Raw genomic sequence first — 54,364 nt, 5'->3', positions numbered from 1 at the left:
GCACGACGACGGCGGCGCGCTGTTCGACTCCGCCGCGGTCGCCGGCGGGGAGATCGTGCTGCGTCCCTGGCGGCCCGGGGACGACCTGGCCCTGCTCGAGGTGTGGGGTGACCCGGCCAACGCGCAGCAGCACCAGGACCGGGCGATGCTCGCCGAGGACGCGGAACGGCCCTGGCGCCGCGCGCTCGTGGCCGAGGCCGCCGGCGTGCCGGTGGCGGCCGGCGTCGTCTACGCCTCGTCCGTGCACCCGCGGCGGCTGTGGCTGTACGTCGAGACCGCGGCCGCCGAGCGGCGCCGGGGCATCGGCCGGGCGCTCGTGGCGGCCCTGCGGGGGCTCGCCGCGGAGGCGCACGCCGCCGGCGCCATCCCGACGACGGCCCTGAAGGCCCGGTTCGCCAAGGACGCCCTGGTGCCTGGCGTGGCCGGCGCCGACCCGCAGACCGAGGCCGACGGTGCGACGGGCCGCCCGCCCGTGGACACGGACGCCGTGCAGTCCCAGACCGCCGCGCTGGCCGCCGGCACCGAGGCGTTCCTCGTGGCCGAGGGCTTCACCCCCGTGCAGCGCTCCCGCCGCGTCGCGATCGCCCCGGGGGCCATCGGCCTGCCGGACGTGCGCGGGGAGGAGCACCCGGACGGCGTGGTCCTCGAGGAGGCCTCGACCGGCTCCGTCGAGCTGACGCAGGCGGTCACCGCGTTCTACGACGCCGTGCACGCCTGGGATCCGTCGACCCTCAGCGTCGGGGCCGCCCAGCAGCTGCTGCTGGGTCCGGCCACCGGGGCCGCGGGCGCCGTCGTGCTCCGCGACGCGCCGAAGGCCGAGGGCGGGCGCATCCGCGCGTTCGCGGTGTCCTACACGCCGGAGCGCCAGGACGCGCCGGCCGACGTGCTCGTGGGCTGGGATCCGGAGCTGGGGGAGGAGGACGCGCTGCAGGCCGTGGCCGACCTGCTCGCCCTGCTCGTGGCCCAGTACCCCGTGCAGATCGAGGTGGACGAGGCGATGGCCCCGCTGGAGCGGATCGTGGACGGGCTCATCGGCGGCAACGCGGCGCGGACGCTGGTGGACACGTACGTGTTCGTCGACGACGCGCCGGGCGCGTGAACCGGGCGGCCACAGCGGACCGCCGGCGGGCCCGCACCCTGCGGGGCACGGTCCTGGCGGTGGCCCTGCTCAACGGCGCCTACCTGGTGGTCGAGATCATCCTGGCCCTGGGGATCGGCTCGGTGGCCCTCGTAGCGGACTCCGTCGACTTCTTCGAGGACTTCGCCGTCAACCTGCTGATCTTCGTGGCGCTCGGGTGGACGGCGGCCCGGCAGGCGGTCATCGGCAAGGTCATGGCCGGGATCATCGTGCTGCCGGCCGTGGCGGCGCTCGTCATGGCGGCCACGAAGGTCGGGGACCCTGACCCGCCGGCCGCGGGCGTGCTGTTGGGGGTGGCCGTCGGCTCGATCCTCGTGAACCTCGTGTGCGTGGCCCTGCTGGCCCGCGTCCGCACCGACGGCGGCTCCCTCACCCGGGCGGCGTGGCTCGCGGCGCGCAACGACCTCGTGGCCGGCGCCGTGCTGATCGCCCTGTCCGGGATCACGGTCCTGACGGCGTCGGGCTGGGCGGACATCATCGTGGGCGTGCTGCTCGTGCTGCTCAACGGCTCCGCCGCCAAGGAGATCTGGGAGGCCGCGACCGAGGAGCACCTGGCGGCCCAGGCCCTCGCCGGCGAGGTCGACGACAACTGAGCGGTTCCTACGGGGCGACGGGCAGCCGGGCGGCGAGCACCGTCCCGACGGCGGCCAGGCCCAGGAACACCGTCAGCGCCGGTGCCAGACCGACGGCGCCGGCCAGTGCCCCGACCGCCGGGCTGAGCCCGACCCCGGCCAGCCGCATGCACCAGCTCGTCACCGCCAGCCCGGTCTGCGGCTTGAGCCCGGGCGCCTCGTCGCCGAGCGCATAGGCCACGGGCACCACCACGGCGCAGCCCAGCCCCGCCAGCGCCAGCCCCGCGAACGCGGCAGGCACGGCCACCGGCCCCGGCAGCGGCCAGGGCCAGTCCCAGCCCCACGACGACGGCGCCCAGCCCCGCCGTCAGCGCCCCGCGGCGTCCCAGGGCGGCGAGGGTGCGGTCGCCTGCGAGGCGGCCGACGAACTGTGCGCCGAGCAGGGTCGACGCGCCGAGCACCGCCGCGGCGGGGTCCAGGCCGCGCTCGGTGATCAGGAACAGGGTGGCCCACGCGTTGCCGAACTCCTCCACGCCGAAGCCGGCCATCCCGATCACCACGGCGGGGACGAGCGCGGCCACGGCGGCGCGGCGGGGGAGGGCTCGGGTGGCCGGGGCGGGCGGTGCGGGCGTCTCCGACGGCGCGGGTGACTGATCCGCGGCGTCGCGGGCGGAGACCGAGTCCGCGGGAGCCTCCGCCAGGAACAGGCGCCGGACCCCCAGCAGCACCGCGACGCACACGGCGCCGTTGAGCCCCAGGTGCAGGGCCGCGGGGCCGCCCACGGTGATGACCGCTGCACCGAGCCCGGCACCGGCGGCCGCTCCGAGGCTCCAGCCGGCGTGCATGGTCGTGAGCACGGGCCGGGCCAGCCGGGCCTGCACCTGCAGGCCCTGCGCGTTCTGGGCGGTGTCCACGCTGCCGGCGAGCATGACGCGGCGGGCGCCGAACCGGCGCAGGATCGGGGCGGGCAGGGGCCCGGCGAGCGTGCCGCCCACGGCGAGCGCGATGACGAGCAGGCCGAACGCGGCCGGGTCCAGGCCGAACGCGGCCTTGGCCTCCGGGTAGTGCGGGATGAGCGCGCCGAGCAGGGCGCCGTTCGTCGCGAAGGCGGCGGTGACGGCCCAGCGCGCGCGACGGGCTCGGGCGACGCCGTCGTCGGCGGTCGGGAGGTGCGGCGGGGCCTCGCTCATGCATCCCAGCCGAGCAGGCGCCAGACCTCCGCCCAGCCGGCGAAGATCTTCGCGTTGTACTCGACCCCGAGCTGGTTGGGGTTGGCGAACAGGACCCAGTCGGCGGCGGCGACGGCGTCGTCGGCGGCGAGCTTCTCCGCGACCTCCTCGGCGGACCCGGCATAGGTCGGGCCGGAGCGGGCGGCGCCGCCCTCGAGCATGCCGGAGGAGTCGCGCGAGGCCCGCTCCCGGCCGAAGTACAGCTCGTCCTCCCGGTCCTGGATGACGAACGCGGAGCGCGTGACCGCCGTGCGGCCCGGACCGGCGTGGCCGGCCGCGGCGAAGGCCTCCCGGTAGCGGGCGATCTGGTCGGCCTGCTGCACGTGGAAGGGGCGGCCGTCGTCCTGGAGCAGGAGCGTGGAGGAGAGCATGTTGTAGCCGTCCGCGGCGGCGCCGGCCACCGAGCCCACGGAGCCCGACCCCCACCAGATGCGGTCTGCGAGCCCGGGGGAGTGCGGCTCGATCCGCAGCGGCTGCGAGCTGTGCGCCCAGCCGGAGGTGAGGTCCGGCGTCGCGATGCCCTCGCCGCGCACGGCCGAGAGGAACCGGCGTCCGCGCTCGCGGGTCACGTCGGCCCAGGTCTGCCCCTCGGCGAGGGCGTAGCCGAACTGCGCCTGGCCGTCGAGGGCGGCCTCGGGTGAGCCGCGGGAGACGCCGAGCTCGAGCCGGCCGCCGGAGATGAGGTCCGTGGTGGCGGCGGCCTCGGCCATGTACAGGGGGTTCTCGTAGCGCAGGTCGATCACGCCGGTGCCGAGGCTGATCCGCTCGGTGCGAGCGGCCATCGCGGCGAGGATCGGGAACGGCGAGGAGAACATCCGCTGGAAGTGGTGGACGCGGAGCCAGGCGCCGTCGAGTCCGGCGTCCTCGGCGGCCACGGCCATGGCGACGACGTCGTCGAGGGCCTGCCGCGCGTCCGGGGCGGTGCCGGGCCGGTGGATCCAGTGGCCGAAGTTGAGGAAGCCGAGGTGCTTGCGGGTCATGCCGGGTGCAACCGCGGGGCGGGCGGGGCTGTTCCCGGTGCTCGTCTGACCGCCGGCCGGCGACATCACCTGCGGGCAGACCCGCGGAGATGTCGCTGCGGAGCGGTCGATCGCCGCGGCGTCCGCCATACTGGCGGGCATGAGCGAGCAGTGGAGCGAGAAGGACATCGAGCTGGCGAACCGGCTCTTCGACATGGCGCGGGACGGGGACACGGCCCAGCTGAAGGCATACCTGGGCGCCGGGGTGAGCACGCGCCTGCGCAACCACGCGGGCGACTCCTTCCTCACCCTCGCCGCCTACCACGAGCACCCGGACACCGTGGCGATGCTGATCGAGGCCGGCGCCGAGATCGAGCACGCCAACGATCGCGGCCAGCGCGCCCTGACCTGCGCCACGTTCAAGCGGGATGTCGCCTCGATGCAGCATCTGCTCGCGGCCGGTGCGGACCCGGACGCGGGCACCCCCTCGGCGCGGCAGACGGCTCAGATGTTCGCCGGTGCTGACCTGCTGGCGGTGCTCGACGGTGAGGACGCGGCGCCGTCGTCGGAGGCCTGACCCGCCGCCAGGATCGTCTGCCCGTCCCGGCGGGGCGCCTCGGCGGTCGCCTCCCAGCGGGCCTCGTCGTGGGGCACGGCGACGCGGGTGCCGGGTGGAATGGAAGAATGGGATCCGACATGACTTCTTCCCACACCCTTCCCGCCGCGGCGGTGACCGACGCCGACCACGTCGCCGACCTCCACGCCGCGCACTACGCCAAGTCCGCCGGCGCGGGTCGACGCATCACCGACGACGATCAGCTCCACGAGGCCCGCCACCCCGCCCCGACGACGGACCGCCTGGCCCTGCCCCCGCTGCGGCTGGGGCCGCTGACCATCGACGTCCCCGTGGTGCTCGCCCCGATGGCCGGCATCACCAACACGGCGTTCCGCCGCCTGTGCCGCGAGTACGGTGGCGGCCTCTACGTCAACGAGATGGTCACGGCACGCGCCCTCGTGGAGCGCAAGCCCGAGTCGATGCGGATCATCCAGCACGATCCGGACGAGGTGCCCCGCTCCGTGCAGCTCTACTCGGTGGACCCGGTCACCACCGGCGCGGCGGTGCGCATGCTGGTCGAAGAGGACCGCGCCGACCACATCGACATGAACTTCGGCTGCCCCGTGCCCAAGGTGACCCGCCGCGGCGGCGGCTCGGCCCTGCCGTGGAAGTCGGAGCTGTTCGCCTCGATCGTCAAGGCGGCCGTCACCGAGGCCGCGAAGAAGGACATCCCGGTGACCGTGAAGATGCGCCGCGGCATCGACGAGGACCACCTGACCTTCCTCGACGCCGGCCGCACGGCCCGCGACCTCGGCGTCGCCGCCGTCGCCCTCCACGGCCGCACCACCCGCCAGTTCTACTCGGGGACCGCCGTGTGGGACGACATCGCCCGGCTGCGCGAGGCCCTGCCGGACATCCCCGTGCTCGGCAACGGCGACATCTGGTCCGCGGAGGACGCCATCGCGATGGTCGAGCAGACCGGCGTGGACGGCGTCGTGATCGGCCGCGGCTGCCAGGGAAGGCCCTGGCTGTTCGGGGATCTGCAGGCCGCGTTCGAGGGCCGCCAGGACCGGTTCCACCCGACCCTGGGCATGGTCGCGGACACGCTGTACCGCCACGCCGAGCTGCTCGTGGACACCTTCGGCGGCGACGAGCTCAAGGCGCTGCGGGACATCCGCAAGCACGTGGCCTGGTACTTCAAGGGCTACCCCGTGGGCTCGGAGATCCGCACCGCCCTGGCGACCGTCCCGGACCTGGCCACGCTGCGCGAGATCCTCGCCCGCGTGGACCGGGACCAGCCCTACCCGGGCGAGGCCGCCGAGGGCCCGCGCGGCCGGGCCGGCGCCCCCAAGCGCCCGCACCTGCCGGACGGCTGGCTCGACTCCCGCGAGCTCAACGCCGAGCAGCAGGCCATGATCCAGGCCGCCGAGCTGGACGTCTCCGGTGGCTGAGCCCACGACGCCGGAGCCCGCCGCCGGAGCGCCCGCCGCGCCGTCGTCGCCCTGGACCGGCGCCGCCCACCAGCCGGTGCTGTTCGGCCCCGAGGGCCGGCCCCCGTATGCCGGCCGCGCTGTGCAGACCCCCGGCTACACGCCGTGGGACCGGGAGCGGTGGCTGCCCGAGCCGCCCAAGTCCTCCTACCGTTCGGACTTCGAGCGGGACCGTGCCCGCGTGCTGCACTCCGCGGGCCTGCGCCGGCTGGGGGCCAAGACCCAGGTGGTCGCCCCGGACGCGGACGACTTCGCCCGCACCCGCCTGACGCACTCGCTCGAGGTGGCCCAGGTGGGGCGTGAGCTCGGCCGGTCGCTGGGCTGCGACCCCGACCTCGTGGACACCGTCTGCCTGTCCCACGACCTCGGCCACCCGCCCTTCGGGCACAACGGGGAGAAGGCGCTCGACGCGCTCAGCGAGGACGTCGGCGGCTTCGAGGGCAACGCCCAGACCCTGCGGCTGCTGGCCCGCCTCGAACAGAAGAAGCTCTTCGCGGACGGCTCCTCCGCGGGCCTGAACCTCACGCGCGCCGCCCTCGACGCCGCGTGCAAGTATCCGTGGACCTGTGAGGACGCCCCGCTGCGCCCGGACGGCACCCGTTCGCGCAAGTTCGGCGTCTACGAGGACAACCTGCCCGTGTTCCGCTGGTTCCGCGCCGGGGTGCCCGGCACGCGCACGTCCATGGAGGCCCAGGTCATGGACCTCGCGGACGACATCTCCTACTCCGTGCACGACGTCGAGGACGGCGTGGTCAACGCCGTGTTCCAGCTCAAGTGGCTGGCCATCCCGGAGCACCGGGAGCGCGTCGTGGAGACCACCCGCCAGTGGTACCTGCCGCACACGGACCCGGCCGAGGTCGACGCGGCCCTGGCCCGCCTCGAGGCCACCGACGTGTGGGTCTCCGAGATGGACGGCTCCCGGCGGGCGCTCGCGGCGATGAAGGACATGACGAGCCAGCTGATCGGCCGGTTCTGCACCGCCGCCTTCGACGCCACGCGCCAGGTGTTCGGCAACGATCCGCTCACCCGCCACGGCGCCGACGTCGTGGTGCCCGAGGAGACGGAGACCGAGATCGCCGTGATGAAGGGCATCGCGGCGGCCTACGTGATGACCGCGGAGCAGCGTCAGCCGCTCTACGCGCGGCAGCGCGAGGTGCTCGCGGAGCTCGTGGCGCTGCTGGAGGCCACGGGGGACCGGTACCTCGAGCCGATGTTCGCGTTCGACTGGGCGCAGGCCCCCGACGACGCCGCCCGGCGCCGCGTGGTGATCGACCAGATCGCCTCGCTCACCGATTCGACCGCCGTCGAGTGGCATCACACCCTGGTGCAGGGCGCGGAGTTCCGGCGCGTCTGGCTCTGAGCGCCTGGGCTGGAACGCGCAGCCGACGGGCTGCGGCCCGGTGACGATCAGTCCAGGTGGATCTCAAGGGCCGCCTCCAGCAGCGCGGCGCCGTCGTCGGGGGACAGCGGCCCGAAGTGGCCGAAGACCTCGGCGCTGACCGCACCGAGCAGAGCCGTCCAGGCACGGGTGGCCGCGGTGACCTGAGGCGCCGTGGCCTCCACCTGAAGCTCCTCGACGGCCTGCGCCACGAACGGCGGACTGAGCCGGGCGGCGTCGTCGTCCTCGGTGCCGGGGGTTCGGAAGGCGCCGTCGGCGGCGGCCTGCAGACCGTGCCGGGTCAACCGCAGCCCGGGGCCTGAGGTGCGTTCGGCCGGGGCGTGGTAGCCGGGAACCGGTGAGCCGTAGATCAGCGCCCACTGCGCCGGGTGGGCCAGCGCCCAGGTGCGCATGGCGTGGGCGAGCGTCCGCATCCGGGTCCGCGGCTCGGTGATGCCCGCGATGTCCTGTTCCACCGCATCGGCCAGGGAGGAGAAGGCGTCCTCCAGCAGCCGGGTGAGCAGCTCGTCGCGGCTGGCCACGTACCGGTAGACGCCGGAGGGCACCACCCCGAGTTCGCGGGCGACCTCGCGAAGGGACAGTCCGGCGGCGCCGTGCTCGGCCAGCTGCCGCCGCCCGACAGCGAGCACCAGCTCGTCCATCTCGGCACGGGTGCGGCGGGGGCGGGGCATGGATCCATCATGGCATCCGCTCGCAGAGGCTCCGGCGTGGGGTGCGGAGGCGATAGAGTGAGCACCGCTCACTCACTGGTGAGCGGCGCTCACTTCCGGCTCGTGGGGTGCGCGTCTTCGCCGTCGTCCCGGGAGTCCCCATGCATGCCGCCGTCTTCGGTGCCGGTCAGATCAGCTCCGCCCTCGTCCCCCTGTTGCTCTCCGCTGGCCACTCCGTCAGCATCGTCCGCCGCCGCGCCTGGACGGACGAGGACGCCGCACGGCTGTCTCCGGCCGGTAAGCGCGGCGCGCTCACCCTGCTCACCGGCGACGTCGGCGACCCGGCTCTGCTGCGGCAGGCATTGGACGGTGCCGACGTGGTCTTCCACCTGATCCATGCCGCCTACTCCACCGAGGTGTGGCGCCGCGAGCTTCCGCCGCGGGAGCGGGCCGTCATGGACGCGGCCGCCGAGCGTGAGATCCCCGTCGTGTTCCCGGAGTCCGTCTACGCCTGGGGGCATCAGGCCGAGGACCTCCATGAGGGCCGAGCGGTCAGCCCGTGCTCTCCGCTGGGTCAGGTGCGCGCCGAGCTGCTGGCCGCGCGTCGAGAGCACCCGGCCCGGACCCTGTCCGTGGTCGCTTCCGACTTCATCGGGCCCACCGCGGCCGCCACCAGCGTGCAGGCCCTTGTCCTGGATCGCGCCGCCGCCGGCCGGCGTGCGGTGGTGTTCGGCGACCCGGACCAGCCGCACGCGCTGACACGGCTGCCGGACCTGGCCGCCGCCCTGCTGCGCTGCGCGGAGCACGCCGAGGACCTGGCCCCGTCCGGGGACGCGGTGCTGCACGCCCCGACGCCGCCGGCGCGCAGCCTGCGCGCCGAGGCCCACCAGGCGGCGACGACGGCCGGTGTGCCGCTGCGGGGGATGCTCGCCGTGCCCGGCCCCCTGCTGCGGGGCGCGGGACGGTTCTCCGTGACGGCGCGGGAGCTGCACCGGCAGCGCTACCTGTGGACGCGGCCCTGTGTGCTGCGGCCCGGCGTGCTCGGGCAGGCCCCGATCAGCTGAGCAGCGCGGGCAGGATCACCCCTGCCGGGCCGGCCAGGCGGTGGGTCACCGCGAGGGACAGCTCCGTGAGGTCCGGGTTGATCTCCACGACGGGCGCCCCGGCCCCCAGCGCGACGAACGGCAGGGTGGCGGCCGGCTGGACGATGCCCGAGGTGCCGACGACGACGCACAGGTCGCAGTCCTCGAGCGCGGCGAAAGCCCGGTCCCAGGGCTCGGCCGGCAGCATCTCCCCGAACCACACGATCCCCGGGCGGATCAGCCCGTCCCCGCACACGGTGCAGGCCGGCGGTGCCTCGTGGAGCATCGCCTCGAGGTCGGCCTCGGAGCCGGCCGTCTCCTCGTCCGCGGGCGCGCCCGGGTCGACGTCGGCGGGGGCCCCGCAGTCGGCGCAGCGGTGCTCGAACAGGGACCCGTGCAGATGGGCGAGCACCCGGGCGCCGGCCCGCTCGTGCAGATCGTCCACGTTCTGGGTGACCACCTCCAGGCCGGGCGTGCGCCGCTGCCAGGCGGCGACGGCGTCGTGCCCGGGATTCGGCCGACGGGCCCGCACCATCCGGGCCCGCCACCGGTACCAGGACCACACGAGCGCGGGATCCGCGAGGAACGCCTCCTCCGTGGCGAGCTCCTCCGCGGAGAACCGCTCCCACAGGCCGGTCTGGGCGTCGCGGAACGTGGGGATGCCGGACTCGGCGCTCATCCCCGCCCCGGAGAGCACCACGGGACGCTCGGCGGCGGCCACGAGCGCGCGGACGGCGTCCACCGCGGCGGGGTCGAGGTCGGGGGCGGAGGCGGCGAGGACGGGGTGCGGATCGGCCATGTCCCCAGCCTAGGTGTTGTGGGTCATGAGGTTCTTGACATCCGTACCGGGCTGAGATGAGACGAGTGGGCCTCTCCCGCAGGATGGAAGTTCCTCAACAACCCACCTGCCAGAAGAGACCCACTCATGACTCACGCTAACGCACCCCTGACTCCCACCGGCCGTCTCAGGATGGTCCACCGCCACCTGCACGACGGGATCCCGCAGGCGCACGTGGCCGCCGAGTTCCGGGTGAGCCGGCCCACGGTGGCCACCTGGGTGGCCCGCTACCGCGCCGAGGGCGAGGCCGGGCTGCTCGACCGGCCCAGCCGTCCGCGCCGTTCACCTGCCCAGCTCGACCCCGAGGTGGTGGCCCAGATCCAGACCCTGCGTCGCAGGGAGAAGTGGTCAGCCCGCCGCATCCATCACCACCTCGTCTCTGAAGGCCACCAGCTGTGCCTGCGCACTGTGGGCAGGTGGCTGCACCGACTGGGCATCTCCCGGTTGCCAGACCTCGCGCCCACGGGTGAGGACCTGCGCCAACGACCCCAGAAGATCACCGCCCGCGGCCCGGGGCACATGGTGCACCTGGACGTGAAGAAGATCGGGAAGATCCCTGACGGGGGCGGCTGGCGTGCTCACGGACGTGAAAGTGAAGCAGGCCGTGCTTCCAAGCGTGGTGCCGGCCGGCGGGTCGGGTACACCTATCTGCACTCGGCGATCGACGGGTTCACCCGCCTGGCGTACACCGAGGCGTTGGAGGACGAGCGGGCGGCCACGACCGTGAGCTTCTACTGCCGGGCGAGGGCGTTCTTCGCCGCCCACGGCATCACCGTGGACCGGGTGATCACGGACAACGGAAACAACTACCGGGCTGCGGACTTCACCGCCAAGGTGGTCTCGCTCGGGGGCCGGCACCACCGGATCCGCCCCTACACCCCGCGCCATAACGGGAAGGTCGAACGCTACAACCGGCTGATGGTCGATGAGGTCCTCTACGCCCGCCCGTATACCTCAGAGACAGCTCGGCGTGAGGCGCTGGCCGTGTGGGTGAACCACTACAACTACCATCGGCCTCATACCTCCTGCGGGGACGCCCCTCCGGCCTCGTTGGCACCGGCCCGAGTCAACAACGTCATGCCCTCCTACACCTAGGCAGGCGGCACGGGTGGGCGCCCCCCTTCGTTTGGGGGCGGTTTGCGGCGTTATTCCGTCGGAATACCGCCGAATATCGCCCCCGAACCCGTGAGTGGGGTCAGGTGAGGTCGGGCGACGTCGTCGGCAGGCCCGTGCCGGCGGCGCGGGCGAGGGCCCGGCGCAGGCCGCGGGCCTTGAGGAGGACCTCGTCGTGCTCGGCGGCCGGGTCCGAGTCCGCGACGATCGCCCCGCCGGCCCCCACGGACCAGCGGCCCCCGGCGAGCACGGCCGTGCGGATCACGACGGACAGCGACGTCGTCCCGTCCGCGCTCAGCATCCCCAGCGCCCCGGAGTAGACCCCGCGCGGGGAGGCCTCCCACGCGGCCAGCAGCTCGACGCTGCGTCGCTTCGGCGCGCCCGTCATCGACCCGCCCGGGAACAGCGACCGCACCACGTCCACGGGTTCGACGCCGGCCCGTGCGGTGCCCGTGACGGTGGAGACGAGCTGGTGGACGCTCGCGTAGCTCTCCACCGCCATGAGGGAGGGCACCTGCACGGAGCCGGGCTCGCACACGCGGGAGAGGTTGTTGCGCAGCAGGTCCACGATCATGAGGTTCTCGGCGCGCGTCTTGGGGTCGGCGGCGAGCGCGCGGGCGGCCTCGGCGTCCCCGGCCGGGTCGGCCAGCCGGGCGGCCGTGCCCTTGATCGGCTTGGTGCTGTACCGGCCCTCGCGCCCGGAGAGGAAGCGCTCGGGGGAGGCGGAGACCACGGCCCACCGGCGGGAGCCCGTGCCGTGCTCCAGCAGCGCCGCATACGGGGCCGGCTGGTGCGCGGCGAGCTCGTGGAAGAGGACCAGCGGGTCCACGCGCAGCCCGGGATCGGCGTCGAAGCGGGTGGTCAGGCACAGCTCGTAGGAGTCGCCGGCGTGCAGCGCGGCGCGGCAGCGGGCGATCTGCTCGGCGTACGCCGCCCGGTCCTCGCGCCACGTGCCAGGCGCCTCCTCATCGGCCCGTGGTCCCGGGACGGCGTCCTGCGGCGGGGGTACGACGGCGTCGCCCGCCGCCGTCTCGAGAGCGCGGCGGGCCGCGGCGAGGGCGCGGCGCACGTCCGCCGCCCAGCGGTCGGCCCCGGCCTCCGCGGTGGTCGGATCGAGGGAGACGACGCAGCAGTGCAGCACCCCGGCCGCGTGGTCGGCCACGACGTAGCGGGACGGGCGCACCCAGAACTGCGCGGGCAGGGGCGCGGGGTCCTCGGCTCGACGTGAGGGCGGTGTCACCCCCAGATCCGCCAGGCCGAGCTCGTAGCCGAGCCAGCCGACCAGGCCGCCGCGCAGGGGGAGGCCCTCGCCGCCGACCACCGGCCGGGGCGCGGCCGCAGCCGCGAGGTCCGCCCACGCGCGGTCTGGATCGGCGGGGTTGTCGTGCCGGACCAGCCGCGGGCCGGGGAGGGCGCACGGCCCTGCTCCTCGCCGAGCACATCCAGCCCGTCGCCTGCCACGGACCAGCGTGCCTCGGCCGGGTCCGGCAGGGCGGAGTCCAGCCAGAACGACGCGGCCCCGCGCACGACGGCGTGCGCATAGACCGCGGCCACGGCGGTCGCCGCCGTGTGCCCGGCCGCGGCGAGCGCCGCGGCGTCGAGCGTGCGGACGGCGACGTGCAGGGGAGTGGAGGCGTCCTGGGGCGGGGCGGGCGCGGTGGGCATGGCCCCCAGCGTAGGGGTCAGCCCCCGTCCGGATCGCTCCGTACGCTGGCGGCATGCCGTCCTCCCCGCCCCGCCGCGCCCTGGTCGCCGCGCTCGAACGCCACCAGGTGGCGCTGTACCTCGCGGGGATCGCCGCGGGCGCCGTCGTCGGGTGGGCCGTGCCCGGGGCCGACGCGTGGGCGGTGCTCGTCGAGCCGGTCCTCGCGCTGCTCCTGCTGGCGACGTTCCTGGCGGTGCCGTTCGCCGCGCTGGGCGCGGGCCTGCGGGACGGCAGGTTCCTGGTGTCACTGCTGGTCCTGAACTTCGTGGTGGTGCCGGCGGTGGTGTTCGGGCTGAGCCGGTTCGTGGCCCACGACGACGCGCTGCTCGTGGGCGTGCTCCTCGTGCTGCTGGCCCCGTGCGTGGACTACGTCATCGCGTTCACCGCGCTCGCGGGCGGGGCGGCCGAGCGGCTGCTGGCGGCGGCCCCGCTGCTCATGCTCGTCCAGCTGGTCGTGCTGCCCGTGCTGCTGCGCGTCGTCGCCGGCGAGGCGGCGGTGGCCGCGGTCGACGTCGGGCCCTTCGTCCGTGCGCTGGTCATGCTGATCCTGGTGCCGCTGGCCGTGGCCGCCCTCGTGCAGCGCACGGCGCGGCGGGGTGCGCCCGGACCCCGGCGGGCGGCCCGTGCGGTCGAGGAGGGGATGGCGGCGGCGATGGTCCCGCTCATGGTTGTCACGCTGTTCACGGTGGTCGCCTCCCAGATCCGCGGGGTGGGGGAGCGGCTGCCCGCGCTGGCCGCCGTCGTGCCCCTGTTCGCGGCGTTCGCCGCCGTGATGGTGGCCCTCGGCGTGGTGGCTGCGCGGTGGGCGCGTCTCGACGTGCCCGCAGGTCGGGCGCTCGTGTTCTCGGGCGTGACGCGGAACTCCCTGGTCGTGCTGCCGCTGGCGCTGTCCCTGCCGCCGAGCCTGGACCCGGCCCCGCTCGTGGTGGTGACGCAGACGCTCGTGGAGCTCGGGGCGATGGTGAGCCTCGTCCGGCTGGGGCCTCGGCTGCTGCCGCTGCACGGGCAGTCCGCGGGGGCGGGCGCGCGGCGAACCGTGACCTGACCCCCCCAGAACGTTGCCTTTCCGTGACCGGAATCACGGTCCCGGGTGGCTATCGTGGGCGACATGAGCCCTTCATTCGTGTCCTCGGCCCGCCGCCGTCGCCACGGCGGCCTGGCCTCGGCCGCGCTGTTCCATCCGCTGGTCGAGGCGGCCACCGGCGCGCTGCCCGTCATCGACCCCGCCACCGGGCGCCCCGCGTCCGAGGGAGCGGGCGCGGCGCGGACCGAAGCGCCCCGCGCGGCGGGGACCGGTCCTGCACAGGCCGCAGCGGATGCCGAGCCGTCCACGGAGGCCGGTTCCGCTCGGGGCTGACCGCCCCGCCCCGTCCCTAGAATGGTCCGCATGGCTGGACTGATCGTGCGCAAGGACATCGACCTCGTCCGCGAGCGCACGGATCTGAAGGCCGTCGTGGAGGAGTTCGTCACCCTGCGCTCGGCGGGCGTGGGCTCATTCAAGGGGCTGTGCCCGTTCCACGACGAGCGGACGCCGTCGTTCCACGTGCGCCCCGGCGTGGGCACCTACCACTGCTTCGGCTGCGGCGCGCACGGGGACGTCATCAGCTTCCTCATGGAACTCGAGCACACCACCTTCATGGAGACCGTGGAGCGACTGGCGTCCCGCGTGGGGGTGGAGCTGCACTACGAGGACGGCGGCACCGGCCCGGACAAGGCGGAGACGGGGCGCCGTCGTCGTCTGTTCGAGGCGAACAAGGTGGCGGACGAGTTCTTCCGTCGTGCCCTCGGCTCGCCCGAGGCGCAGGCCGCCCGCGACTTCCTCACCCAGCGGGGATTCACACAGGAGCACGCGGCGCAGTTCGGCCTCGGATATGCCCCGCAGGGGTGGTCGCATCTGCTGGACCACCTCCGGCAGCGCGGCTTCCGGGACGAGGAGCTGCGCGCCTCCGGGCTGGTGTCCGAGGGACAGCGCGGCCTGTACGACCGGTTCCGCGGCCGTCTGCTCTGGCCCATCCGGGACATGACCGGCGCGACCATCGGCTTCGGCGCGCGCAAGCTGTACGACGACGACCCCGGGCCCAAGTACCTCAACACCCCCGAGACGCCGCTCTACAAGAAGTCGCAGGTGCTCTACGGGATCGACCTGGCCAAGCGGACCATCGCCAAGGAGCGTCAGCTGGTGCTCGTCGAGGGCTACACGGACGTGATGGCGGCCCACCTGGCCGGCGTCGGGACGGCGGTGGCCACGTGCGGCACCGCGTTCGGCGCGGACCACATCAAGGTGGCCCGCCGCCTGATCTCCGACGACGGCACGGGCGGCGAGGTGATCTTCACCTTCGACGGCGACGAGGCCGGGCAGAAGGCCGCGCTCAAGGCGTTCGACGAGGACCACCGCTTCCTCGCCAAGACGTTCGTGGCCGTGGAGCCCAGCGGCATGGACCCGTGCGATCTGCGCATGCAGAAGGGCGACGAGGCGGTGCGCGCGCTCATCGCCTCGCGGCGGCCGCTCTTCGAGTTCGCGATCCGGGCCGGGCTCAAGGACTACGACCTGGACACCGTGGAGGGCCGCGCCGGCGCCCTGCGCCATGCCGCTCCGATCGTGGCGGGCATCAAGGACGCCGTCCTGCGTCCCGGCTACGAGCGGGAGCTGGCCGGCTGGCTCGGCCTGGACCCGAACGCCGTGCACCGCGCCGTGGCCGCGGCCGGGCGCGCGCCGCGGCGGGGTCCCGAGCCCGAGGCGCGGCCGGCCCCGGCGGACGACGGGGAGGCGATCGGTCCCCAGGGCCGCCACGGGGAGGCTGCCGCCCCGGCGCCGCGGATCGTGGTGCCGGTGGATCCGCGCGACCCCGTCGCCCGCCGGGAGCGGGAGTCCCTCGAGGTGGTGCTGCAGCATCCGACCCTGCTCTCCGCGGAGCAGTGGACCGCGCTGTACGCCGCCCGCTTCACGGTCCCGCAGTACGCCGCCGTCCACCAGGGCGTGAAGATGGCCGGGTCGGCGGGGGCGACGCCGCAGCGCTGGGTGGACGCCGTGCGGGATGCCGTGCCCCAGGAGGTGGCCGGCGTCGTGTCCGAACTGGCCGTCCGCGACCTGCCCGCCCGCACTCCCGAGGATGTGGACCGGTACTGCCGGGACATCATGAACCGCCTGTTCGCCCTGCAGATCGTGCACCGCAAGGAGGAGCTGCTCGGGCGCCTGCAGCGGCTCGGCCCCGAGGGCGACCCCGCCGAGTTCACCCGCCTCAACAGCGAGCTCATGGAATTGGAGGCGCGCCGCCGGGCCCTCCGCGCCGACGACTGACCCCCACCCGTTTTCGTTCGGGAAACGGCGGCTTCAGGGGCGTTTTCGTTCGGGAAACGGCGGTCCGCCAGCCGCGCGGCGTCAGTGCTCGTCGACCGTGAGCACCTCGCCGGACGTGGCGTCGATCTCGACCTCGGGGCCGTCGGAGCCGTCCTCGCGGTCGAACCCGACCTCCCACTGGAGGGTACCGTTGTCGTCGTCCAGGTCCATCTCGTCCAGGGTCACCCCGTCACGGCCCTCCCGGGCGGTGTCGAGGGCTTGCTTGGCGGTGACCTCGGCCTCCTTCGCCTTCTGGACGTCCTCGGAATCCGACTCGCGGTCGGTCTCGGTGATGTCGCCGTCGGCGGTGACGTCCAGCTCCTTCACCTCCTCGCCCACCACGACGTCAACCTCCCAGGTCGTGTCATCGTCGTTGGCATCCACCGCGACGATGATGCCGTCGGCGTACTTCTCCAGGACCGCGTCGATCACCGCGTAGGCGGGCTCGTCGGCCTGGCCGGTGGCCGAGCCGCTGCCGGCCGCGGCGGCCGTCGACGAGGCCGAAGCGGAGGAGGCTGATGACGACGCCGAGCCCGACGCGTCGTCCGTGGCGGGGGTGCTCGCCAGGGACGAGGAAGCGTCGACCTCCGGCGAGGCGGAGCCGTCGTCGCCGTTGTCAGACGTGGTGCCGCAGGCCGCGAGGGCGAGGGCGGCGAGCATGCCCGTGCCGGTCAGGGCGGTCTTGCGCGTGAGGGTCGTGATGGTCATGGACACGTCTCTCCTTCGGGTCCGTTCCTGATGGTTCTGGGGGTGTCCGCGCACCGTAGGCCCGCCGGAACCGTGCCTGGCAAGGGCCCGGTCCCCGGGCATGGGTAGGACGACGACGGCGCCCCGCGGCCGGGTGGCGCGCAGGCAGGGGCTCTGGTAGAGTTCCATCCGTTGTCCGAACGGCTCCGGTGGTTCGCGGCACATTCCCCCGTAGCTCAACGGCAGAGCATTCGACTGTTAATCGAAGGGTTGTTGGTTCGAATCCAACCGGGGGAGCCGAGCAGAGGCCCCTGCACCGACCATGTCGGTGTGGGGGCTTCTTCGTGCCTGGAGGATGACCGGGCCGAGCAGTTCCGCGAGCGTGATGTCGAAGACCTCCGCGATGGTGGCCAGCTCCTCCAACGTAAAGGCCACCCGCGCGCGAAGCCGGTGTGAGATGCCGCTCTGTGAGACGCCGAGCGCCGCTGCTAGGTCCGCCTGGCGTTTGCCGGAGCGGGCGAGCCAAGCGCGCACCTCTGCGGCGACCATCGAATTGAAATCCGAGCCGCTCTCCTCGTTCGAGTTCGTCATGGGCAAGACCCTATGGCTCAGGCGAACGGAGCACAAGGTCAGAGAAAAAAATTTGCGATGACCGCAAGACGAGGGCTGGGCAGATATGCGTACAGCGCATACAGTGTGGGCCATGAGCAATCACACCCGTTGCGTCAGGTCGAACCTGGCAGCCGAAATCAGTAGACGAGACCTAACCCAGGCCCGCGCAGCGGCACTGGCCGGTCTCACCCCGGACGGTCTTTCCAAGCGGATGTCCGGGCAGGTCGAATTCCGCCTAGGCGAGCTGCTGGAGCTCGCCCGTGTCCTGGGCGTGCCGTTCGCGACGTTGGTAGCCGGCATCGATGCTGCAGATGAACAGCTGGCCGAGGCATGAACGGCTATTCACTTCAGCTGGCCTACACCCCAGAGGCGGCTCGAGAAGTCACAGACCAGATCAAGACCGGCCTGGAGTCCGTGTACCACCTGATCCGGTCCGCGTATCGGGGGCGGGCTTGGGAAGTTCTGGGGTACCGGAGCTGGGACGAGTACGTGACTCGGGAGTTCGGCAACTTGCATCTTCGGCCACCGCTGGAAAAGCGACAGGACATCGTGCTGTCCCTCCGTGAGGTGGGGATGAGTACTAGGGCGATCGCATCCGCGACACAGATCAGTGAGGCCACGGTGCGGCGGGAGCTTAAGCACGCAGGTGCGTCAAAAGACGCACCTGGACGTGCACCGGCCTCCGTCGTCGGGGTCGACGGGAAGACCTACGAGGTCACGAGGCCCGCTCGCATTGGAAACCTCGAGCCCTCCATGGGGGTCCGAGGTGGTCAAAGTGATGTTGACGCGGTCTTGGACATGCCGGCCGAGGACTTCGGGATCGAACCGCTGGACTTGGTCCGGCACGACGAGGAACAGAAGGGCCGCGCGCGTCGGGTGCTGACTGCGTTCAACGGGTCGGGTGCGGCCGCGGTGCCAGCGCTGATCAAGGCGGCTACCCCGGTGGCCTCGCTGGTGTCGCCCGCGACGGGTAAGGCGCTGGTCGAGGACGAGGACCTTCACGGGGTCGTGTGGGACTCGGTGCGGTGCGTGCGGACGCTGGCGCACGTGATCCGGTCCGTGGGTCATGTGGACGGTCAGTCCCAGGCGGAGATCCGGTCGACGCTGCGGGATGCGGTGGACAACCTGGATGAGGTGCTGAAGAAGATCGAGGAGGGCACGCGATGAGCGCGCAGCAGATGTGGGAGGCCCGAACGTCTGGGCCGAAAAGGGCGGAAGCCCCGGCCAGCGTGCAGGCTGTCGGGGCTTCCGAAAACGCTCAATCCGAGACGGTGCACATTCCAAAGAACACGCTGGTCGAGCACTCGAAGGATAGCACCGGGGCGCGGCCCACGGGCAGTGGGATTCGGTCGCTTCCCCGCCGGGTGAACCCGAACGATGGCCGGTTCATCCGGGCTGTGGTGGCCGGGACCGCTGTGGCCGGTCTGGTGGCGTTCTCCATCTCGTTCGCGGCGCTGTACGAGGTCGCGGCGTGGCTGGGGCTGCCGCCGTTCATGCATTGGGCAGTGCCGGTCTTCATCGACCTGGCGATCCTCGTCTACGCGGGCTCCGTCCTGGTGCACGAGTCCCGAGGGGAGTCCGCGCGGGCGTCGTGGTGGGCGCTGGGGGCGTTCACGGGCCTGTCGATGATCGCCAACGGGGCGCATGCGTGGAGTGCTGAGAACGCGAGCGTGTGGCAGTCCGTGGTGGGTGCGCTCATCGCGGTGATGGTTCCGGTGGCGGTGTTCGTGGCCACGGATCAGCTGGCGCGGGTCGCGGTGGAGAACCCGGACTCGCGGCGGGCCGAGCGCGCATCGCAGGTGTCGGAGGAAGCAGAGCAGCTGAAGGCTCAGGCAGAGCTGGATCGTCAGCGCGCGGAGCTGGAGGCCGAACTCGCGGCGAGCCGCCGGCAGATTGAGGCCCAGCGGCGCGAGGCCGAGCGGGAGGCCGAGGTGGCCGAGGCTCGGCACCGGCAGGAGCTGGAGCGGATGGAGCGTCAGGCCAAACTCGAGACCGAGCGCGAGGACCGTGAGGTTCAGCCGGCCGTGGTCGAGGAATCGCAGGTTGCCCAGGGGGTCGAGGTCGTCGAGGCCGTGGCGTCGTCAGAGCCGGTCGTCGCAGAGACGAAGACGGTGGAGAAGGCATCGGGTGCGGACATCACCGCATGGATCGTGGCCCGTGCGCAGGAGGGCCAGGTGCCCTCTGCAGCGGAGGTCGCAGAGCAGTTCGGGTGCTCAGAGCGCACCGGGCGTCGCCGCTTGGCCGATGCCCGTAAGACGCACGCTGAGGCGTTCGGGACCGGGGAGGAGCAGGCATGAGCATCGAAGCGATGAAGTGGGCGCAGAAAGTCGCGGAGACGGGCCAGCTCAACACCGGCCAGGCGTTCGTGCTTTTGCTGCTGGGTGACCATGCGGACGAGGCGTGGTCGTGCCACCCGAGCCAGGAGTTGTTGGCCAGGAGGTCGGCCCAGACGGTGCGTTCGGTGGAGCGGCACATCGCCCGCCTGCGAGACCTGGGCCTGGTGGACACCGAGTCTCGGTACGGGGACGGGCGCGGGCGGATCGGCTTGAGGTACTACCTCCGCGAAGAGGCCCTGAACGGCCTTGTCCAAGACCGCGAGACCCGCATGAACACGCGACCCGACAATCTGTCGGGTAAATCTGAGACGGGCGTGTCAACTTGTCTGTGTAAGCGGGGTGGTCACAGGTAGGGGTTGATCCGGTCGGGGTAGGCCGCGGCGAGCTGGGCGAGGGCCTGCTTCCAGTTCGTGACGGCCTGACCTTCGACGAGCCGGCCCTGGGCTTTGCGCTGGCCGGCGGGTTTGCCCCGGTCCCGAGCGCGTTCGGCGGCGCGTTTGTCTTCGATGTTGCAGATCGCGAGCCAGAGCAGCTTCACCGCCGCCTCGGTCGAGGGGAAGTGGCCGCGGTTCTTGGTCACCTTCCGTAGCTGGAAGTTCAGCGACTCGATGCTGTTGGTCGTGTAGATGACCTTGCGGAGCATGGGTGGGAACTGCAGGAACGGGATGAACCGCTCCCAGGAGTTCGCCCAGGTCGCGGCTGCAGACGGGTACTTCGTGCCGAGCTCGGAGGCCTCGAACTCGGCCAGCGCCTTCCTCGCGGTCTCTTCGTTGGGGGCGGTGTAGATCGGCTTCAGCGCGGCGGCGACCTTCTTGCGGTCCTGGTAGGCCACGAACCGCATCGCGGCCCGGATCAGGTGAACCACGCAGGTCTGGACCATCGAGTCCGGCCACGTCGCCTCGATCGCCTCCGGCAGGCCCTTGAGCCCGTCGCAGCACACGATCAGCACGTCCTGCACGCCCCGGTTGGCGAGATCGGCGCAGACGTGGGCCCAGAACGCCGAGCCCTCGGTGTCCTGGACCCAGATCCCCAGCACGTGCTTGATGCCCTCGAGGTCCACGCCGACGGCGATGTAGGCGGCACGGTTGAGGACCTGGCTGTTCTCTCGGATCTTGATCCGGATTGCGTCGAGATAGATCACCGGATAGAACTCCTCCAGCGGCCGCGACTGCCACGCCAGGACCTCTTCGCTCACGGCGTCGGTGATGTTGGAGATCGTCTCGTGCGACAGGTCCGTGCCGATCGTGGAGGCCAGGTGGTGCTGGATGTCCCGGATCGTCATTCCGCCGGCATAGAGGCTGATGATCATGTCATCCAGGCCCCCGAGGCGCCGCTGGCCCTTGGGCACCAGGCGCGGGGTGAACGACCCGCCCCGGTCTCGCGGGACGTCCAGCTCGATCGGCCCGACCTCGGACTCCACGGTCTTCGGGGTGGTCCCGTTGCGGGAGTTGGCGTGCTTCGGCGCCTCGCTCGAGCCCTTCTCGTAGCCCAGATGGCTGGTCAGCTCGGCCTGCAGGCCCCGCTCGAGCGCGGCCTTGACCAGCGCGGGCACGAACCCGCCGTCACCGGTGAGCTCGACGCCGCCCGCGTCGATCTGCGCGAATAGGGAATCAAGCTGCCCTGAGGCTTTCAGCTGCTCGACCAGGTCCTGGCCCGAGGGCTCGCCTGGGTTCTTCTCGTCGGTCATGGTCATGATTCTTACCGTTCCTCTCGGTACGGCTTACACAGACCATCTGACACGCCCTCTGAGACCCGCATGAACACGCGACCCGACAATCTGTCGGGTAAATCTGAGACCCGCATGAACACGCGACCCGAAAACCTGTCGGGTAAATCTGAGACCCGCATGAACACGCGACCCGAAAACCTGTCGGGTGAGTCGACTCACCGGACAATTTCGGCGGACTCACCCGACAATCGCGACTTTGCCGACTATAAGGATCGCGCGCGGACTAACCCTCAAGAACCCTCATCTGTCCGTCCGTCAGTCCGTCAGTCCGGTGCAGTGCGCGCGGAGACGACGACGGACGACGGACGACGGACCGATCAGGCCATCGACGGTGGGGAAGCCGTGGGGCTGGTCCATCGGGGTGTGGTCCTGGCGGACCTGGTTCAGCGGGTGCCGGCGGCTGCGGACCTCGGAGACGGGCAACTGCGGTCCATCGTGGACGTGGTCTTGGCGCGAGCCTCGGGGCCGGTGCGCAAGCCCACGGCCTTCGTGGCGCGGTCGTTGGCCTCGGAGTTCGAGGAGTTGGTCGCGGTGACCCGGCCCCGGCCGGTCGCCGTGGCTCAGGCTCCGGCTGCTTCGGGGCAGGTGCGTGAGCTGCGGACCGGTGAGCCGTGCCAGGACCCGGACGTGCACGTCCCGGCGTATGGGCAGGCTGTGCTTGCGGACTGCCCGCACTGCCGGCTGGAGCGTCGGGCGATGCCACGGGCATTGATGGAGGCGGTGGACTGATGACCGGGCAGGCGGACCGGGTGGCTCCGGCGGGGATGGTGCTGGTGACCGGGGACGAGCTGGCGGAAGCGGTGGCCTCGGTGCGAGGCACGGTGGTGGCCGTGCTCGGACCCTCGGGCAACGGCGACGTCGTGGAGGACGTGCTCCAGAGCACGTGGGAGTCCGCGTGGCACTCCCGGGAGCGGTTCGATCCGGACCGGGGTTCCCTGCGGACCTGGGTCGGCACCATCGCCCGGAACCGAGCGGTCGATCATCTGCGGGCGGTCGGCCGGTCGCGGGCGGGCCAGGAGGCGCTGGAGGCTTCCGCGGTGGCGCGGGAGAAGACTGCGGTGTCGATGGTCATGGAGGACCCGGCCGAGGCTGTGGTTGAAGCGCTGGCTGCACACCGGGAAGTCGCGGAGGTGATGCGGGTGGTCGAGTCGGTCATGGAGTCCTCGGAGATGACGGCCCGTGCCCTGGCCGTGGTGCTGGCGTTCGGGGATGACGTCGTGGCGGCATCGGAGACGATGGGCGTCTCGGTGACCGCACTGCGTCAGGCCCGGCGTGAGCTGGTGCGCTGTGCCCGGGTGGTCCGGGCGGCGCAGGAGGTGGCCCGTTCGGGGCAGGCGGTGACGATGCGCGTGCTGATCGGCTGCCTTCCCGACGACGGGGACGCGGGGGACTGGGCGCGGCAGGTCGCGTTGGCCTGCGCGCAGGCGGGGGGCCGGATGGAAGCGGTCACGGTCGAGGACGTCATGCAGGCCACCGGGTTCAGCCACTCCACGAGTCGGCAGTACCTGGCCGAGACACGGCACCTGCTGAGGGTGGCGACAACGGTGATCCGAAACGAGAGGGCAGAGAAGTGAGAGAGCAGACGGAGTTCGAGCAGAGCCATGACGGGCCGGAGGGTCAGGAGCCGCGCGTGGTCTACGTAGAGCGGGACCGAGGGCTGTTCGCGTCCGTGCGGCGACTGCGCCAGCGCACGGGTGAGGCCGGGTGGCGGTGGGTGGCGGAGTCCGTGGACGCGCCGCTGCCGACGTCGTGGCAGGAGCGTGTACCGGACAGGTGGGACTCGGCCCGGGGTCGGTGGGTGATCGCGGCCGTGGCGCTGGCAGTGCTCGTCGTGTGGGTGCTGGTGGTGGTGCAGGCGATGGCGGGCTGACAGACCTTCGCGGTGGCGACCGCGAACCCAGGACGAGACACGACAACGAAGCAAGACGCGTCAGACGAGCGACGAGGAGTCGGACATGTTGAACGGAATCAACCCAGACGGGCTGTCGGGGTGGTCTCAGATCAGTGGATGGGTGGTCGGGACGGCGCTGGTCGTGCTGATCCTGGCGGTGGGCGCTGGCGTGGTGCTGGCGGTGTGGGGCAGGGCCTTGTTTTCGCCTGGCGGGATGCGGAAGGGGTGGACGATGGTCGCGTTGGCGGCGGTGGGGGCGACGGTGCTGGGCGCTGGCACGGCCGGCGCGAGCTGGGGGGCTGGGCTGGGTACGAGCGAGCTGATGCCCGCCGGGGCCAGGCCACAGTCGGTCGCGATCGAGAAGAACGCCCCGAAGCAGACCTGCAACCGGCAGGCGGTGCGCGACTTCGACGACGAGGATCCGAAACCCTCACGGAGGGATCGGGAGGCTCTGCTGAAACGGCTGGCTGGTGATGACGTGGCTGTGGCGGGCTACGAGATGGGCAAGGACGAGGGCGTCTCCACGGACGGCATCGTGTCCCTGAAGTGGTACGCCCAGGCGGTTTCCACCGATGGCACGGCTGATTGTTCGGCGGCGAACGAGACGGCTACGGAGTGCTCGGAGATCGAGGTCCACATCAACCGGCTGTCGGGCGACATCTACACGGATGCGGTAGTGAAGGTGAAGGCTCCGGGAGCGAACTGCTCGGCGGCCTGACGGTCCCGGGGGTGGCCCCCGTTTCCTGCTGTGGCAGGGGACGGGGGCTTTCTCGTGTCCGGGGAGGCGACATGCGTGGCGGTGCGGCGCGTCGTACATCTGGCAGCGGGCAGGAGTTGCCCGTTCGGTCCGGAAGGTATCCGGGCCGTCGTCACATCACATCCCTACGGGAGGACCTCTGATGAGCAACCTGATTCACGCGGCCACCACGGTGGCTGCCGGTGTCCCGGACATCGCACCGCGCTTCGACGGGCCGTGGATGCCCACCATCCAGAACGTCACGGGCCTGGCGTTGGGCACCTTCCTGGTCGTCCTGATCGTTGCCGTCGGCATCGGCGTGCTGGTCTGGATCTTCGGCAAGCTCTCCTCGAGTGGCCGCGCGCAGGACGTGGGTATCAGCTTCGTGGTCTGGGGCGTCTTGGCTGCGGCCCTGATCGCCGGTGCTGCGGGCCTGATCGGCTGGGGCGCGGGCCTGCCGCTGTTCTGAGGTCCTGAGCGCACTCACGGAGGGAGAGAACGATGTGGGAGAAGGACTTCGAGGAGTTCCTGCGGGGTTCGATCCTGGGGCTGGCGAAGGCCGCTGCCGGGCTGATCGAGCAGGCTTTCTCCGTGGGTGCGCTGACCCCGGAGTGGTGGGTCACGGTCGTCGGCGGTCAGGTCACTACGACGGTGGCCGGTGGCGAGAGCACGGTGATCGACCACCCGGGGATGCTGAACATCATCGTGGTGGCGATGATTCCGCTGCTGGTGATCTTCGTGGCCGTGCAGGTCGTGCTCTCGGCGGTGCGCGGGTCCACGGCGGGCATGGTGCGCGCGTTCCTGGCGGCGGTGTTCAGCATCCCGGCGACCTACGTGGTGGTCGGGCTGGTGTGGATGGCGATGGGGGCGACTCAGCAGCTGACCTTGTGGATCTTGCGGGTCGGTTCCGGTGGCACCGATGGCGAGGACGAGGCGGTGGCCGGCGTGCTGGGACTGTTCGGTCTGACCTATGACGCGGCCAACGACAAGATCCTGCTGGACGAGAACTTCGCGCAGTGGGAGATGGCCAGCGAGAACTCGGAGAACGGGATGATCGTGGTCGCGGTGATCATCGCGTTGGTGATCTTCTTCGCCTGCTTCGTGCTGATGGCGATGATGATCTTCCGTCTGGTGCTGATTCTGATCTTGGCCTCGTTCGCGCCCCCGGCGATCTTCTCGCTGGCCCTGGAGCCGGCCAAGGCGCTGGCGGGGCGGTGGCTGTCGATGATGCTGGGGCTGATCATGGCCGGGCCGCTCGCAGCCGCCGTCGTGCGGCTGGGCATGGCGATGGCGGCATTGTCCACGGATTGGGTGCAGACCGTGGCTGGCATGGTGCTGGTGTTCGTGGCCGCGGCCATGCCGATCTTCATGCTTGCGATCACCGCGTGGCTGGCTGGCGGTGCCGGGCAGGCTGAGCAGGCGGGCGTGATGGCCGCGAGCCGGGCCGGGCGTGGAGCAGTGAATTCGATGCGGGGCGTTTCGGCGCGGGCTGGCCGGATGCGCCAGCGTGCCGGGGCGATGGTGATGCGAGGAGGCCGCTGATGGCAACGATGATTCAGGAGTCGATGGACTCGGAGTACGACGACGTCCGGTTCCCCCAGGAACGGACTCAGGGACTGATCCTGGGGCTGACCCTGGAGCAGGTGATCGTGGTTCTGGCCGGTGTGCTGATCGGCATGGCGTTCATTCTGCGTGGCGGGCCGGCCATGTTCGTGGGCATCGGGCTGATGGCCGTGATCGGCGCGTTCGGTGCGACTCGGTTCCGTGGCCGGTCCCTGCCTGGCTGGGTGTGGGTGGCGGCGCAGTACCTGCGGCGGGGGACAACGGATCAGCTCGAGTACCGCCAGGGGATGGCCCCGGCACACGTGCTGGAGCTGGTGGACGGCGAGCCGCAGGCACCCGTGAGCGAGGCAGGGCCGCAGGCCCAGCGTGATGCGAAGGGGCGGATCAAGCCGGGTGAGCCGGCACGGTTCCGGCTGCCGGGTGTGGCCGGAGAGCTGATGGTCTACGCGATGCCCAACGGGGCCGGGTTCGTCTGGGACCCGCGCGCCCGGGAAGCGGTGGTCTGCGCGAAGGTCATGACGACGCGGGGCTTTGACCTGGAGTCCTTCGACGCTCAGGAGGAACGGTCCCTGTCGTGGGGATCGTCGCTGGCGGCGCTGTCGCGTCTGCCGGGTGTGGTGCGGATTCAGGCTTCGGATCAGACGACGCTCATCTCTGGTGCGGCCGTGGAGGACTTCTACGAGTCCAAGCAGGAGGGCGCGGGCCGGACAGGGGCAAGCATCGACCCGTTCCTGGACCAGGCGTTCCGTGAGCTGATGAAGGAGGCCCAGTCGATGCCGGTGCACGAGCAGTGGCTGACGCTGGTGGTCTCCCCGTCGAAGATCACCTCTCAGGTCAAGGCGCTCGGCGGGGGCACCCCGGCGCTCATGGAGCACATGGTCAAGCTGATGACGACGGTGGAGAGCACGCTGCCGCGCTCGGGGACCCAGGTGACCGCCTGGCACTCCCCGCGCACGCTGGCCGGCCTCTCGCGGTCGGCATTCGACCCGGACGCCTCGGTGATGGTCTCGACCATGAAGGCGGACGGGAAGACGGCGGGCACCGCGCCCTCGAGCGCGGGACCGATGGCCGTGGAGGTCCATGCGGGCCACATGGTCACGGACGGGAACTACCACCGCACCTACAAGGTCTCCGAGCTGCCGCAGAACCTGGCCCGGCTGGGGTTCCTGGACGAGCTGGTGTTCGCCGGGGACTTCCGGCACACGGTCTCGGTGTTCCTGGCGCCGGTGGAGCGTGGGGCCGCGGTGCGGTCCGTGCAGCGGCGCAAGACGGACTGGCACACGAACTCGCGGCTGATGAACAAGCTCGGTCGCATCGGTTCGTTGGAACATGACCAGTCCCTGGAGGACGTCGAGCGTGAGGAGGCCGAGCTGCGGCGTCGGCACACGGGCGTGGAGGTCGTCGTGCTGGTCACGGTGACCGGGGCCTCGCGGTCCGAACTGGAGTCCGCGGCGGCGGAGGTCGTGGCCTCCGGGATCACGGCCGAGTGCGAGCTGCGCCCGGTGTGGATGGAGCAGGACGCGGCGTTCGTGGCCGGCGCCCTGCCGTTCGGAAGGATGAAGCTCTGATGCGTGAAGAACCGAAGGTCGATCTGTTCCAGATCATCGAACCGGGCAAGATGTCCCTGCGTGAGGCCAGGGTTGCTCAGCGGAAAATGAAGATGGCGCAGGCGCAGGCGCGGCGTCTGCGCAACCGGGAGGCGCGGGAGGAGCGGTTCCCTCAGCCGCAGTGGGGCAAGGCCGGACCGCGCGGGACACGGCAGCTGCGGGGGCTGCGCACGCTGGCCCCGCGGCCGGTTCGCACGACGACGCACACGGCCTCGACGGCGTACCCGTTCGTGGCCGGCCCCGGTCTGGGTGCGCGCGGGCTGATGATCGGCAAGGACATGCACGGCGGCGGCGCGTTCTGCTTCGACCCGTGGGCGCTCTATGAGGCCGGGATCATTTCGGGCATGTCCATGATGCTGTTCGGCCAGGTCGGCACCGGGAAGTCGTCGCTGGCCAAGTCGCTGGCGGTGCGGCAGGTGCTGGCCGGGCGCAAGCTCTCGGTGGCCTCGGACAAGAAGGGCGAGTGGACCCGTGTGGTCAAGGGCCTGGGTGGATCGGTGATCCAGGTCGGCCCTGGCCTGGACACGCGCCTGAACCCGCTGGACCCGGGCACCCGGCCCTCGACTGACGTTCAGGGCGAGCCGATGACGGACCGGGCGTGGGCCTCGATGGTGCGGACCCGGCGCATGTCCATCTTGGTGGCCCTGGTGAAGATCCTCACCGACCGGGACATGACCTCTCCCGAGCACCACGTGCTCTCGGCGGGCCTGGACGCGGCCGTGGCGGTCGCGGACGCCGAGGGCCGGCCGCCGATCATCCCGGACGTGATCCGGGCGCTGGACGCGGCCCGCGCGGACCCGGACGCGATGAAGGCGGAGGCCGCGTCGGTGACGATGATGACGTTGGGTCGCGTGTCCTCCGGTGACCTGGCCGGCATGTTCGACGGGGAGACCACGGTCGTCCTGGATGAGCAGGCGTGCGCGACGAGCATCGACACCTCCGCGTTGCTGGGTGCCTCCCCGGAGGCGGTGCGCGTGGTGAACGCGTGCGCGGGCGCGTGGACCGAAGCGATGGTCACTACGCGCGATGGCGGGCAGCGGATCGTGATCTACGAAGAGGGCTGGGACAACATCAGCTCCGAGGCCGACCTGCGGCGCATGGTCGAGCAGTGGAAGCTCAGCCGCGCGTACGGCATCTTCAACGTGCTCGTGCTGCACAAGATCGCTGACCTGGACATGGCTGGTGATCAGAGCTCGAAGATGGCCGCGATGGCCCGGTCTCTGCTGGCCGACGCGGACGTGAAGGTGATCTACCGGCAGGACCGGTCCGCGCTGAAGATCACGACGTCGGAGATGGAGCTGTCCGACCGGGAGCGGTCCCTGGTGCGGTCCCTGCCCAAGGGCACGGGCCTGTGGCGGCTGGGGGATTCCTCGTTCGAGGTGCAGAACGTGCTCACGCGGGCCGAGCTGCCGCTGTTCGACACGGACGAGCGCATGGACAAGGCGAAGGAGGCGGTGGCCTGATGCGACGCGAACGTGGCAACAACGCGGTCCTCGAGGGGGACAACCCGGCCGAGACGGCGCTGATCTGGCTCATCGGTCCGGCCGTGCTGCTCTACGGGGCGTACCTGCTGGCCGGGTTCCTGGCCGGGCGTATCCACTGTGGAGCACCGACCAAGCCGGACTCGCTGTTCGCGCCGCTGGGCTTCCTCGTGGGCGAGCACGACCCGGCCGCGTTCGGGACCACCGTCCAGGGATGCACGGCGACCACCGGCGGGGTCATCGGCTGGCTGATCGGTCTGGGGGTGCTGGCCCTCGTGCTGCTCGGCGTGGCGGTGACGGCGTGGAGCCGGTACCAGCAGTCGGACAAGAAGTTCATCAAGGAGCTGCGTGAGCGCGAGGGCCTGGCCCGGTCTGCGGAGATCACCAAGACGGTGGGCCGCAAGTCGGTGCTGTCCCGGGTGAAGAAGGTCCGGCCCTCGATCAAGAAGCCGGCCATCACGGACGGGGCCATGCGTCTGGGCAAGGCCGAGGGCGTGGACGTGTTCGCGTCCTACGAGGAGTCGGTGGTGCTGATCGGCCCGCCGCGCTCGGGCAAGGGCGTGCACCTGCTGATCGGTGCGATTCTCGACGCACCCGGCCCGGTCATCACGACCAGCTCTCGCGCGGACAACCTGGGGGCCACGGCCGAGCTGCGCAAGAAGAAGGGGCCGGTGGCCCTGTTCGACCCGCAGGGACTGACCGGTCAGCCCTCCACGCTGAAGTGGTCCCCGATCACGGGCTGCGAAGAGCCGCGTGTGGCGAATCAGCGGGCGTCGTCACTGATCGGTGCCTCCGGCCTGGGGTCCTCCAGCTCGAACGCGGAATGGCAGGCCCCGGCGATCACGATCATGGAGTGCCTGCTGCACGCCGCGGCGCTGGGTGAGCGCACCGTGGATGATCTGATGCGGTGGGGCAACAACCCGGCCGAGGCCAAGGAAGCCGTGAAGATCCTCACCGAGCATCCCAAGGCCGCGCTGAACTGGAACCTGGTGCTCAAGGGCATCATCGAGGGCGACCCGAAGCTGCTCCAGTCCAAGTGGTTCGGCGTCGAGGGCGCGGTCAAGGGGCTGTCGGTGCCCGAGGTCCGCGACGTACTGCGACCCAACCGGTTCGAGGAGACCCTGGACATCGACAAGTTCCTCACCGAGTGCGGGACGCTCTACATCGTGGGCACCAAGACCGGCGGCTCGTCGGCCGGCCCATTCCTGATCGCGATGATGGACGCCATCACCGAGCGTGCCCGCGAGCTGGCGGCGAAGTCGCCCGGGAACCGGCTGGACCCGCCGCTGTCCCTGGTGCTCGATGAGATCGCGAACATCTCCGGCGCCTGGCCGGGGCTGACCCAGCTGATGGCTGACGGCGGCGGCGTGGGCATCTCCCCGTTCGCGGTGTTCCAGTCGATGGCTCAGGCCCGCAACGAGTGGGGCGAGCAGCAGGCCCAGGCGCTGTTCGACGCGGCCACGGTCAAGATCCAGCTCGGGGGTGCCTCGAACGTGTCCGACCTGGAGCAGTTCGCCAAGCTGGCCGGCCAGCGCAAGATCATGCGGACCTCTAGGGCATGTCTGACAATCGTTTGGACCATGCGATCACAGCATTCAGCACCACAGCGGCCCTGTAGATGATCGCGTACTTGTCATACCGGGTCGCCAGACCCCGCCACTGCTTCAGGTGAGCGTACTGACGCTCGATGACGTTGCGGCCCTTGTAGGCGTCCGCGTCGAGGCCAATGGGGCGCCCGCCGCGGGCACCGCGCCGTCTGCGGTGGCCCTGCTGGTCGGCCGGTTCGGGGATGACCGCTTTGATCCCACGGGCGCGTAGGTGGGTGCGGATCGCCCGGGAGGAGTACGCCTTATCGCCCAGCACCGCCGCAGGGCGGGTCCGGGGCCGCCCTACTGGCCGGGTCACGCGCAGCTGCTCCAGAAGAGGAAGCGGCATCGGGGAGTCCCCTGCCTGGCCGGGGGTGATCAGGCTGACCAGCGGCAGCCCGGTCCCATCGACGAGCTGATGGATCTTCGTGCTCAGCCCGCCACGGGAGCGCCCGATGCCGTGATCGGCCGGCTCCTCACGCGGATTCTTGTAGTTCGATCCATCCCCCTGTGTGGCGGGTGATGTTCGTCGCGTGCTGGTGGGCGCGGGCGATCGTGGAGTCCACCGAGACCGACCAATCGATCAGGCCTTCGGCGTCAGCGGCGGCGGTCAGCGTGGCCAGCACCGTGTCCCAGGTGCCTTCTTCGGCCAAGCGCCGATGCCAGGTCCACACGGTCTGCCAGGGCCCGTAGACCTCGGGCAGATCCCTCCAAGCGATTCCGCACCGGTACCGGTAGATGATCGCCTCCACCATGGTGCGGGCGTCGGCGAACGGCCTGCCGGCGCGGCCGGTCCGGGTCGGGAGCATCGGGGCGATCAACTCCCATTGGGCGTCGGAGAGCATCTGGAACCGGGACATGTCCCCAGGGTCTCAGCTGACTCGTGCATCTATTCTCAGACACGCCCTAAGTCGCGCGGCAAGGACCACACCTCGGTCTCCGAGCAGATCCACGACACCGAGGTCGTCTCGGTGGCGGAGCTGCGTCGGCTGCCGTTCGGGTGGGGGGTCCTGCTGAACCGTAACGGCCGGCCGATCCTGATGCAGATGACCCGCTGGTGGGACCGCAAGGACGGCAAGCAGATCAAGGAGGCCGCGGGGCGGTACTCGAAGGCGCTGCTGGCCGAGCTGGAGTCCAAGGACCCGGCCCCGTCCACACCGACCGACGCGGACCGGGCCGAGGACTCCGTGGCGGCGTTGGACCCGGTGCCGGAGACAACCCCGGCGATCCCGGTGCGGTGAGGGCATGGGCAGGTTCGGGCTGCATCGCACCGGCTCGGCCGAGTACAAGCGGTACCTGCGGTCTCAGGCCTGGGGGTACAGGCGGGTGCGGTGGTTCGCAGACTGCCGGCAGGGCGGCCAAGAGCCGGCCTGCCAGGTCTGCGGGATCACGCTGACCGAGGCTGGGACCCTGGACCTACACCACGTCTCCTACAAGGGCGTGGGCCAGGACGAGGAGGGCCGGTGGCAGGCCCGTGAAGCGCACAACGACCTGATGCCGTTGTGCCGGGACCATCACCAGCGGCTGCATCAGATCATGGACGGCAAGAAGGAGTTCTTTGGATGGGACCGCAGGCGGGCCACGGTCGTGATCGTGGCCAGGATGATCCGGCAGAGGCAGGCATGAGCACGGACGGGGGTGCACGGTGCCATGTCTGCCAGCGGCCCGTCTCCACGAGGTGGCACTGCACCGATGGACGGCACCTGGACCGCGCCGAGTGTCGTGCCGCCGGCGGAATCGGGGTGTGGTTGTGCGGGACGTGCGAGGACGCTGCGCATCGCTACATGCGCTCGACCGGGGCAGGCGGGCGCGAGGCCGTTGAGGAGCTGTTCGTCCGGCTCGAGCGGCTGTTGGGCGGGCCAGCACGCCGGTACACGAGGGAAGGACGGAACTGATGGCATCGCCCTGGGTTGAAGACGACGAGCTCACGGACTGGGAGGGGCCGGCGGCCGCCGATGACGACGGACAGACGGGGACTCCGCTGCCCTACGTTGACCCGGAGGTCGCCGCGGAACTCGCGGGCGAGGGTCCGCCGGTGTGGATGGGCACGCGGTGGCGGGAGATCGAGGCCGAGCTCCAGTGGGAGGCGTGGAACACGCTGCGCCGCTGGGTGGACTGGTTCGTGGCCGAGTACCGGCTGGTGACCTCGGTAGTGCCACCCTGCTGGTACAAGCACTCGGACCTCACCGCCGAGCTGTACGCGGCCATGTGCATGGAGTACAAGGTCTGGGAGGAGCAGGCTCCAGGGCTGGGGCCGATGATGATGTGGCATCCCCACGTGGAGATGCTCACCGCGCGTCTGCGTCGCATGGTGGATGAGGCCGGCTGTGCGAAGACCGGGGCGCATAAGGACCCCGAGGCGTACGGGGATCGGCCTGCGTTCACGTTGGACTACGACGAGGACAACTTCACGGCCTGGGCTGGTACCACCCGTGAACAGGACACCCTCGAACGGCCCGAAGAAGGCGTTCAGTACCTACGCGCCCGTGTGCTCAACGGCGACGGGGACGAGGTGGCCGTGTCGAATCCCGTGGGCCTGGCGGCTCGTCGGACGCCGTCGAACGTGACCGCTGAGGTGGTGACGACGTCCTCCACTCCGACAGAGCCGAGCGTGCGCGTGCTCGTGTCGAGCACTGACCCGGACGTGGAGGTCGAGTGGCAGACCTCCACGGACGGGGACCTTTGGTCCTAACCGACCCGGCCAGCGCGTGGCCCCGAGTGCGACGGGCGCATTCCGAGGTTAGGGCCGGTCGTCATGCGTACCGTCTGCGTCCTCACGGAGCGCACGCCCCACCTACGCAGCCCACCGCACCACCGACTCCCTTCGCCAGGCAGGAGCCACCCGGCCACCCACTCCCTCAATTGCTGCATCGGTACCGCCTGCCCCAAGGAACGGAGGAGACTCAGTGGTCCGCCCTGTACCTATAGCAGCCGAGCAGACGCGAGGAGGAGGCCACCGGGACGTAGCGGGAGTGTCGGCACACTTGGGCTCACGGGCGCGTGGATTGTGCTCGGCGGCGTGGTGTTGGGCGCCTTGATCGCAGGCGGGGTGGCGTTACTGACGGACAAGCTGGCAGATGACCACGCCAGACACGCTAAGAGGAAGGAACACGCAGCCAGTATCGGTGCAGAGTGCCTCCGCGAGGTTGACGGTGTTCAACAGCACCTGCTCGACGGTGTCCATGAGCACGGCGCCGTGCCGGGCGACGACGGAGAATGGGGTGAGACGCCCAAGGTGGCACGGATCGCTCAGGCTATTAGCTCTACAACCCGTAGACAATGTCGCTGCAGAGCTTGTGGACGTTTTCGAGACATGGGAATCAGACGCTGATGGGCGAGGCCGGGACGTTCCGGAGATCCACCAACGGTTCGTCAACGTGCTGCGGGTGTATCTCCACTGTGCGGACAACTGACGACGAAACAGGCGGCTTTAGGCATGGAAGGTCCGGCCACGAATCTCGTCCGAACACCACGGCACACGTTGACCAACCGGTATACCCCATTGCAGGCCTCCACGCGAGCAGCGCATCAGGTAGAACCTCCTTGAGGGCAATTGGACACATACTGAAGGAGGTTCTGAGGTGTATCTAGGTGGCGGCAGCAAGGGCCCTTTGTCACACCATAAAAGGAGAGCCGCAAACAAGGCAGTAAAGAACCGCGGTGTGATCCTCGGGGATCTTAACCGGTTCGAACTGGTGGCAAGGTGAAGTCACGATGGTCATGTCATCCGGTTCCACTAGGGGTTCTGCCGGCCTGAGCGTTTCGTCACGCCCCCGCTTGTACTGGAGTCCCTTCTTGCCACGAAACATTGACTCAAGCTCCACATGCGCAATCTCATACATTCGGGCTCTAGCCGCCCTTTCGAGCAGTTCAATCTGTTCCGGGGTGTACCACGAGTCGTCAGGGGCCGGTCGTCCACACAATGGGCAGTTGTAGGCGGGGGGTCGGGCGTGGTTCTCGGCCTCTTCATTAGCCGGGCCGCTATGCCACTTGAACTGCCGACTGCAGTGAGGGCACTCGCGGCGCACGAACCCATCGGTATCGAGTGGGACCGATACCTGAACAATGTACTCACCGTGCATTGACGAACTCCTCGGTCTCGATCGCTACGCCATCGGCTGTCTTTCCCGTGACAGTCACCATGAAATACGGCGGGTTGGCGGAGGCCATAGTTAGATAGCGTCTTGTGGTGACGGATTTTCCAGCCGGCAGTTTTGGTACCGGGAAGCCCTCCTTGTACCACTCGTGAGCGTTCTCCTGGTCATCGGCCAGAGCGAAGTCCAGGTCATAGACATCGCCGGGGCCATGATTCGTGATGGTCAATCGCTGTTGACTCTTGCCTGACTTGTCGAAAGCCACCTCGAGGCGAGGTTGACCGGACGTTTGGGATGACGGGAGCTTTCGCCCGAGTGGCAGTCCACCGCCAGGAGGAGCAGGCGGGTTGAGGTCGCCTTCCGTGTGCCAGTCCGTCCCCTCGAGACTGACGGCACATCCGGCGGTCCCAAGACGCTGAGCCAGCTGTTGTCGTTTTGTGGTGGAGTTGTCGAGCCGAACCACGTGGCGACCATGAATGTCGCTAAAGGTCTTAATCTGGCCAAGCTCCACGATGATCGTCCGATCTGCATCCCGCGCCAAGGCCATCCCCGCCTCAAAGAGGACGTTAGGTGTAGGAGGGCATGACGTTGTTGACACGCACCGGGGCCAACGAGGCCGGAGGAGCCTCTCCGCAGGAGGTATGCGGCCGATGGTAGTTGTAGTGATTCACCCACACCTGCAGGGCCTCACGCCGAGCCCGCTCTGAGGAGTACGGGCGGGCGTAGAGGACCTCGTCGACCATCAGCCGGTTGTACCGCTCGACCTTCCCGTTATGGCGCGGGGTGTAGGGGCGGATCCGGTGATGCCGGCCCCCGAGAGAGACCACCTTCCGGGTGAAGTCCACGGCCCGGTAGTTGTTCCCGTTGTCCGTGACCACCCGGTCCACGGTGATGCCGTGAGCGGCGAAGAACGCGCGGGCCCGGCAGTAGAACCCGATCGTGGTCACCGCTTTCTCGTCCTCCAACGCCTCGGTGTACGCCAGGCGGGTGAACCCGTCGATCGCCGAGTGCAGGTAGGTGTAGCCGACCCGCCGGCCTGCACCACGCTTGGAAGCACGGCCTGCTTCACTTTCACGTCCGTGGGTGCGCCAGCCGCCCCCGTCTGGGATCTTCCCGATCTTCTTCACATCCAGGTGCACCATGTGCCCCGGCCCTCTCGCGGTGATCTTCTGGGGTCGTTGGCGCAGGTCTTCTCCGGCCGGGGTCAGGTCCCGTAGGCGGGAGAGCCCGGCCCGGTGCAGCCACCGTCCCACGGTACGAAGACACACCCGGTGGCCCTCGGAGACGAGGTGGTGATGGATGCGCCGTGCGGACCACTTGCGCTCCCGCCGCAGGGCGTGGATCTGGGCGACCAGAACCGGATCGAGCTGGGCAGGTGAACGGTGCGGCAGGCTGGGCAGGTCCTGAAGGCCGGCTTCTCCCTGGGCGCGGTAGCGGGCGACCCAGGTGGCCACCGTGGGCCGACTGACGCGGAACTCCGCGGCCACGTGGGACTGCGGGATCCCGTCGTTCAGGTGGCGGTGGACCATGCGCAGCCGGCCGGTGGGGGTCAGAGGTGCGTTAGCGTGAGTCACGAGCGGGCTTCCTTCCGCGGATGAGTGGATGTCGCAATTCCCATCCTGCGGGGCGGAGCCCGCTCGTCTCATCTCAGCCCGTGCCTCGTGTCAAGAACCTCATGACCCACAACAGTTAGGGCGGGGCTGCATCTGGGGGCGGGTCTCCGGATCGTCGGGGTAGGTCAGTGACTCATGTAGATGCGCTACGTCATCGGGGGTTTGCAGGACAACTACGGCCTGGGCTGCGCTGAAGGCCACGTCCAGGACGTCCCCGATGTACGGCGATCCCTGCCCGGTCATCGCGATGGCTTCGGACCATTCGATGGGCTTCAGCCCGATCGAGCGGAGGAAGGTGAACAAACCCATTCGCGCGGGCTCGTTACGTCCGTGGATGACAAAGACCTGGCGAGGGTCAGTCTCGGGCTGCTCTTCTGTCACTGGGTAGTTCCTCTCGTCGGAAGTGTGTTAGTTGCCTGATTTTGGTAGTTCGTACGCTGCTTGGCACATCTGAGGGCCCCTGGTTAGACGAGTTGGCTACTCTCGCTCGCCCCACGTGCTCTACGGCTACTTCGTAGGTTCGGCTTCCAGGTTGGAGAAATCCGTATCATATTGGTCCTAATACAAGGAGCAAAAATGTCGAGCAACCTCTGTTTCTCGCAGACAAGGGGAGTGTCCCGTGGTTCCCTAGGGCAGCTTAAGCGGTGTAAAGCAATGGTGCCGCAGATAGTCTCTAAGGCCCAGATATCACATACACAGATTTTTGACAGACCAAACACTGTCGCAGGTAGTGTGGCCGTCCTCATGTGAGACTGTCAACAGATCGACCGATATTGCCTATCCCACGGGGCGGAATCCGAGCCGCTGGTAGATCCTCATGGCCGCATCTGAGGTGCCCTGTCCGAAGCGCAGACTCAGAGTGTGGTCACCGGCGTCGCAGCAGGTTGCGATGGCGTGTTGGACCAGAGCCCGCCCGATCCCCTTCCCGCGTGCGTGGGGAGCAATGAAGAGGTCGATGATGAACGGACCCGTGAGGTGTGCGTCCCAGATCGAGTGGGTGACCACCATGATGGCTCCGGCGAGACGGCCGCCCACCCACGCTGTAGTGCTCGCATCGGCGCGCAGCTTTCCGTAGTCACCGCGGAAGGTCGCGTTCATCTCCTCGCGCGCCTCGTCTAGATCGGAGGCAGCGACGTCGGGTGGGTAGCTCATGAGATAGCACTGGGCCAGATCGTCGGCCATCCCAACGTCCAACCCTCGAAAGTCGAGTCCTCCAGGGAGCTGGTCAGCAGGGTAGAGCTGCGGCAAGTGAAGAGTCAGAAGGTCAGTGGGCACAGTTGTTCCTCTCGTGATGGTGGGGTGTTCAGTGCGATGCCGTCAGAGAGTGAACATGGCTAGGAAGATAGCAGTGCGGAGGCGCAGTGGAGATAGGGCGAGGCGCTCGGAGTGTGAGGGGTTGGTCTCGTGCTCGGGAAGCGCAGCCACGAACGACCGTTTGTGCTGGGGTGGCCCCTCGATCAGCCGTTACGGCTTTCACCGGGGTGAGCAGCGCCGGGTAAGGCTCGGGCTGGTGTCGCCTATCACGGCGTCTTCCGAACCGCCCAGGAATTACGGTGAGCGTTCTCGGGGGTGGGGTGAAATTTGACGTCCACTTGATAAGGGAATACGTTCATCATGAAAGAATCCATTTCGTGAAAGGAGAGACAATGGCGATCATCTCCACCGTGGCCGATGACTTCGACGGCTCGACCCCTGCTGAGGCGGTGCGTTTCTCCGTGGCGGGGCGTGATTACGAGATCGACCTGTCCAAGGAGCACCGGGCCGAGCTGGACGCGATCATGGCCGAGTTCCAGGACCGGCTGAAGAAGTTCACCGACGTCGCCCGGCCGGCCGGCCGCGCCGCGTCCACCGGGCGGACCCCGGCTCGCCGTTCCTCGGGTTCCGGCGTGGATGCCTCCACCGTGCGGCTGTGGGCCGTGGAGAACGGGTTCGACGTGAAGGACCGCGGACGCATCCCGGTCGAGGTCATGGACGCCTACCGCAACCGCGGCAAGAAGGGCTGAGCCCGCAACTCGCTTGGACGTCGGCCCATGCGCTGCATGGGCCGACGTCCAAGCGAGTATGGCGGGGCCTACCCGGCGTTGTGGTGGTCAGATTCGTGGCGCGCTCTAGGACGGCCACAAACGACCGTTTGAGCCGCGTGCCTCTGAGAGTCACCTACCCGCCGCATCCGCAGGCGGAGGATGGCGAAAGCGCTCATCCCCCAGAGTGGGGCTGGCGTCCATGGCGCTGATGGGGACCGATGCTGGTCGAGGTGCACGACCTGCACGCCTCGCGCATCGACTCCGACACCCCCGTGCTCTCGGCCCATGTCACCGTGCGCGATGAGTGCCTGACCGCCGGGCACCTGGGCACCGTGCTGGCCGATCTGCAGCGGTGCGTGGCCGAGGACTTCCACGTGGCCATCGAGCACTCCACCTTCCAGATCGAACCGGCCGCCCACCGCCACACCGAGACCCACCACCCCTGACCCGCCCCTTACCCTGATACCACCGCCATCCCTACCCGATTGGAACCCTTGTGAGCACACCGACCCGCAATCCCACCCCCGCCAACTCCTCAACCTCGGGCACCACGTCCCGCAAGGCCAAGACCATCGTCTGGGTCGTGCTGGCCGCCGTGGTGGTCGCCGGGGTGATCGCCGGGGTGGTGGCCGTCGGCGCCGCTCGAAACGCCACCCCGGACGCCGCCGCGACGCAGGCCGGCCAAAGCGCCGCCCAGGGGTCCGGGCCGACCACCGCGGAGGAAGCCGGAGAGCTCGTCGTGCGCCCGAACAGCCGGGTGCTGTCCAAGGCCCCGAACGAGCAGGCCGTGCTGGTGGAGTTCCTGGACTTCGAGTGCGAGGGCTGCGGGGCGGCCTACCCGGTCGTGGAGGAACTGCGGGCCGAGTACGCCGACACGGTGACCTTCGTGACCCGTTACTTCCCGCTGCCCGGGCACCGCAACGCGATGCCCGCGGCCGTGGCGGTGGAGGCCGCCGCCCAGCAGGGTGAGTACGAGGCGATGTACCAGCGGATGTTCGAGACCCAGGCCCAGTGGGGTGAGGCCACCGAGGACAAGAGCCCGGTGTTCCGCGGTTATGCCGAAGAGTTGGGCCTGGACATGGCCGCCTACGACAAGGCGGTGGCCGACCCGGCCACCCGCGCCCGAGTCGAGGCGGACGTGGCCGACGGCATCGCCCTGGGGGTGCAGGGCACCCCGACCTTCTTCCTGGATGGTGAGATGCTCACCCTCACCTCCCTGGAGCAGTTCCGCGCCGAGGTCGACGCGGCCGCAAGCAACTGAGCCGCACCATGCGCACCCCTGCCACCGACACCGACTCACCCGTGAAGACTGAACCCCTCACCGACCTCCCCACCGAGCGCGCAGCCGATCCTGATCCGAGTGCCCCGGCGCCGGTGCCGGCTGTCGCCCGGCACCGCCCCTTCGGTCTGGTCCTGCTGGTCACCGGGGTGGTCGGTTGGGTGGCCTCGGCGATCCTGGTGCTCGAGCGCCTGGAGTTGTACGAGGATGCCGGGCACATCACCAGCTGTGACATCAATCCGTGGGTGTCCTGCGGGCGGGTGATGGGCACCTGGCAGTCCGAGCTGTTCGGCTTCCCCAACCCGCTGATTGGGATCGTGGCCTTCGCCGTGGTGATCTCGACCGCGATGGTGGTGCTCTCCGGGGCCCGGCCCGGGCGCTGGTACTGGGCCGGGCTACAGGCCGGGGTCACCCTGGGGATGGTGTTCGTGGCCTGGTTGTGGTTCCAGGCGTTGTTCGTGATCCACATCCTGTGCCTGTACTGCATGATCGTGTGGGCGGCGATGATCCCGCTGTTCATCCTGCTCACCGTGCGCAACCTCGCCCACGGCGTGATTCCCGCCCCGCCCGGGGTGGTCCGGTTCGCCACCGGCTGGGCCGGCACCCTCATCGCCGTCGCCTACGTCACCGTCACCGGTTCTGTCTTCGTCCAGTTCCTCCCCGCCTTCACCGGCTACTAAGTCCCCCGCCACCACCATCCCCCCAGCAGCGAGGAACTCTCCGACCATGGCCGACGCGGACGTCCTGGTGATCGGCGCCGGCCTAGCTGTTGTGGGTCATGAGGTTCTTGACATGGGCACCGGGCTGAGATGAGACGAGGGGGCTCCGCCCCGCAGGATGGGAATTGCGACATCCACTCATCCGCGGAAGGAAGCCCGCTCGTGACTCACGCTAACGCACCTCTGACCCCCACCGGCCGGCTGCGCATGGTCTACCGCCACCTGAACGACGGGATCCCGCAGTCCCACGTGGCCGCGGAGTTCCGCGTCAGTCGGCCCACGGTGGCCACCTGGGTCGCCCGCTACCGTGCCGAAGGCGAGGCAGGACTGCAAGACCGGTCGAGCCGGCCCCATCGCTCACCTGCCCGGCTCGACCCCGCGATCGTGGCCGAGCTGGAGGCCCTGCGCCGGGCCGAGAAGTGGTCCGCCCGGCGCATCCATCACCATCTGGTCGGCGAGGGCCACCAGGTGTGTCTTCGCACCGTGGGGCGGTGGCTGCACCGGGCCGGGATCTCCCGCCTACGGGACCTGACCCCAGCCGGAGAAGACCTCCGCCGGCAGCCGGCCCGGAGGATCACCGCGAGGGGGCCAGGGCACATGGTGCACCTGGACGTGAAGAAGATCGGACGCATCCCTGAAGGGGGAGGCTGGCGCGCCCACGGAAGAGACAGTGAGGCAGGGCGTGCTTCCAAGCGGGGGTCTGGCCAGCGGGTCGGGTACACGTACCTGCACTCGGCGATCGACGGGTTCACCCGCCTGGCGTACACGGAGGCGTTGGAGGATGAGCGGGCGGTGACCACGATCGGGTTCTTCTGCCGGGCGCGCGGGGTAAGAGTCCCGTGGAGTGGTGGGGTTTGGGTGGCCGGTGTGGCTCCCTGACATAGTGGGGTCATCGGCGAGATGCTCGGTGTGTACCGCCAAGCACTCACCAGAGGAGATCTCACCGATGACCCTTCCCCAGTCTGCCGTGTCCGACCTGCTGGACGCACTTCGCGCCGGTGACGGCGTGGACCTGGTCCGCGAGTCCGTGCGGATGGTCCTGCAGGAGCTGATCGAGACCGAGGCCGCGCAGGCCATCGGAGCAGGCCGCTACGAACGCACCGACACCCGCGCGACCGAGCGCAACGGGTCCCGGCCCAAGCTGCTCACGACCAAGGGCGGTGACGTCACGGTCGCGATTCCCAAGCTGCGCACCGGGTCGTTCTTCCCCTCGATCCTGGAACCGCGTCGGCGGATCGACCAGGCGCTGTACGCGGTGGTGATGGAGGCCTACGTCCACGGCGTCTCGACCCGGTCGGTGGACAACCTCGTGGTCGCCCTGGGCGGGACCGGGATCTCCAAGTCCGAGGTGTCGCGGATCTGCGCCGGCCTGGATGAGGCGGTCGGGGCGTTCCGCACCCGGGCCCTGGACCACGCCCGCTTCCCCTACGTCTACCTGGACGCGACCTACCTGCACGTGCGCTCCGAGGCCGGGATGGTCGTGTCCAAAGCGGTCGTGATCGCCACCGGCGTGACCGAGCACGGCCGCCGGGAGATCCTGGGCCTGGACGTCGGGGACAGCGAGGACGAGGTCTTCTGGCGGGCGTTCCTGGCCGGTCTGAAGAAGCGCGGCCTGGGCGGGGTGCAGCTGGTGATCTCCGACCAGCACGCCGGCCTGGTCGCGGCGCTGAGGCGGGTGTTCCAGGGCTCGGCCCACCAACGGTGCCGGGTGCACTTCATCCGCAACGTGCTGGCGCACGTGCCCAAGGCGGAGACCGAGATGGTCGCTGCGGTCTTCCGCACGATCTTTGCCCAGCCCGACCTGGCCTCGATGGCCAAGCAGTGGGACAAGGTGCGGGACGACCTCGCCGCCCGGTATCCCAAGACGGCCCCGCTGATGGACGACGCGAAGTCCGAGGTCCTCGCGTTCGCTGCGTTCCCGCGCGAGCACTGGCGCAAGATCTGGTCGACCAACCCCCTGGAGCGGCTGAACAAGGAGATCAAGCGCCGCTCCCGCGTCGTCGGGATCTTCCCCAACGAGGCCGCGGTCATCCGCCTCGTCGGGGCCGTGCTGGCCGACACCCACGACGAGTGGCAGGTCGACGACCGCCGCTACCTCTCCGAAGCCTCTACGGCCAAGATCTACAAGACCAGCAATACTGAACCTGTCGCCCTCGAAGAAGGCGACCGGTAGGCAACGAGCATCACCTCAAAGCCCACCACTCCGCGGGGCTCTGTCGGCGCGGGCGTTCTTCGCCGCTCACGGCATCACCGCGGACCGGGTGGTCACGGACAACGGGAACAACTACCGGGCCGTGGACTTCACCGCGAAGGTGGTCTCTCTCGGGGGCCGGCATCACCGGATCCGCCCCTACACGCCAAAGCACAACGGGAAGGTCGAGCGGTACAACCGGCTGATGGTCGATGAGGTCCTCTACGCCCGCCCCTACACCTCAGAGCGGGCTCGGCGTGAGGCCCTTCAGGTGTGGGTGAATCACTACAACTACCATCGGCCGCATACCTCCTGCGGAGATGCTCCACCGGCCTCGTTGGCCCCGGTGCGTGTCAACAACGTCATGCCCTCCTACACCTAGCCGGCCTGGTCATGGGCCACTACCTGAACCGGGCCGGACTGCACCCGCTGCTCGTGGACCGCGCCCCGGCCCTCGGGCACAGTTGGCGGTCCCGCTGGAACTCACTGCGCCTGTTCACCCCGGCCCGGCACAACCGACTCGCCGACTTGCTTTTCCCGGGGGATCCGGAGGCATACCCGGGCAAGGACGCGGTGGCCGACTACCTCCAGGACTTCGCCCGCCACCAAAGCCTGACCCCAGCGACCGGCACCGCGATCACCGACCTCCACGGACGCCTCGGCGCGTTCACCGCCACCACCGCCACCGGCCGGCAGCTACGCGCCCGCAGCGTGGTCGTGGCCACCGGCGCCTTCGGGACACCCTTCCTCCCCGACTGGGCGGCCCGGGACGGGCGCGGGCCGCGGCAACTCCACGCCAAGAACTACCGCACCCCGGCCAGCGTCCCCGGTCAGGAAGTGCTGGCCGTCGGTGGCGGGAACACCGGGGTGCAGATCGCCCTGGAGCTGGCAGCGACCGGCAAGAGGGTGCACCTGTCCACCGGCCGGCCCCGCCGACACCTGCCCCAACGCCTCGGAGGCAAGGACATGTTCTGGTGGCTGACCCGCACCGGGGCGATGAGCGCCCCGGCCGGCTCGGTGCCAGGGAAGTGGCTGCGGGCCCATGACCCCATCATCGGCACAGACCGGGCCGCTCTCACGGGAGTGAACATCCGGACCCGGCCTCGGGCGACCGGGCTGCAGGGCGGCATCGTGGGGTTCGCCGACGGCACGCGGTACACCCCCGAGGTCATCGTGTGGGCCACCGGGTACCGGCACGCCGACCGGTGGATCCGCATCCCGGCCGCCCTGGACCCCACCGGGGTTCTGCACGCCCCCGAGGGGGTGAGCCCGGTCGCAGGGTTGTACACGATCGGGCGGTCCTGGCAACGCAACCGCGGCTCGGCCCTGCTCGGCTTCGTCTCCACCGACGCCGCACCGCTGGCCCAAACCATCCTTACTGCACTCGCCAAGGCCCCGTGACTCCGAGGCCCTTGTCTCACGAGCGGAGCATTTAAGTGACCCCGTGGACGTCGACGCTTCTGGGCGGACAGCATGCGCCGCCATTTAATCCTGAAGGAAAGCCGCCATCTATCTCACAAAGCCACACCCACTCTGACGTGATGGTCTCGTAGGCGGCAGGGACGTGTAAAGGGGTATACCCCTTTACACACCCCGCCCGCCCACGAGACCATCACGTCAGAGACGGTCCCAAACCGGGCCGTTAGACAGAAGTGTCGGAGGGTCTAAGACGTGGTTGGACAGGCCGTGGGGTACGTGCGGGTGAGCTCGGCGGAGCAGAACCTGGATCGTCAGCTCGAGGCGGTGGGGGAGTGCGACCGGGTCTTCGAGGACAAGATCTCCGGCAGCTCGAGGGCCAAGCGCGCCGGGTTGGCCGAGCTGATGCGGTACGTCCGCGAGGGGGACCTGGTGAAGGTCGCCTCGATGGATCGGCTGGGACGGGACACTCGGGACCTGTACGCGATCGTGGACGAGCTCACCGACAAGGGGTGTGCGGTGCAGTTCGTGTCCGAGCGCATCACGGTGGACAAGTCCGGGACCTCTCCCGTGGACGGGCTGATGTTGAGCATCCTGGCGGCGTTCGCTGAGTTCGAGCGCCGGCGGATCAAGGAGCGCCAGGCCGAGGGCATCGCCCTGGCCAAGGCGAGAGGCAAGTACGTGCAGGCCTCGAAGCTCTCGGGCACGGACGTGGAGCAAGCGCGGGTGATGATCAACATGGGCATCCCGAAGGCGGAGGTGGCGCGCACGTTCGGGGTGAGCCGGCAGACGCTGTACACATCTCTTGCTCGCATGGGGCTATAAATAGGCGCTAGTTTTTAATGCTACTGGCGCGAGCGGCCTGTTGGTGAGGTGCACGGAGGCCCTGGGCAGGCTTACCGTGATTCTACTGAGCGATGAACTCGGGCCACGTCATACGTGACCAGTTCAGCGAATTTATAGGGGGGATTGGGGGGATTGCGAAAATGGGCCGGATGGGAACGATTTCAGTCAAGGGCGGGATAGGCGGGATAGCGGCCACAGGCTTCAGGGGGCCTTCATGAGACTTCCGCGTCCAAGCGACTACATCGCCATAATGATCCCGTACATTACCCTCCACAAGCCTGCCGAAGTGGCGGCCCTGGCGGCCAAAGACCTGTGTCTGGTCGATGTAGGCAACCACACGGCCAGCGAGGTCGAAGAGAGTGTCATCTTTCATCCAGGCGCACGTATATCCGTTGCGATCAAACAGAGCTTCCATATGTCAATGCTACAGGAGCATTGAAAATTGTCTTCAGGCTGAGCTCCTCATCCTCACCCGGTTAGCTCCGCATACCGAGTGAAGAGCAACTCCTGACGTTCTAGCTCGGTACGGCACCGGCGGGGTGCTCCCATGATCTTGTCCATCACGGTGTCCAACCCGTCGTGGGCTCTCACCAGGACCGGGTCCATGCTCAGAGGTGCGTAGTGCTGGGCCAGGGATCGCTCGGGGTGGAGAGCCCGGGCTTCGAGGACTTTCTGGCCGGCCTTGGCTAGAGAGGCTCGGTCCTTGTCGGTCAGAGCAGGCAGGGGGAAGCCGTTCCAGGTGATCGTGCTGGAGAACGAGATGCGGGACTCCAGTCGTCCTCCGACGGTCTTCATCCAGGTGATGAACATCGAGGAGGAGGCCACGGCGAAGACGATGCCGTCGGGGTCCACGGCACCGTAGACCTTGTTGGAGATGATGACGTCGGGCTCGAAGTGGGCCACGGGCAGGTAGGCGCGCCCCTCACTGCTGACTTCTGGGATCCCGACGAAGGGCACATCGGAGACGAGGCCGCGCTGGCGGAACAGGTGGGGGAAGCGCGCCCAGTCCCGGGTGGAGGCGGCCTTGGACTTGGCCCGTTCAGCGGCCACGCCCTGGAGGCGACGCTTGAGCTCGGGGGAGCGGGAAGGCGCGTCGGGCTCCATGTCGGTCAGCCAGAGGCACCAGCGTTGCTGGCCGCGGATGAGTTCGACCGCGCCGACGTAAGGGCGCACGTAGGGGGCCATCACCGGGTCGGCCATCACGGCCTGGTACTGCTCTGCGGTGACGATGAGGTTGCCGTCATCCGTGGGCTTGGAACCATAGACGACCTCCGGCATGTCGGGGGCGAGCGGGGTGCTGCGCTTCTGCACCAGCACGTCGGGTCCGTCCACCAGGTAGGCGTTGATCGTCTTCACCCCGGGCACCTCGCGGGCCTCGCCTCGTGCGTGCTCGTATTTGAACAGGCGTGCCTTGGCGTCCCGGTCGCGGGTGAAGCCGATGATCACGCAGTGCACTGCGGCCTTGCCGGGGGCCTGGGAGTCCCACGCGAAGGTGCGGTGGGCGAACTTGATCCGCCAGCCGGCGGCGAAGATCGGGGCGAACAAGCGGGCCGGCTGGTCCCCCTGAACGATCGAGTTCGTGGTCACGAACGCCCACTCCCCATCCCGCTCAGCCAGAAGGCGCAGGGTGAGTGCGTGCCAGGAGGTCACGAAGTCCAGGCGGGAGAGCTGCTTGCCTTCTCCCCAGGCTGCCTGCATCAGCGCCAGCTGGGCAGCCGTGCGGGTGTGGTCACCTAGGAACGGGGGGTTGCCGAACACGAACGTGCGCCCGGCCGGGGCGGGGAGAGCCTGAGACCAGTCGAGGGTGAGCGCGTCGTGCTGGTAGATCGTGGCGGTGATCTTGATCGGCAGACGCACCGGGGCCTGGCCGAGTGCGGCGGCCAGCTGCCGGTTGGCCTGGTGGTCCACTAGGAACATGGCGGTCTCGGCGATCTTGGCCGGCCACCAGTTGATCTCGATCCCGTAGAACCGGTCGATGTGGATCCGCTGGTCCAAGCTCACGTCCAGGGACAGGTCCTGGGACCCGGTGCGGCGGCGCTGGTCGGCCAGCAGGTCCCTCTCGATCTCGCGCAGCTTGGCGTAGGCCAGGTTCAAGAAGTTGCCGGCTCCGCAGGCCGGGTCGACGTAGATGTTGGCGGCCATCTCCTCGATCAGCCCGATCACCTCACGCCGGGTGGTGGTCTTGTTCTGGATGAGCCGGTCCGCGCGGGCGCGGTACTCGTCCAGGAAGAGCGGGCCGATGGTCTTGAGGATGTTCTCCTCGGAGGTGTAGTGCTCTCCGTCCCCGCGGCGGGCCTGCTTGGACTTGACCAGTTGGAACATGGAGCCGAATACGGCCGGGGAGATCTGGGTCCACCGGAACCGGCAGGCGGCCACGAGCGCGTCCCGGAAGTCGTTGGTGAGGAAGCCGGCCGTGGAGGTGCCGTCGAAGATGCCGCCGTTGACGTAGGGGAAGCGGGCCAGAGAGTCCGGCACGCCGCGGCGCCGGTTCTCTGGGGTGTTGAGCACGCGGAAGAGCGCGTCGAGCTGGGGGCCGAGGTTGTCGGCGGTGGTGTCCCACTCCACCCAACGCTGGAACAGGTCGGCCTCCCACAGGCCGGCGTCGTCTCCGTAGAGCAGGAACAGCAGCCGGGTGAGCAGGATCGAGGCCTGCTGGGTGGCGAACTCCTCCTCTTCGGCGTCCTCGGGGGCCTCCTCGCCTACGGGTACGTCCACCTCGTCCCCGACGAGGGCAGTGAACATGGAGGCCATCAGCTGCGCGGCCGCGATGGAGGCCTCTTGTTCCTCGGTCTTGGTCACGGTGTCCTGGCCGGCGAGGAACATCAGCTGGTCCACGTGGTCCGCAGCGTCTTCTACGCCGAACTCGGCCACCCAGCCGGCGTCTCCGAGACGTTCGACGCGGATGCGGGCGAAGTCCGTGACGAGCACGTACTTGGGCCACTCGTGCTGACCGATGGACCCGCCGGCGAGGTAGTCCAACGCCTGGGCGTGGGCGACGTCGAGGTTAGCGCCCAGGGACTTGGCCTCGCCCAGGGCGACACCGGACCAGAAGAAGTCGATGTCGCCGGCCCCACCGGTGGAGGCGCGCGCGGCCCCGCGCTCGAACAGGTCGATGCGTTCGGGGATCACCCCGAAAGCGCGTAGCAGGTCGGACCAGAACTGCTGGGCGAAGGACTTCTCCGTGTGGGTCTGTCCATCGGCGCGCCAGCGGTCGATGCGCTGACCCCAGGCATGTCCGAAGTCGTCCAGGGCTGTGCGGATGACGCCGCGATCTGCAAGTTGCTCCACAGGCACAACGTACACGGGGCCCTGCCGTTCTAAACCTAAGAATCGGGGCCGAGAGGGTCAGCTGGAAACGGGCGGTTTCTCTACGTGGGTGTCGATGAGGAAGCCGGCGATGGCGAACCCCGCGTTGACCGCGAGCTTGGCATGGCGAGGTGCTGGCCCCACAGAGCGCTTGCCTCGACCGTGGGCGTCGCTGAGGGCATTCCTCATCGCGGCCAGTCCTCCAACAAGCGTTGCCGCCCCGCTGAGGATCTGCTTGATGATCTGTTCGCTGTGCTGATCCGGTGCCACCTGCATCGCACTTGAGGTGGCCTTGTAGAGCCGAGCGAGATCCCACCCGTCTTCGTACTTCACTCCGCGTTCATCGCAGATGTGCTTGCACACGCTCTCGATGGTGGTGCGGGTCGCGGTGATAGCTCCGTCTGGGTCGTCCTGGACTTTGGTCAGCGCGGCCTGCCAGGACCTGTTGACGGCCTCCCAGTCCTCGAGCTTCTGCAGGGACTCCTGTGCTGCCTGCGCGCCGGGGGTGCCGGCGGAGAGGAGCATGGCCCGTAGCCGGGTGAGCTCCCCTTCAGGGGGGCGGCCGTTTTTGAACTCGCCGTCGTAGGAACACAACTCCAGTAGCACGGCGCGTTGTTGAGGCAGCGGAAGAGAATGCAACCCGGTCTGGAAGATCTGCCATCGGGAGGGGCTCCCGTTCCACCGATAGGGGCCCAGCACGTCGGTGTAACGAGCGAAGAAGTCATGGAGCTGGGGGCCGCTGAAGCCTGTCTCCTTGGCGAAGAGCGAGGTGGCTAGAGAATCGATCCGGAACGGCAAAAGCGTTGGAGAGGTAGAGGCCATATACGCTCCTAGGGCGTGTCTGACAAACAGTCTAGGGGCCCACTGGCACCTTGGAAGGCATGTCCCGTTTCCAGATGCTCTCCGATGCCCAGTGGGAGCTGATCGCCCCGATGCTGCCTACTCACACGGGCCGGCCCGGCAGGCCCTTCTCGGATGCGCGGATGATGATCGAGGCCATCATCTACCGGTACCGGTGCGGGATCGCCTAGCGCGATCTGCCCAAGGTCTTCTGGCCGCGGCAGAGAAGTGTGGACCTGGTATCGACGCATGGCCGAAGAAGGCACCTGGGATCGGGTGCTTCAGATGCTGATCGCCGCAGCGGACGCGGGCGGTGCTCGCGTAATCCAAACGATTGTCAGACACGCCCTAGTGGCTGTGCTCACCCTCCTGGCCACCATCGTGCTCAGCTGGGTCGGTCTGGGAAGTTAGGCAGCCGCCGACGCCTGAAACGCCGGTAGCGTCGGCCGCGCGGGACACGAGGTACCCCTAACGACCAGCAACTGGGCTCATGTTGGGGACCTTGGCGGCATCCTAAGGCGCCCCCCCTGAAGAGGGTCGCCTTGTGCACCACCACGACGCTGACCGTGACGCGGTACTGACCTGACAGGTCCCATCGGTGCCCGCGTCCTTAACTGCACTTGGTTAGGGGCGGGCGCCGTCGTATGCGGTGGCGGCAGACCCTAGTGATTCCACGGCCGGTGTGCAGGGTCTGGGTCTGGGCCAGGTTGGGGGGGGGAGTCTCTTAGACGGGGGTGGTGAAGGTTCCGGCGAGGTTCTGGAGTTGGTAGATCCACGCCGTCCAGATTCCGGTGGCCATCAGGACGCCGACCAGCACGAGCAGGGTGCCGCCGGCGATATTGAAGGCGCGCATGTGGCGGCGCACGAAGCCCAGTGCGGTGCTGACCCAGCCCAGGCCTCTGGCGACGAGCACGAAGGGTATGCCCAGTCCCAGGCAGTAGACGAAGCCGAGCAGGGCCCCGCGCCATGCCCCTCCGGTGGTGGTGCTCAGGGCCAGCACGGCGCTGAGTGTCGGTCCCATGCAGGGTGTCCAGCCCAGGCCGAAGCCCAGGCCCAGCAGTGGGGCTCCGGCCAGGCCGGTCCGGGGGGTGAAGGAGGGGGTCGTGGTCCGTTGCAGGAAGGTGAGCATGCCCATCAACGCCAGTCCCATGAGGATGACGAGGACGCCGAGGATGCGGATCAGCAGGTCCTGCCAGCGCAGCAACCAGCCGCCGATCAGACCGAAGGCGGCCCCGTAGAGGGTGAAGACGGCGGCGAAGCCGAGGATGAACAGGCCCACTCCGGTCATCACCCGGCGGCGGTTGTCCGGGCGGGTGGGGTCGGACAGTCCGGAGACGTAGCCCAGATATTCGGGCACGAGCGGCAGGATGCACGGCGAGAGGAAGGAGACGATTCCGGCGATGGCGGCCAGGGGGATGGCCAGCAGCAGAGCGCCGGATTGGACCGTCTGAGCGAAGTACTCGCCCATTCATTTCCTCCTACGGGTCAGGACGGGGGTGCCGGGCCAGAGGTCTCGGGCGGGCTGGGCACGGTGGGTGGGGGTGAGCGATAAAGGCATGTTCTTTCCTGGGCGGCCACCGTGCGATCCCCCCGTGGATGGAGGGGTGTGGGCCGAGCGGGAGGGTCAGTGGATGTAGGAGAAGACGCCCATCATCCCGGCCTCGGCGTGGTAGGCGTTGTGGCAGTGGGTCAGCCACTGACCCGGGTTGTCCGCCTCGAAGTCGAAGACGATGGTTTGCCGGGGTTTGATGATGACCGTGTCCTTGCGGGCGCCATGGTCGGCCAGCTGGAAGGTGTGGCCGTGCAGGTGCATGGGGTGCCACATGTCGGTGTCGTTGGTCATCGTGACCCGCACGCGTTCGTCCAACCGGAGTTCGAAGGCGCCCTCGAAGGGGTTGGCCGGGTCGAAGCGTCGCCCGTTGATGCCCCAGTCGTACTCCATCATCGATCCGGTGAGGCGTACCTCGTGGGTCCTGGTCGGGTCCTTGGGTGGGAGCAGGACGGATTCGTGTGCCTTCAGTCGGCTGCCATCGAGCACGGTTCCGCCCAGGGTCTGCGGGAGCCGACCGGAGAGCGTGGTCTTTGGACCGGCTGCGATGATGCCGTAGGCGTGGCCGGTCTTGCCCTCGGGCAGGGCCAGTACGGGCACCGCCTGGTCGCCGAGGGTGATCAGCACGTCCAGGCGTTCGCCCATCCCCAGGACGACGGCATCGGCCTGGCGGGGCTGGACCGGGAACCCGTCGGTGTGGGTGATGGTCAGTTCCTGGCCGGGGATCCCGACCCGGTAGGCGGTGTCTCCGGCCGCGTTGATCAAGCGCAGGCGGATCCGGTTGCCCGGGGTGCTGGAGAAGGTGTCCGGGTCGGATGGGGGGCGGCCGTTGAACAGGTGCACGGGGATCTTCACGTCGCCGGCGTCCCCGCCCAGATAGTCGCTCTCAGCGCCCATGAGCATGTGCTTCATGGGCATGCCCGAGGAGCTGTCCTGGCTCATGGACCCGTGGTCCATGCCCGCCATGCCGGCCATGCCCTCCATGTCGCCGGACATGTCCATCCCGGCGGAGAGTTCCTCGACGACGTCCTGCGGTGTTCCGGTGATCCCGTCGAGCCAGTCGTCCAGGATCACGACCCATTCCTGGTTGTAGCTGAGGGGCTCGTTGGGGTCCTCGACGATCAGGGCCCCGTACAGGGCGCGTTCGCGCTGGGTGTCGAAGTGGGAGTGGTACCAGTACGTGCCCGGATGGGACAGCCGGAAGCCGTACGTATAGCGTCCTCCGGCGGCGATGGGGTCCTGGGTCACCCCCTGGACTCCGTCGGCGTCGTTGCGCAGGGCCAGCCCGTGCCAGTGCACGCTCGTGTCCTCGGGCAGGTTGTTGGCGACGCTGACCTTGAGCAGATCCCCGGTCTGGGCGCGCAGCAGCGGCCCGTTGAGGCCGTCGTTGTATCCCCAGGTGGTCAGGCCCCGACCCTGGAGGGAGGTCTCGAGGGGTGCGGCGGAGAGCCGGTGGGTGACGGTGGTGCCCGAGGCGGCGCGTCGTTTCTCGTACTCGGCGACCAGCGGGTCGGTGGGCAGGATGCGCCCTGACGGTTGGGGGCTGATGGCGGGATCGGCGCAGGCGGCCAGCCCGGCCAGCGCCAGGGCCCCGACGGAGGCGCCCAGGAAGGTGCGGCGGGTGGTCAGTGAGGAGGTCATCGGTTCTTCTTTCCGTCATCCGGCCCCGTGTCGCAGGCGGGCGCGACGGGGCCGGGCATGGCTGATCAGTTGCTGGGTGAGGCCGGTGGCGTACCTGGGCTGCGTGCCGCTGTCACCCGGAGGTATTGGCGGACCTTGCGCTCACCGGTGGGGCGCGGCCGGGGGCTTTAGGTGCGGCTGATGGCCAGTTGAGCCAGTGAAGGGTCCACGGGGGCCGGAAATGGGCAACCCAGGGCAGGGGTGGTGCGGTCAGTCCCCCACCGGGGCTAGACAGGAGGGCCCGGGAGGCCAAGTGGGAGACGACAGGTGCCTTGGTCAGGGCCGAGGCGCAGGTATCGTCCACGGCCTCCAGGGCACAGACCGGCAGCCCGGGGTCGGCTGCCTCATCCCCGGCAGGCTCGGCCGGGAGCACGACCTCGGGCACCATGCCGGCCGGACCGATGGCCCCCGGCCCGAGGTGATGAACAGTTGTGGCGGCGGCCGTACCGGTGGCGGCCCAAGCCGCGCTGGTGCCCGTACCAGCGTGCATCCCGAGCAGGCTCAGGATCAGCGCGAGGGTGCCCAGAACGGTTCGCAGGGCGGGCCAGCCGGACAGGGGGTGGCGGGAAGTGCTTCGGTGTCCTGCCGCCATCCGCGTTGTCCTTTCCTGTCCGTCTGCGCTGATCGAGGTTCGGGTCCGGGCCGGCTGGGGGCGGTGGGGCCCGGTCACAGCAGCTGTTCGGTGGTGTTCCCGCCGTCGGTGGTGGACAGCACGGTCGAACCGATGACCAGCAGTGCTTCGGTCTGCCCGTCGTCGGTGATGCCGGCGCCCAGGGCGGAGGCCGTGCCGACCGGGCGGTCGCTGGCGGTCCAGGTGTCGCCGGCGTCGGTGCTGGTCAGCAGGTGTCCCTCGGTGCCGGCGCCCACGGCGGTGGTGTCATCGGCCCAGGCGACCAGGTGCATCAGCTGGGGGGTGTCCAGGGTGGTCCAGGTCGCGCCGTGGTCGGTCGAGCGCAACATGCCGGTTTCGGTGGTGGCCAGCACGGTCCCGGTTTGGGGGGAGATCGCCAGCGATGCCGGGGCGACGGGGATCTCAAGGCTCTGCCAGGTGAGGCCGTCGGTGCTGGCGCGCAGTTGCCCATCGAAGCCGAGGACCCCGTTCGGGCCGGCGGCCAGGGCGTGGAAATCGGATGCGCCGCCGCGGGAGAGCACCGTCCAGCTCTGGCCCCGGTCGGTGGACTCGGCCAGGCCCAGCGGCTCGGGCAGGTCGGTGCGCGGCGCGGGGTGACCCGAGGCCAGGTAGCGGCCCTCGGGAGTCAGGGTGAAACCCATGAAGTCCACGACCGGACCGACCTGGGTCAGCTCCCCGTCCTGGAGCCGGAACAGGCCCTGGTGGGTGGCCAGCAGCACCTCACCGGACTCGGGGTCCCGGGTGAGGGCATGGACGTGGGTGATGGCCGTGCCGGTGCCCTGCGTGCCGGTGCCGGCCGCCGGGGATGTCGCGGGGTTCGGCGCGGCGCAGGCGGTGAGGGTGCCAGCGCCGAGCAGGGTCAGCCCGCCGGCGATCAGGGTTCTGCGGGTCAGGGGGGTCATGGAGCCTTTCCGCCCCGGGCCAAAAGGCGGGGCTTCTACCATTGTTGGCCGGTGACGCGCCGGGATGGGGCGGTTTGCCTTGAAGATTCGATGAAGATTCCCCGCCCCGGCACCGTTCTGAGCCGCCGGGGCGCGAGACAGAGCGAGACTGGACCCATGAACTCTGGCACTGGCACTGGGACTGACACTGGGACTGGTCCGGCGGCCGGCCGGGTGTTGGTGGTCGATGACGAGAAGCCGCTGGCGCGCATGGTGGCCACCTACCTGGAGCGGGCCGGCTGACGAGGTGGCCCTCACCCACACCGGCCCGGCCGCAGTGCAGGCCGCCCGGGTTCACGAGCCCGACGTGATGGTCCTGGACCTGGGCCTGCCCGGGCTGGACGGGATCGAGGTGTGCCTGCGGGTGCGGGCCTTCTCCGAGTGCTATGTGCTGATGCTCACCGCCCGCGGCGATGAGCACCACCGGTTGGCGGGATTGGCGGTGGGGGCCGATGACTACATCACCAAACCCTTCAGCGTCCGGGAGCTGGTCGCCCGGGTGGGGGCGGTCATGCGCCGGCCGCGCACAACGGTGTCAGCCCCCGAACCGGAACGGGTCTGCGGTGACCTGGTCATCGACCTGGCCGCCCACGAGGCCCGCGTGTCGGGCCAGGTGGTGCAACTAACGCGCACGGAGTTCGACCTGCTGGCCGCCTTGTCGGGGCGCCCGCACCAGGCCTTCTCCCGGCGCCAGCTGATCGATATCGTCTGGGACCCGGCCTGGGTGGGCGATGAACGGCTCGTGGACGTGCACATCAAGAATCTGCGCCGCAAGCTCGACACGGACCCGGCCCGCTATATCGACACCGTCCGCGGGGTCGGCTACCGGATGGCGGAGCAATGACCGGCCGGCGGCGCTACCAAGGATTAGCGGCCCGGTTCTTCCTCGCCCAGCTGCTGGTGGTGGGGGCCAGCGTGCTGGCCGCGGTGGTGGTGGCC

General features: G+C 69.6%; 53 protein-coding genes, 1 tRNA gene and 5 pseudogenes (2 of these 59 running past the window's edge). 39 read left to right on the top strand and 20 right to left on the bottom strand.

From position 1 onward, the window contains the following. Positions 1–1,099, top strand: partial view of a GNAT family N-acetyltransferase gene (locus tag SOY78_RS09670; protein WP_324701485.1) — the 3' portion only. Its footprint begins 38 nt before the window's first position; 1,099 of the gene's 1,137 nt are visible here — the last part of the coding sequence; its start codon lies off the left edge, out of view; it ends in the stop codon at positions 1,097–1,099. Further along, positions 1,096–1,731 carry a cation transporter gene (locus SOY78_RS09665; protein ID WP_324701484.1) on the top strand — a complete coding sequence of 212 codons (636 nt, stop codon included), beginning with the start codon at positions 1,096–1,098 and terminating at the stop codon, positions 1,729–1,731. Before SOY78_RS09670 ends, SOY78_RS09665 begins: the two co-directional genes overlap by 4 nt. Positions 1,732–1,738: 7 nt before the next feature. Here the strand turns inward: SOY78_RS09665 and SOY78_RS09660 are convergent, their stop codons facing one another. Then, positions 1,739–2,017, bottom strand: a complete 279-nt coding sequence (locus tag SOY78_RS09660; protein WP_324701483.1) for a hypothetical protein — start codon at positions 2,015–2,017, stop codon at positions 1,739–1,741. Between the two features lie 879 nt (positions 2,018–2,896). Beyond that, positions 2,897–3,919, bottom strand: coding sequence for an LLM class flavin-dependent oxidoreductase (locus tag SOY78_RS09655; RefSeq protein WP_192593050.1), 1,023 nt, complete (start codon positions 3,917–3,919; stop codon positions 2,897–2,899). A gap of 139 nt (positions 3,920–4,058) precedes the next feature. On the opposite strand from SOY78_RS09655, the gene SOY78_RS09650 reads away from it, so the two are divergent. The 3 genes from SOY78_RS09650 to SOY78_RS09640 all read left to right on the top strand — a co-directional run bounded on the left by SOY78_RS09650 (position 4,059) and on the right by SOY78_RS09640 (position 7,304). Then, positions 4,059–4,475 (top strand): ankyrin repeat domain-containing protein, encoded by a 417-nt coding sequence (locus SOY78_RS09650; protein ID WP_324701482.1) that lies wholly within the window; start codon positions 4,059–4,061, stop codon positions 4,473–4,475. 119 nt (positions 4,476–4,594) lie between these two features. Beyond that, the gene (gene dusB / locus SOY78_RS09645) at positions 4,595–5,905 is read left to right on the top strand and encodes a tRNA dihydrouridine synthase DusB (RefSeq protein ID WP_324701481.1); all 1,311 of its coding nucleotides are present in this window, start codon (positions 4,595–4,597) and stop codon (positions 5,903–5,905) included. Continuing rightward, positions 5,898–7,304 carry a deoxyguanosinetriphosphate triphosphohydrolase gene (locus SOY78_RS09640; RefSeq protein WP_324701480.1) on the top strand — a complete coding sequence of 469 codons (1,407 nt, stop codon included), beginning with the start codon at positions 5,898–5,900 and terminating at the stop codon, positions 7,302–7,304. The genes dusB and SOY78_RS09640 overlap by 8 nt, the downstream gene beginning before the upstream one ends. Positions 7,305–7,351: 47 nt before the next feature. Here SOY78_RS09640 and SOY78_RS09635 read toward each other — a convergent pair whose 3' ends face one another. Beyond that, positions 7,352–8,014 (bottom strand): TetR/AcrR family transcriptional regulator, encoded by a 663-nt coding sequence (locus SOY78_RS09635; RefSeq protein ID WP_251650778.1) that lies wholly within the window; start codon positions 8,012–8,014, stop codon positions 7,352–7,354. 140 nt (positions 8,015–8,154) lie between these two features. On the opposite strand from SOY78_RS09635, the gene SOY78_RS09630 reads away from it, so the two are divergent. Continuing rightward, positions 8,155–9,057 carry an NAD-dependent epimerase/dehydratase family protein gene (locus SOY78_RS09630; protein WP_317676315.1) on the top strand — a complete coding sequence of 301 codons (903 nt, stop codon included), beginning with the start codon at positions 8,155–8,157 and terminating at the stop codon, positions 9,055–9,057. Here SOY78_RS09630 and SOY78_RS09625 read toward each other — a convergent pair. After that, positions 9,050–9,874, bottom strand: a complete 825-nt coding sequence (locus SOY78_RS09625; protein ID WP_317676313.1) for an SIR2 family NAD-dependent protein deacylase — start codon at positions 9,872–9,874, stop codon at positions 9,050–9,052. The two genes, SOY78_RS09630 and SOY78_RS09625, sit on opposite strands and share 8 nt — an antisense overlap. A 126-nt stretch (positions 9,875–10,000) precedes the next feature. On the opposite strand from SOY78_RS09625, the gene SOY78_RS09620 reads away from it, so the two are divergent. Next, on the top strand, positions 10,001–11,008 hold the full coding sequence (locus SOY78_RS09620) for an IS481 family transposase (protein ID WP_324701479.1): 1,008 nt from the start codon (positions 10,001–10,003) through the stop codon (positions 11,006–11,008). 100 nt (positions 11,009–11,108) lie between these two features. Here SOY78_RS09620 and SOY78_RS09615 read toward each other — a convergent pair whose 3' ends face one another. Together SOY78_RS09615 and SOY78_RS09610 are read right to left on the bottom strand one after the other, a co-directional pair. Continuing rightward, positions 11,109–12,266, bottom strand: coding sequence for an anthranilate synthase component I family protein (locus SOY78_RS09615; RefSeq protein ID WP_324701478.1), 1,158 nt, complete (start codon positions 12,264–12,266; stop codon positions 11,109–11,111). Then, complete coding sequence (locus tag SOY78_RS09610; RefSeq protein WP_324701477.1) at positions 12,263–12,691, bottom strand: hypothetical protein; 429 nt, start codon at positions 12,689–12,691, stop codon at positions 12,263–12,265. The genes SOY78_RS09615 and SOY78_RS09610 overlap by 4 nt, the downstream gene beginning before the upstream one ends. 53 nt (positions 12,692–12,744) lie before the next feature. On the opposite strand from SOY78_RS09610, the gene SOY78_RS09605 reads away from it, so the two are divergent. The 3 genes from SOY78_RS09605 (at position 12,745) to dnaG (ending at position 16,029) form a co-directional block, all read left to right on the top strand. Continuing rightward, positions 12,745–13,776: an arsenic resistance protein gene (locus SOY78_RS09605; protein WP_317676311.1), complete on the top strand. Its 1,032-nt coding sequence runs from the start codon at positions 12,745–12,747 to the stop codon at positions 13,774–13,776. A gap of 63 nt (positions 13,777–13,839) precedes the next feature. Continuing rightward, positions 13,840–14,088 (top strand): hypothetical protein, encoded by a 249-nt coding sequence (locus SOY78_RS09600; RefSeq protein ID WP_141844222.1) that lies wholly within the window; start codon positions 13,840–13,842, stop codon positions 14,086–14,088. Positions 14,089–14,118: 30 nt separating this feature from the next. Beyond that, positions 14,119–16,029 (top strand): DNA primase, encoded by a 1,911-nt coding sequence (dnaG, locus tag SOY78_RS09595; RefSeq protein WP_317676310.1) that lies wholly within the window; start codon positions 14,119–14,121, stop codon positions 16,027–16,029. An 81-nt stretch (positions 16,030–16,110) separates the two neighbouring features. Here the strand turns inward: dnaG and SOY78_RS09590 are convergent, their stop codons facing one another. Further along, positions 16,111–16,776 (bottom strand): PepSY domain-containing protein, encoded by a 666-nt coding sequence (locus SOY78_RS09590; RefSeq protein ID WP_317676309.1) that lies wholly within the window; start codon positions 16,774–16,776, stop codon positions 16,111–16,113. A 204-nt stretch (positions 16,777–16,980) separates the two neighbouring features. On the opposite strand from SOY78_RS09590, the gene SOY78_RS09585 reads away from it, so the two are divergent. Further along, positions 16,981–17,052 (top strand) — tRNA-Asn (locus SOY78_RS09585). On the opposite strand, the gene SOY78_RS11800 is transcribed toward SOY78_RS09585, so the two are convergent. Beyond that, positions 17,014–17,304: a helix-turn-helix domain-containing protein gene (locus SOY78_RS11800; protein ID WP_369441070.1), complete on the bottom strand. Its 291-nt coding sequence runs from the start codon at positions 17,302–17,304 to the stop codon at positions 17,014–17,016. The genes SOY78_RS09585 and SOY78_RS11800 overlap by 39 nt on opposite strands. A 154-nt stretch (positions 17,305–17,458) precedes the next feature. Here SOY78_RS11800 and SOY78_RS09575 point away from each other — a divergent pair, with 154 nt between their 5' ends. From SOY78_RS09575 to SOY78_RS09560, 4 genes are read left to right on the top strand one after another with little or no spacing between them, the layout of a single operon-like run. Continuing rightward, positions 17,459–17,701, top strand: coding sequence for a helix-turn-helix domain-containing protein (locus SOY78_RS09575; RefSeq protein WP_078025801.1), 243 nt, complete (start codon positions 17,459–17,461; stop codon positions 17,699–17,701). Then, positions 17,698–18,534: a helix-turn-helix domain-containing protein gene (locus tag SOY78_RS09570; RefSeq protein ID WP_324701476.1), complete on the top strand. Its 837-nt coding sequence runs from the start codon at positions 17,698–17,700 to the stop codon at positions 18,532–18,534. Before SOY78_RS09575 ends, SOY78_RS09570 begins: the two co-directional genes overlap by 4 nt. Next, positions 18,531–19,664, top strand: a complete 1,134-nt coding sequence (locus SOY78_RS09565; protein ID WP_317676306.1) for a DUF2637 domain-containing protein — start codon at positions 18,531–18,533, stop codon at positions 19,662–19,664. Before SOY78_RS09570 ends, SOY78_RS09565 begins: the two co-directional genes overlap by 4 nt. Beyond that, positions 19,661–20,056, top strand: coding sequence for a helix-turn-helix domain-containing protein (locus SOY78_RS09560; protein ID WP_324701475.1), 396 nt, complete (start codon positions 19,661–19,663; stop codon positions 20,054–20,056). The genes SOY78_RS09565 and SOY78_RS09560 overlap by 4 nt, the downstream gene beginning before the upstream one ends. Here SOY78_RS09560 and SOY78_RS09555 read toward each other — a convergent pair. After that, a complete protein-coding gene (locus SOY78_RS09555; RefSeq protein WP_010078807.1) occupies positions 20,047–21,390 on the bottom strand; it encodes an IS256-like element ISMlu11 family transposase in 1,344 nt (447 codons plus the stop codon). The genes SOY78_RS09560 and SOY78_RS09555 overlap by 10 nt on opposite strands. Positions 21,391–21,459: 69 nt before the next feature. Between SOY78_RS09555 and SOY78_RS09550 the strand changes: the two genes are divergently transcribed. From SOY78_RS09550 to SOY78_RS09510, 9 genes are all read left to right on the top strand, one after another. After that, entirely contained in the window at positions 21,460–22,161 is a 702-nt protein-coding gene (locus SOY78_RS09550) for a hypothetical protein (protein WP_324701474.1), read from the top strand. Further along, complete coding sequence (locus SOY78_RS09545; protein ID WP_317676304.1) at positions 22,161–23,006, top strand: RNA polymerase sigma factor; 846 nt, start codon at positions 22,161–22,163, stop codon at positions 23,004–23,006. The genes SOY78_RS09550 and SOY78_RS09545 overlap by 1 nt, the downstream gene beginning before the upstream one ends. After that, positions 23,003–23,302: a hypothetical protein gene (locus SOY78_RS09540; protein ID WP_317676303.1), complete on the top strand. Its 300-nt coding sequence runs from the start codon at positions 23,003–23,005 to the stop codon at positions 23,300–23,302. Before SOY78_RS09545 ends, SOY78_RS09540 begins: the two co-directional genes overlap by 4 nt. Before the next feature lie 85 nt (positions 23,303–23,387). Then, positions 23,388–24,041 (top strand): hypothetical protein, encoded by a 654-nt coding sequence (locus SOY78_RS09535; RefSeq protein ID WP_317676302.1) that lies wholly within the window; start codon positions 23,388–23,390, stop codon positions 24,039–24,041. A gap of 181 nt (positions 24,042–24,222) precedes the next feature. Beyond that, positions 24,223–24,528 carry a hypothetical protein gene (locus SOY78_RS09530; protein ID WP_317676301.1) on the top strand — a complete coding sequence of 102 codons (306 nt, stop codon included), beginning with the start codon at positions 24,223–24,225 and terminating at the stop codon, positions 24,526–24,528. A gap of 32 nt (positions 24,529–24,560) precedes the next feature. Then, complete coding sequence (locus SOY78_RS09525; protein ID WP_317676300.1) at positions 24,561–25,601, top strand: type IV secretion system protein; 1,041 nt, start codon at positions 24,561–24,563, stop codon at positions 25,599–25,601. After that, positions 25,601–27,190 (top strand): PrgI family protein, encoded by a 1,590-nt coding sequence (locus tag SOY78_RS09520; protein ID WP_317676299.1) that lies wholly within the window; start codon positions 25,601–25,603, stop codon positions 27,188–27,190. The genes SOY78_RS09525 and SOY78_RS09520 overlap by 1 nt, the downstream gene beginning before the upstream one ends. Then, positions 27,190–28,692 carry a conjugal transfer protein TraC gene (locus tag SOY78_RS09515; protein ID WP_317676298.1) on the top strand — a complete coding sequence of 501 codons (1,503 nt, stop codon included), beginning with the start codon at positions 27,190–27,192 and terminating at the stop codon, positions 28,690–28,692. Before SOY78_RS09520 ends, SOY78_RS09515 begins: the two co-directional genes overlap by 1 nt. Beyond that, positions 28,692–30,332: a type IV secretory system conjugative DNA transfer family protein gene (locus tag SOY78_RS09510; protein ID WP_324701473.1), complete on the top strand. Its 1,641-nt coding sequence runs from the start codon at positions 28,692–28,694 to the stop codon at positions 30,330–30,332. Before SOY78_RS09515 ends, SOY78_RS09510 begins: the two co-directional genes overlap by 1 nt. Here SOY78_RS09510 and SOY78_RS09505 read toward each other — a convergent pair. Further along, a protein-coding gene (locus SOY78_RS09505) for an IS5 family transposase (protein WP_324701358.1) occupies positions 30,262–31,156 on the bottom strand; the annotation gives its coding sequence in 2 pieces (ribosomal slippage) (positions 30,262–30,798 and positions 30,800–31,156; 894 coding nt in all). The genes SOY78_RS09510 and SOY78_RS09505 overlap by 71 nt on opposite strands. 111 nt (positions 31,157–31,267) lie before the next feature. Between SOY78_RS09505 and SOY78_RS09500 the strand changes: the two genes are divergently transcribed. The 3 genes from SOY78_RS09500 to SOY78_RS09490 all read left to right on the top strand — a co-directional run bounded on the left by SOY78_RS09500 (position 31,268) and on the right by SOY78_RS09490 (position 32,988). Further along, positions 31,268–31,537 (top strand): hypothetical protein, encoded by a 270-nt coding sequence (locus SOY78_RS09500; protein ID WP_324701472.1) that lies wholly within the window; start codon positions 31,268–31,270, stop codon positions 31,535–31,537. A gap of 4 nt (positions 31,538–31,541) precedes the next feature. Next, the gene (locus SOY78_RS09495) at positions 31,542–31,922 is read left to right on the top strand and encodes a hypothetical protein (RefSeq protein ID WP_317676296.1); all 381 of its coding nucleotides are present in this window, start codon (positions 31,542–31,544) and stop codon (positions 31,920–31,922) included. Positions 31,923–32,190: 268 nt separating this feature from the next. Then, the gene (locus SOY78_RS09490) at positions 32,191–32,988 is read left to right on the top strand and encodes a hypothetical protein (protein WP_324701471.1); all 798 of its coding nucleotides are present in this window, start codon (positions 32,191–32,193) and stop codon (positions 32,986–32,988) included. A 1,379-nt stretch (positions 32,989–34,367) separates the two neighbouring features. Here SOY78_RS09490 and SOY78_RS09485 read toward each other — a convergent pair. From SOY78_RS09485 to SOY78_RS09470, 4 genes are all read right to left on the bottom strand, one after another. After that, complete coding sequence (locus SOY78_RS09485) at positions 34,368–34,937, bottom strand: hypothetical protein (protein ID WP_324701470.1); 570 nt, start codon at positions 34,935–34,937, stop codon at positions 34,368–34,370. 19 nt (positions 34,938–34,956) lie between these two features. Next, positions 34,957–35,964, bottom strand: coding sequence for an IS481 family transposase (locus SOY78_RS09480; protein ID WP_324701469.1), 1,008 nt, complete (start codon positions 35,962–35,964; stop codon positions 34,957–34,959). Positions 35,965–36,063: 99 nt separating this feature from the next. Continuing rightward, on the bottom strand, positions 36,064–36,384 hold the full coding sequence (locus SOY78_RS09475; protein WP_324701468.1) for a TIR domain-containing protein: 321 nt from the start codon (positions 36,382–36,384) through the stop codon (positions 36,064–36,066). A 396-nt stretch (positions 36,385–36,780) separates the two neighbouring features. Continuing rightward, complete coding sequence (locus SOY78_RS09470) at positions 36,781–37,185, bottom strand: GNAT family N-acetyltransferase (RefSeq protein ID WP_317676292.1); 405 nt, start codon at positions 37,183–37,185, stop codon at positions 36,781–36,783. 464 nt (positions 37,186–37,649) lie between these two features. On the opposite strand from SOY78_RS09470, the gene SOY78_RS09465 reads away from it, so the two are divergent. The 9 genes and pseudogenes from SOY78_RS09465 (at position 37,650) to SOY78_RS09425 (ending at position 44,457) form a co-directional block, all read left to right on the top strand. Beyond that, entirely contained in the window at positions 37,650–38,006 is a 357-nt protein-coding gene (locus tag SOY78_RS09465) for a histone-like nucleoid-structuring protein Lsr2 (protein ID WP_104318905.1), read from the top strand. A gap of 236 nt (positions 38,007–38,242) precedes the next feature. Then, positions 38,243–38,473: pseudogene (locus SOY78_RS09460) on the top strand (cation transporter); the annotation flags it as partial. A 50-nt stretch (positions 38,474–38,523) separates the two neighbouring features. Continuing rightward, entirely contained in the window at positions 38,524–39,288 is a 765-nt protein-coding gene (locus tag SOY78_RS09455; protein WP_036314616.1) for a DsbA family protein, read from the top strand. Between the two features lie 8 nt (positions 39,289–39,296). After that, positions 39,297–39,986, top strand: coding sequence for a vitamin K epoxide reductase family protein (locus tag SOY78_RS09450; RefSeq protein ID WP_080695866.1), 690 nt, complete (start codon positions 39,297–39,299; stop codon positions 39,984–39,986). A gap of 201 nt (positions 39,987–40,187) precedes the next feature. Continuing rightward, positions 40,188–40,850, top strand: a pseudogene (locus SOY78_RS09445) (helix-turn-helix domain-containing protein); the annotation flags it as partial. Between the two features lie 121 nt (positions 40,851–40,971). Then, the gene (locus SOY78_RS09440; protein ID WP_324701467.1) at positions 40,972–42,198 is read left to right on the top strand and encodes an IS256 family transposase; all 1,227 of its coding nucleotides are present in this window, start codon (positions 40,972–40,974) and stop codon (positions 42,196–42,198) included. Between the two features lie 46 nt (positions 42,199–42,244). Further along, positions 42,245–42,598, top strand: a pseudogene (locus SOY78_RS09435) (integrase core domain-containing protein); the annotation flags it as partial. An 11-nt stretch (positions 42,599–42,609) separates the two neighbouring features. Beyond that, on the top strand, positions 42,610–43,617 hold the full coding sequence (locus SOY78_RS09430) for a flavin-containing monooxygenase (RefSeq protein ID WP_051995238.1): 1,008 nt from the start codon (positions 42,610–42,612) through the stop codon (positions 43,615–43,617). Between the two features lie 270 nt (positions 43,618–43,887). Next, positions 43,888–44,457: a recombinase family protein gene (locus tag SOY78_RS09425; RefSeq protein WP_317676290.1), complete on the top strand. Its 570-nt coding sequence runs from the start codon at positions 43,888–43,890 to the stop codon at positions 44,455–44,457. An 82-nt stretch (positions 44,458–44,539) separates the two neighbouring features. Here SOY78_RS09425 and SOY78_RS11795 read toward each other — a convergent pair whose 3' ends face one another. From SOY78_RS11795 to SOY78_RS09410, 3 genes are all read right to left on the bottom strand, one after another. Next, positions 44,540–44,851: a 4-fold beta flower protein gene (locus tag SOY78_RS11795; protein ID WP_396824067.1), complete on the bottom strand. Its 312-nt coding sequence runs from the start codon at positions 44,849–44,851 to the stop codon at positions 44,540–44,542. 95 nt (positions 44,852–44,946) lie between these two features. Next, entirely contained in the window at positions 44,947–47,766 is a 2,820-nt protein-coding gene (locus tag SOY78_RS09415; protein ID WP_324701466.1) for a DNA methyltransferase, read from the bottom strand. Positions 47,767–47,823: 57 nt separating this feature from the next. Continuing rightward, positions 47,824–48,606, bottom strand: coding sequence for an abortive infection family protein (locus SOY78_RS09410; protein WP_073116909.1), 783 nt, complete (start codon positions 48,604–48,606; stop codon positions 47,824–47,826). Between the two features lie 59 nt (positions 48,607–48,665). Here SOY78_RS09410 and SOY78_RS11790 point away from each other — a divergent pair. Beyond that, positions 48,666–48,762 (top strand): annotated as a pseudogene (locus SOY78_RS11790) (IS5/IS1182 family transposase); the annotation flags it as partial. A 586-nt stretch (positions 48,763–49,348) separates the two neighbouring features. Here SOY78_RS11790 and SOY78_RS09400 read toward each other — a convergent pair. The 3 genes from SOY78_RS09400 to SOY78_RS09390 form a co-directional block, all read right to left on the bottom strand. After that, complete coding sequence (locus SOY78_RS09400; RefSeq protein WP_141844288.1) at positions 49,349–50,092, bottom strand: cytochrome c biogenesis CcdA family protein; 744 nt, start codon at positions 50,090–50,092, stop codon at positions 49,349–49,351. A 156-nt stretch (positions 50,093–50,248) separates the two neighbouring features. Then, entirely contained in the window at positions 50,249–51,814 is a 1,566-nt protein-coding gene (locus SOY78_RS09395) for a multicopper oxidase family protein (RefSeq protein WP_324701465.1), read from the bottom strand. Between the two features lie 705 nt (positions 51,815–52,519). After that, positions 52,520–53,386 (bottom strand): F510_1955 family glycosylhydrolase, encoded by an 867-nt coding sequence (locus tag SOY78_RS09390; protein WP_060775534.1) that lies wholly within the window; start codon positions 53,384–53,386, stop codon positions 52,520–52,522. Positions 53,387–53,542: 156 nt separating this feature from the next. On the opposite strand from SOY78_RS09390, the pseudogene SOY78_RS09385 reads away from it, so the two are divergent. Together SOY78_RS09385 and SOY78_RS09380 are read left to right on the top strand one after the other, a co-directional pair. Next, a pseudogene (locus tag SOY78_RS09385) lies at positions 53,543–54,269 on the top strand (response regulator). Beyond that, positions 54,266–54,364, top strand: partial view of a sensor histidine kinase gene (locus SOY78_RS09380; RefSeq protein ID WP_317676287.1) — the 5' end (the start) only. 1,071 nt of this gene lie beyond the right edge of the window; the window shows 99 of its 1,170 coding nt (coding positions 1–99); the start codon lies at positions 54,266–54,268; the stop codon falls past the right edge of the window. The pseudogene SOY78_RS09385 and the gene SOY78_RS09380 overlap by 4 nt, the downstream one beginning before the upstream one ends.

This window comes from Micrococcus sp. HOU01 (assembly GCF_035609305.1).
In the GTDB taxonomy this organism is placed as follows: domain Bacteria; phylum Actinomycetota; class Actinomycetes; order Actinomycetales; family Micrococcaceae; genus Micrococcus; species Micrococcus luteus.
The sequence above is the reverse complement of the archived record's forward strand: the minus strand, read 5'-3'. Positions and strand labels throughout refer to the sequence as shown.

What these genes read in the sequence shown, in the direction of transcription:
- SOY78_RS09655 (WP_192593050.1), bottom strand. Translation starts at nt 3,919, where the DNA reads ATGACCCGCAAGCACCTCGGCTTCCTCAACTTCGGCCACTGGATCCAC.
- SOY78_RS09650 (WP_324701482.1), top strand. Translation starts at nt 4,059, where the DNA reads ATGAGCGAGCAGTGGAGCGAGAAGGACATCGAGCTGGCGAACCGGCTC.
- dusB (WP_324701481.1), top strand. Translation starts at nt 4,595, where the DNA reads ATGACTTCTTCCCACACCCTTCCCGCCGCGGCGGTGACCGACGCCGAC.
- SOY78_RS09635 (WP_251650778.1), bottom strand. Translation starts at nt 8,014, where the DNA reads ATGCCCCGCCCCCGCCGCACCCGTGCCGAGATGGACGAGCTGGTGCTC.
- SOY78_RS09630 (WP_317676315.1), top strand. Translation starts at nt 8,155, where the DNA reads ATGCATGCCGCCGTCTTCGGTGCCGGTCAGATCAGCTCCGCCCTCGTC.
- SOY78_RS09625 (WP_317676313.1), bottom strand. Translation starts at nt 9,874, where the DNA reads ATGGCCGATCCGCACCCCGTCCTCGCCGCCTCCGCCCCCGACCTCGAC.
- SOY78_RS09620 (WP_324701479.1), top strand. Translation starts at nt 10,001, where the DNA reads ATGACTCACGCTAACGCACCCCTGACTCCCACCGGCCGTCTCAGGATG.
- SOY78_RS09610 (WP_324701477.1), bottom strand. Translation starts at nt 12,691, where the DNA reads ATGCCCACCGCGCCCGCCCCGCCCCAGGACGCCTCCACTCCCCTGCAC.
- SOY78_RS09605 (WP_317676311.1), top strand. Translation starts at nt 12,745, where the DNA reads ATGCCGTCCTCCCCGCCCCGCCGCGCCCTGGTCGCCGCGCTCGAACGC.
- SOY78_RS09600 (WP_141844222.1), top strand. Translation starts at nt 13,840, where the DNA reads ATGAGCCCTTCATTCGTGTCCTCGGCCCGCCGCCGTCGCCACGGCGGC.
- dnaG (WP_317676310.1), top strand. Translation starts at nt 14,119, where the DNA reads ATGGCTGGACTGATCGTGCGCAAGGACATCGACCTCGTCCGCGAGCGC.
- SOY78_RS09590 (WP_317676309.1), bottom strand. Translation starts at nt 16,776, where the DNA reads ATGACCATCACGACCCTCACGCGCAAGACCGCCCTGACCGGCACGGGC.
- SOY78_RS11800 (WP_369441070.1), bottom strand. Translation starts at nt 17,304, where the DNA reads ATGGTCGCCGCAGAGGTGCGCGCTTGGCTCGCCCGCTCCGGCAAACGC.
- SOY78_RS09575 (WP_078025801.1), top strand. Translation starts at nt 17,459, where the DNA reads ATGAGCAATCACACCCGTTGCGTCAGGTCGAACCTGGCAGCCGAAATC.
- SOY78_RS09570 (WP_324701476.1), top strand. Translation starts at nt 17,698, where the DNA reads ATGAACGGCTATTCACTTCAGCTGGCCTACACCCCAGAGGCGGCTCGA.
- SOY78_RS09565 (WP_317676306.1), top strand. Translation starts at nt 18,531, where the DNA reads ATGAGCGCGCAGCAGATGTGGGAGGCCCGAACGTCTGGGCCGAAAAGG.
- SOY78_RS09560 (WP_324701475.1), top strand. Translation starts at nt 19,661, where the DNA reads ATGAGCATCGAAGCGATGAAGTGGGCGCAGAAAGTCGCGGAGACGGGC.
- SOY78_RS09555 (WP_010078807.1), bottom strand. Translation starts at nt 21,390, where the DNA reads ATGACCGACGAGAAGAACCCAGGCGAGCCCTCGGGCCAGGACCTGGTC.
- SOY78_RS09550 (WP_324701474.1), top strand. Translation starts at nt 21,460, where the DNA reads ATGAACACGCGACCCGACAATCTGTCGGGTAAATCTGAGACCCGCATG.
- SOY78_RS09545 (WP_317676304.1), top strand. Translation starts at nt 22,161, where the DNA reads ATGACCGGGCAGGCGGACCGGGTGGCTCCGGCGGGGATGGTGCTGGTG.
- SOY78_RS09535 (WP_317676302.1), top strand. Translation starts at nt 23,388, where the DNA reads ATGTTGAACGGAATCAACCCAGACGGGCTGTCGGGGTGGTCTCAGATC.
- SOY78_RS09530 (WP_317676301.1), top strand. Translation starts at nt 24,223, where the DNA reads ATGAGCAACCTGATTCACGCGGCCACCACGGTGGCTGCCGGTGTCCCG.
- SOY78_RS09525 (WP_317676300.1), top strand. Translation starts at nt 24,561, where the DNA reads ATGTGGGAGAAGGACTTCGAGGAGTTCCTGCGGGGTTCGATCCTGGGG.
- SOY78_RS09520 (WP_317676299.1), top strand. Translation starts at nt 25,601, where the DNA reads ATGGCAACGATGATTCAGGAGTCGATGGACTCGGAGTACGACGACGTC.
- SOY78_RS09515 (WP_317676298.1), top strand. Translation starts at nt 27,190, where the DNA reads ATGCGTGAAGAACCGAAGGTCGATCTGTTCCAGATCATCGAACCGGGC.
- SOY78_RS09510 (WP_324701473.1), top strand. Translation starts at nt 28,692, where the DNA reads ATGCGACGCGAACGTGGCAACAACGCGGTCCTCGAGGGGGACAACCCG.
- SOY78_RS09495 (WP_317676296.1), top strand. Translation starts at nt 31,542, where the DNA reads ATGGGCAGGTTCGGGCTGCATCGCACCGGCTCGGCCGAGTACAAGCGG.
- SOY78_RS09490 (WP_324701471.1), top strand. Translation starts at nt 32,191, where the DNA reads ATGGCATCGCCCTGGGTTGAAGACGACGAGCTCACGGACTGGGAGGGG.
- SOY78_RS09485 (WP_324701470.1), bottom strand. Translation starts at nt 34,937, where the DNA reads ATGGCCTTGGCGCGGGATGCAGATCGGACGATCATCGTGGAGCTTGGC.
- SOY78_RS09470 (WP_317676292.1), bottom strand. Translation starts at nt 37,185, where the DNA reads ATGGCCGACGATCTGGCCCAGTGCTATCTCATGAGCTACCCACCCGAC.
- SOY78_RS09465 (WP_104318905.1), top strand. Translation starts at nt 37,650, where the DNA reads ATGGCGATCATCTCCACCGTGGCCGATGACTTCGACGGCTCGACCCCT.
- SOY78_RS09450 (WP_080695866.1), top strand. Translation starts at nt 39,297, where the DNA reads ATGCGCACCCCTGCCACCGACACCGACTCACCCGTGAAGACTGAACCC.
- SOY78_RS09440 (WP_324701467.1), top strand. Translation starts at nt 40,972, where the DNA reads ATGACCCTTCCCCAGTCTGCCGTGTCCGACCTGCTGGACGCACTTCGC.
- SOY78_RS09430 (WP_051995238.1), top strand. Translation starts at nt 42,610, where the DNA reads ATGGGCCACTACCTGAACCGGGCCGGACTGCACCCGCTGCTCGTGGAC.
- SOY78_RS11795 (WP_396824067.1), bottom strand. Translation starts at nt 44,851, where the DNA reads ATGAAAGATGACACTCTCTTCGACCTCGCTGGCCGTGTGGTTGCCTAC.
- SOY78_RS09410 (WP_073116909.1), bottom strand. Translation starts at nt 48,606, where the DNA reads ATGGCCTCTACCTCTCCAACGCTTTTGCCGTTCCGGATCGATTCTCTA.
- SOY78_RS09400 (WP_141844288.1), bottom strand. Translation starts at nt 50,092, where the DNA reads ATGGGCGAGTACTTCGCTCAGACGGTCCAATCCGGCGCTCTGCTGCTG.
- SOY78_RS09395 (WP_324701465.1), bottom strand. Translation starts at nt 51,814, where the DNA reads ATGACCTCCTCACTGACCACCCGCCGCACCTTCCTGGGCGCCTCCGTC.
- SOY78_RS09390 (WP_060775534.1), bottom strand. Translation starts at nt 53,386, where the DNA reads ATGACCCCCCTGACCCGCAGAACCCTGATCGCCGGCGGGCTGACCCTG.